We start from the raw sequence: 56,607 nt of genomic DNA on the forward strand, positions 1-56,607 counted from the left end.
ACGCCGGCGGCCCGCAGCCGCGCCGCCATCGCCTGGTTCTCGGCGGCCAGCACGTCCAGCTCGGCGACATGCAGCAGGCAGGGCGGCAGGCCGGCGAGGTCGCCCCGCAACGGCGCCGCCAGCGGGCTGACGCGGTCTGCCGCGCGCGGCGCATAGGCCCGCCAATAGAATTCCATCCGCTCCCGGGTCAGCCCGTAGCCGCTGGCGAATTCGGCGTAGCTCGGCGTGTCGAGGCGCGAATCGAAGACGCCGTAGTTCAGCAGCAGGCCGCGCAGCGGTACCGGCTCGGGGCCGTCGCGCAGCCAGAGGGCGAGGCCGGCCGCCAGGTTGGCGCCGGCCGAATCGCCGCCGACGACGACCCGCCCAGGGTCCATCCCCCAGTCGGCACCATGCACCACGATCCAGCGCAGTACCGCCGCGCATTCCTCCAGCGCCTGCGGGAAGGCCGCCTCCGGGCTCAGCGCGTAATCCGGCCCGACCACGATGCAGCCGGCCGCGGCGGCATATTCCCGCATCAGCCGGTCATGCGTGTCGATGCTGTTCCAGACCCAGCCGCCGCCATGCAGATAGAGCAGCACGGGCAGCGGTCCCGGCAGGTCCGGCCGGTGCACCCGGCACTGCACCCGGCGGCCGCGCGCCGGGACCCAGCGATCGGCGCTCTCGGCCATCACCGGCCCGCCCTCGGCCAGCGGCAGGTTCAGAGCCTCGGTCAGCGCCCGCGGCTCGTCGAAGGGCTCGGCCAGCCGGATCGGCGGCAGCGCGGCGGCGCGCGACTCCATCATCGCGTTGAAGGCCGCCATCTCCGGGTCCAGCCGCGGGTCCGCCATGCTCGTCTCCTCCGTCGCGTCCAGTGGAGGTGGCGCCGGCCGCCGCCGCAAGAGCGGAAATGTCATGCCGCGCCGCTTGCGCATCGCCGATCTCCAAGTCCATGCTGCACTGCACCATGCCCGCCATGATTACCTTCCGCGGCACCGCGAGCTTTCGCGCCGCCGCCATGTTCCGCCCGCGCAGCGTCGTGTTGCTGGCCGATCCCGCTCAGCCTGAGGCCGCCATCATCGCCCGCAACCTGGCGGGAGGCGGCTTCAAGGGCCGGCTGCGGGTCATCGGCATGGCGGTGGACGGACTCGAAGCCGCCGACAGCGTCGAGGGTTTGCCGGAAGCGCCCGACCTCGCCGTGCTCTGCCTGCCGCCCGCCCGGTTGGAAGCGGCCATGGCGGCGCTGGCCGTGCGCGGCTGCCTGGCCGCCGTCGTCCCGGGCGCCGCGCCGGACCTCGCCGCCATCTCCGCCCGCACCGGCGTCAAGGCGCTCGGCCAGGGCAGCTTCGGCCTCTGCGTCCCGGCGATCGGACTGAATGCCTCGCTGGCGCATATCGCGCCGGCGCCGGGCAAGCTGGCCCTCGTCACCCAATCCGCGGCACTCGCCCGCGTCGTGCTCGACTGGGCTGCGGCCGAGGCGGTCGGCTTCAGCCATGTCGTCGGCATCGGCGGCAATGCCACGATCGGCTTCGCCATGGCGCTCGACTGGCTGGCGCGCGACGTGGGAACCAGTGCGGTGCTGCTTGACCTGCGGCGTATCCGCAACCGCCGTGCCTTCGTCTCCGCTGCCCGGGCGGTGACCCGGACCCGGCCGGTGGTCGCCATCCGCGCCGGCGGCCGCAGCGCCGATACCTCCGGCATGGGCGACGCCATCATGGAGGCGGCCTTGCGCCGCGCCGGCGTGCTGCGCGTCACCGGGCTCGAGGATTTCCTCTCCGCTGCCGAGACTCTGGCCCGGTTGAAGCCGCGGGTCGGCGGCGGGCCGGATGCGCTGCGCGGCGACCGGGTCGCCATCGTGACCAACGGCATCGGGCTTGGCCACCTTGCGGCGGACGCGGTGCTGTCGGGCGGCGGCCGTCTGGCGGTGCTCTCGCCGGAAGCCCTGGCCACCTTCGGCATGCTGTTGCCGGAAGGATGGCAGGCCGGCAACCCGCTCTCGCTGGGACCCGCCAGCGGGCCGCGGCTGGCCGAGGCCACGGCGATGCTGGCCGCCCTGCCCGAGGTCGATTCGGTCGTCGCGCTGCATGCCCCGGCGCCGGAGGAAGCCGGTGACGTGGCGGCCGAGGCGATGATCGCCGCCGCCCGTACCGGCGGCCAGCGGGCCGCCCCGGTGCTGGTGAGCTGGGCCGGCCAGGCGACCGCAGGGCGGCAACGCCAGGCCATGGCGCAGGCCGGGCTGGCGGTCTTCCCGACGCCGGAGGCCGCGGTGCGCGGCGCCCTGCACCTGGCTCGCGACCGCCGCAACCGCGCCGCCGCGGCCGAGTTGCCGCCGCGCGAGGTGCTGGACCTGGCGCCCGACCGCAATGCGGTCCGGCGCATCCTGGAAGCCGCCCGCGCTGCCTATCGCTGCGCACTGACCGAGGAGGAGGCGCTTGGCGTCCTGGCCGCCTATGGCGTGCCGACCGTGCCGGGCCGCCGCGCCGCAGGCCCGCAGGAGGCCGCCGACGCCGCTGCCATGCTGGGCTTCCCCGCCGTGCTGAAGATCCTCAGCCCAGACCTGCGGCACAAGTCCGAGGTCGGCGGCGTCGTCATCGGCCTGACCTCCGCCGCCGCGGTGCGGAGCGAGGCGGAGGCGATGCTGGCCCGGGTCCGGGCGACGCGGCCGGAGGCGCGGATCGAAGGCTTCCTGGTGCAGCGCCAGGCGGCCCGTGCGCTGGAACTGCGCCTGCGGCTCGGCGACGATGCGATGTTCGGGCCCTGGATCGGCTTCGGCCAGGGCGGGACCGCGGCCGACCTGGCGGAGGACGAGGCGCATGACCTGCCGCCGCTGAACCTGACGCTGGCTAACCAGTTGATCGCCCGGTCGCGCACGGCCCGGCTGATGGCTGGCTTCCGCGACCACCGGCCGGTGAACCAGGCAGCGGTGGCGGATGTGCTGGTCCGCCTGTCGCAGGTCGCAGTCGACTTCCCGGAGATCGAGGCGCTGACGGTCAACCCGCTGTTCGCCGACAGCTACGGCGTGCTCGCGGCGGATGCGCACCTGACCCTGCGGCCGGAGGGGGAGCACGGTGTGCTGGCCATCCCGCCCTATCCGGCGGAGCTGACCCGGCCGTGGCAGACGAAATCGGGCGAGGTGCTGACCATCCGCCCGGTCCGCCCGGAGGATGCCGAGGCGCATGGCGAATTCTTCCACACCCTCGCGCCGGAAGATGTCCGCTGGCGCTTCTTCTCGCCGCTGAAGGAGCTTTCGCCGACCTTGACGGCGCGGCTGACGCAGATCGACTACGACCGGGAGATCGCCTTCATCGCCTCCCGTCGCAGGCCTGACGGCCGGGAGGAGACGCTTGGCGTCTCCCGCCTGATACGCGACCCGTCCGAGCCGACCAGCGCCGAATTCGCGGTGGTCGTCTCGCGCAGCATGAAAGGCCAGGGGCTGGGGCGGCACATGATGGAGCGGCTGTTCGAATGGGGCCGCGCCAACGGCGTGCGCGACATCATGGGGCATGTTCTGGCCGACAACACGCCGATGCTGGCCTTCGTCAAGCGGCTTGGCTTCACCGCCAAGCGGTCGGCGGAGGAGGAGGACGTGATGGAAACCCGGCTGGCGCTGTGAGGTACGGCGCCTAGGCCATCGCCAGCATCAGCACGCCGCCGCAGATCAAGCCGATCGCCGCGACCTTCTGGGTCGAGAGCGATTCGCCGAACATGAAATGCCCGATGATCGCGACCGCGACGTAGCTCGCCGCGGTGCAGGGTAGCGCCACGCTCATCGGAATCTTGCGCAGCGCGATGATGTAGAGAAAGGCGGCGCCGCCATAGGCGACGAGGCCGATCATGGTGGCTGGCCGGAAGAGCTGGGTGACGAAGCCGCCCTCGCCGATGGCGCCCGCCTTCAACAGCACCTGGCCGCCGAGCGAGGTGAGGATCGCCGCGGCGAGCGACAGCCAGTAGATCGTCACTGCAGCGCGTCCTCCGGCGAGCGGGCCGTAGTACGGTCCGGCTTCGGTGCGATCATCTCCCGCACCACGCCCTGCGGCTTGCCGTTGGCAGAGAGGAATGCGCGGCCGACGTATTCGCCAAGCACGCCGAGGATGAGGAATTGCACGCCGGCGACCAGCAGCGTGGTGGTCATCGAGGAAGCCCAGCCGGATGGCGTACCGGTGATCATGGCCTCCAGCACCACCATCGCCGCGGCGGCCAGCCCGAGGATACCCATGCCGATGCCGGCGAAGGTGGCGAGGCGCAGCGGCAGGACCGAGAAATTGGTCGCCAGGTTGCTCCAGAGCGAGATCAGCCGCTTGATGGTGTAGTTCGAGCGGCCCTCGGCGCGGGCCAGGTGCATCACCTCGATGCTGTCGATCCGCTGGGTCACCTGCATGATCAGGCCGTCGATATAGGGATAGGGGCCGCGGTAGCGGGCGACCTCCTGCACCACCAGCGCGCTCATGCAGCGGAAGGAGGAGAGGTAGAGCCCCTTCGGCTTGTCGAGCAGCGCATCGGCGACCTTGTTGGCGAAGCGGCTGCCGAGGTTGCGCCAGCCCTCGTGCTTCTTCTCCGCGTAGCGGGTGTAGACCACGTCCCAGCCGCCGAGCCTGGCGTGGTTGTAGAGCTTCACCACTTCTTCCGGCGGGTTCTGCAGGTCGTCGTCCATGGTGATGATGTAGGCGCCGCGGGCATGTCGCAGCCCGGTCATGCAGGCGTTGTGCTCGCCGAAATTGCGGGCGTGCTCCAGGTAGGTGATCGGCACGGTGGCGGTGGCCGCGATGGCGCGGCAGACATCGCCGGAATTGTCCGGACTGCCGTCGTTGACAAGCACGATTTCCAGCCCGCCGGCCGGCTGGAGGGCAGAAAGCGCATCGACCAGCAGGCCGATCGTCGCCGCGCCGCGATAGACCGGCACGACGATGCTGAGCCCGACAGGATGCGCGGCGAGGTCCGGGAGCATCGGCGACATGGAAATCCTCATCTCAGGGACGGAGCGCGGTGGCGAGCACCGAACCGCCGGCGGGGAAGGGGAAGCCGCTGGCCACCAGGCTGCGCTCCAACCGGGTGACGGCATGCAGGCTACGGTCAAGCCAAGGCGGAAAATGGGTAACATCCGAGCCTTGCTCGGGCGATCGGGCGATTACCTTGCGGTGCAGCACCATCATCGGCAGCAAAAGGCTGTTCCAGTAGTAAGGCCGAACCTCGACGAGGCCGGCCCCGACAAGCATGGCGCCCGTGGTTGCCCGGGTGAAGCGCCGGGCGTTCTGCACCCGGGCATCATGCGTTGAGCGAAGCCATTCGAAGGCCGGCAGATTGACGATCAGCACGCCGCCGGGCCGCAACACCCGCAGCATCTCGGCCAGCGCCCGCGCCGGATCGACCGCGGCATGGCTGAGCACATCGAGGCTGACCACCACCGAGAAACTGGCATCGGCGAAGGGCATCGCATTGATGGTGCCGGCCACCACCGGCACGCCGGATTTCGCCGATGCCCTTGCCGCCGCGCCGGGATGGTATTCCAGCCCGGCCGCCGGCTGGTCTGGCCTCTCCCGCCGGAGCCGCGCAAGGAAGCCTCCCGTGCCGCAACCGGCATCGAGCAGCCGGCCTGGACCGGGCCGGACGCTGTCGAGCGCATCGAGGACCTGGGCATGCAGGGCGCGGTACCACCACATCCGGTCCTCGACCAAGTCCATGAGATCATATTCGGCGAGTTCCACGCCGGCGTTCTGGCACGCTCGCGCCTGCAATAACAAGGCGCGGACGCGCAACAACAGCGCGAGTTGAAGCTGACCCCTACACCCTTGCGGGAGGCAACCGTCCCTGTATCAGCTTTCTAGCGTCCCCTCATGTTGCGGCAATGCGATTGCAGTCTTTGCGGGGCGGGTCCAAGGATGCGGCAGCCGCGATGACCCCCTCCGACCCCGAAGCCCGTTTGTCCGGCTCCGCCGCCGCGACCACCGCATTGCCGCGCCGGCAGAGCAATGGCCTGTTCACGGCGCGGCTGGTGCGCTTCGCGGCCTTTCTGCCGGCGGCGGCCTTCCTGCTGGCTGCCCTTTTCCCGCCGCTGAACCACGATGTCGCGGCTGTGCTGAATTTCGCCGAGCGGATGCTGGCCGGGGAACGGCTCTATGCCGACCTCATCGACGTCAATCCGCCGCTTGTCTTCGTGCTCAACCTGCTGCCGGCGGCGATCGGCGCCTGGACGCCGTTGGATGCTGTACAGGGGCTCCTGGTCTGCCTGCTGGGCTTCTGCGCGCTTTCCACTTGGCTGGCGCTCCGCCTTGCGCGTCCCGGCGCGCCTCCGGTCGAGGCCGCCTGCCTCGGTGTCGGGCTGCCGCTGCTGACCCTGGCGGCAGGCTATGATTTCGGCCAGCGCGAGCACCTGATGGCGGTGGCCGCGCTACCCTATTTGTTCCTCGCGGCGCGGCGGATCGAGGGGACGCCGACACGCCTCGGCCTGACCCTAGGCACGGCGCTGCTGGCGGCGCTCGGCTTCGCGCTCAAGCCGCATTTCCTGGCGATCCCGGGGCTGGTCGAAGCCACGGTGCTGGTGCAGCGCGGTCCCGGCCGGGCGCTGCGCGACCCGGTGCCCTGGGCCATGGCCGGGTTCTGGTTGACCTATCTTGGCAGCCTGCCGCTGCTTTTTCCGGACTATCTCGGCCAGGTCATGCCGCTGGTCTGGGACTACTATCTCGACCTTGGCGGGTTCGCCTGGTGGCAGGTGATCCTGACCGAGCGGCTGGGCACCGCGCTCATGCTGCTGCTGCCGCTCGGCTTCGTGGTACTGCGGCCCGGCTGGGGGGCGCTGCCGAAGGTTGTCTTCGTGGCGGCATTGGGCGCCACCGTCTCCGCCGTGGTGCAGCATAAGGGCTGGTCGTACCACGCACTCCCGGTGCGGCTGCTGGCCGGCTTGCTGGCGGTGGTGGTGGCGGCGCGCTGGCTGGACCGGGCACTGCCAGCGCCAAGGGCCAGCCGCGCCGCGCCAGCGCTGGCCGTGGTCGCCGCCTTCGGGCTCGGCATCCATGGCTTCGCCGGGGCCGAGGCGCCCTGGCGGGAGATCACCTGGTCCTGGTCGCGCGGCGGCGCGGTGACCGCGCTGCTGAAGCGGGAGGCCTATGGCGAACGGCTGCTGGTGCTCTCGCCCGACATCTTCCCGGTCTTCCCGGCGCTGAACTACGCCCGGGCGCAATCGACGCTGCGGACGATGAATCTCTGGCTGCTGCAGGGCGTCTACCACGACTGCCCGGCCGGCGGGGCGCGCTACCGCGAGACCTGGGAGATGTCGCGCACCGAATTCTTCGTCTACCGCACGGTGGCGGAGGATTTCAGCCGTGCGCCGCCGGCGGCGATCCTGGTCTCCACCCTGCCGGGCATCCCGGTCTGCGGCCGGCCCTTCGACGTACTGGAGTATTTCGGCCGCCATCCCCTGTTCGCCGAGACGCTGCGCCGCTACCGCCCCGCGGCCGAGATCGAAGGCTACCGGCTGCTGCGGCGCGAGGACTGATGCACCAACGACAATCCGGGCCGCGCTGATGCGCGACAGGCCCGCAGGCAACGGCGCCCTTGCGGTGCCGACGGGGGAGGATGCGGTCCGCGGCCTCACCATCGTGGCGCTGGGCTATGCGGTGATCGCCCTGGCGGATGCCACGGTGAAATGGGTGCTGCCCGAGATCGGCCCGGCCGCCGCCATGATCTGGCGCGGGGTGCTGGGCGGCGGGGCGGTGCTGCTGCTGTCGCGCGGCCGGGCGCTGCGGGCGGTGAACCGACGGCTGCTGGCGGTGCGCAGCCTGCTGCAGGCAAGCGTCTCGGCGGCCTGGTACTTGGCTTGGTCGCTGGGCGTGACCTTGGCCGACAGCTATGCGGTCGCCGCCGCCTCGCCGCTGCTGATGACGCTGCTGGCGATCCCGCTGCTGGGCGAGAAGGTCGGCTGGCGGCGCTGGTGCAGCACCGCGGTGGGGTGTGCCGGCGTGCTGTTCATGCTGCAGCCGGGCGGCGAGCTTTGGCGCTGGGAATCGGGCATGCTGCTGGTGGCGACCGCCATCATGGCGCTGACCCGGATCTGGACCCGCATCCTGACGCGGACGGATACGCCGGACAGCATGGCCTTCTGGGTGCTGGCGGCGCAGGCGCCGGTCGGCCTGGCGATGCTGGCCTGGCCGGCGATGTGGCCGGCCGGCGGCCCGCCGCCGCTGCTTCCCGCGCTGTGGGTGGTGGCGGTGCTGGCCTGCTTCGCCGGGCTGAACGCCATGGCGCAGATCCTGTTCGGCCGCGGCTATGCGCTGGCGCCGGTCTCGGCCATCGCGCCCTTCGAGTATACCCCGCTGCTCTGGGGCATCGGGCTCGGCTTCCTGATCTGGGGTGAGGTGCCGGCCTGGACCACGCTGGGCGGCGCCGCGGTGGTGATCGCGGCGGGGCTGTACAACGTGCACCGGGAGCGAGTGCGGCGGGCGCAGGAACGCGCGGCGAAGGGAGCCGGGTAATGGCGTTGCGGCATGACCTTCGGCGCGGGGCGCTCTGCATGTTGGCGGCGCATGCGCTGTTCACCGCGATGGGCGTCATCGTGAAGCACCTGGCCGACCATATCCCGGTCATCGAGCTGATGTTCTTCCGCAGCGTCTTCGCCCTGCCGGTGATCCTGGCGATCTGCGCGCGGTCCGGCGGCGCTTCGCTGCGCACCCGGCGCTTTCCCGGCCATGCGCTGCGCGCCTCCACCGGGATCGCGGCGCAGACCCTGGGCTTCTATGCGCTCTCGGTGCTGCCGCTCGCGGAGCAGACGGCGCTCGGCTACACCCAGCCGCTGTTCGTGACGATCCTCGCCATCCCGTTCCTCGGCGAGAAGGTCGGCATCCACCGCTGGTCCGCGGTGCTGATCGGCTTCTGCGGCGTGCTGCTGATCGCGGCCGGGCAAGGGGTGGGGTTCGGCGCGATGCCGCCGGCGCTGCTGCTTGGCACCGCGGCGGGCGTGGCGCAGGGCATGTTCTCGGCGGTGACCACCATGCTGGTGCGGCAACTCTCATCCACTGAAAGCTCCTCGACCATCACGCTCTGGCAATCGCTGCTGATGGGCGGCTATGCGGCGCTGCTGCTGCCCTTCGTCTGGGTGACGCCGGGCTGGGGCGATCTCGGCCTGCTGATCCTGGTCGGGCTGGTCGGCGGCAGCGCGCAATGGCTGCTGACCGAGGCCTGGGCCAGCGCGCAGGTCTCGGCGATCGCGCCCTATTCCTATTCGGCGCTGCTCTGGTCGATCGGGCTGGGCTGGCTGGCCTTCGGCGACCTGCCCGGCGTGGCGATGCTGGCAGGGTCCGGCTTGATCGTGGCGGCCGGGCTGTACATCCTGCATCGGGAGTTGGTCCGGCGTGGCCAGTCCAAGGAGACCGAGTGATGGCCATAGCCTTCCTGCGCGACGATCCGCTGCCGCACGGCGCGGTGGAGGAGACCGCGCCTGGCGTTAGGCGCGTGGTCTGCAACAACCCCTCGGCCTTCACCTTCCGCGGGACCAACACCTACATCATCGGCCGCGGCCGCGTCGCGGTGATGGACCCGGGGCCGGAGAATGCCGCGCATCTGGCGGCGATCCTGGCGGCGGTTCAGGGCGAGACGGTGACGCATGTGATCGTGACGCATACCCACCGCGACCATTCGCCCGGCACGGCGGCGCTGGTGGCGGCGACGGGCGCCGCGACCTACGGCTTCGGCCCGCACATGACGCCGCCAGACCAGGGTGGGGAGGGCGGCGACCACGGCTTCCGCCCGGAGGTCACCGTGCCCGATGGCGGAGTGGTGGAGGGCGGCGACTGGCGGCTGACCGCGCTGCACACGCCGGGGCATTGCGCCAACCACCTGTGCTTCGCCATGGACGGTAACGGCGTGCTGTTCAGCGCCGACCATGTGATGGGCTGGTCGACCAGCGTGGTCAGCCCGCCGGATGGCGACATGACCGACTACATGGCCAGCCTCGACCGGCTGATCGCCCGCAACGACGCGCTGCTGCTGCCCGGCCACGGCCCGGCGATCCGCGAGCCGCAGCCCTTCCTGGCCGCGCTGCGGGCGCATCGGCTGGAGCGCGAGGCAAAGGTGCTGGCGGCGCTGACCGCGGCGGTGATGGCCCCGGTCGAGGAATTGGTCGCGCCAGTCTATGGTCCGCTCGACCCCAAGCTGGTGCCGGCGGCGGGGCGCAGCCTGCTGGCGCATCTGGAGAAGCTGCGGCGCGAGGGTGTGGTGCGGCTGAGCGTCGGGGACAACTGGTTGATTTCGTGAAGATTCCGTCCATCTCAGCCTTTGAAGATGTTTTCGCGATGGTGCTTCAGGAACTGAGGATGCGGTTGCCATTCCCGTTGCAGCGGGAGCCTCAGCGTGCGGGCCAAGCCCAGGACAGCCTGCGCGTTTTGCGGAATCAGGCGATCGGCAGTGAGGATCGAATAGTCCTCCCCGACCGAGATCAAGCCGCGGTCGAACATCCAATGGATCGTGCCTGATAGTGCTAGGCCGTTCCGGACCGTGTCCGGACCATGCGACGCCACCGGCCTGATATGCGCGGCCTGGACCTCTGCACGGCCCCCTCCGTTAATGAGGCGAAGGCCGGTCATGGCGCATGTATCCATGTACGCGGTCTTCACTGCCGCGGCGAAGGCTGCGTCGCGGAAAGGCCGCTTTGTGACTCGCTCGATGATGGGGCGCTCGAAGGCATCCTGCTCGTCTGCGAAGCCGGGCACTATGAAATCAGGCCGCACAGGTGCAAGCACCGGCGCGAAGCCCGCCCGCAAAATCGCGTCGAACTCGTGGTCAGGGAGTGGCCGAACGGCGCGGCCAAATGCGCCCTTGTTGGTCATTCCGTCTACGCGGCGGAGCGCGGCTTCAAAATAGTGGCTGCCAGCCTTGAATGGCACCGCCTCGTCGAACTCGAGGAAGTCTGCGACATATGCGTAGAAATGGTCGGGCGTGGTGGGATCAGGCCTGATCGCGGCAACCTTCGCAGTCGCAAAATACGATTGTCGCCCGCCGCGGCTGCCTTCGTCGCCACTGCTTCGGCGTGGCTCGTAATACGCGATCCAATCGCCAAGGGCTCGCTGAGCCTGGTTCAGGTACGTCCTTGGGAAATGGTACCGGAACATAGGGTCGTCGTCGTAGGTCGGATTCACTTTGGTTGTGAATACCGCCTTCGCCATGTGCAGCCTCAGTGCTCGGCCGTTCTGTTGTCCATCCCGCGGAAGCAGATCAACTCCCGCGCCACGCGCTGTTCCGGCGACATCGCCAGCCAGGTGCGGAATTCTGCCAGCACCTTGGCGGTGATGCTGGCGATCTTGTGCCGGAAGGCATCCTCGAAGCTGAAAAATCGCAGCTCCTCCAGCTCGCCGGAGCCGCGCAGCGTGCCATGCGCCGCCTCGGCCGGGGCGATCAGGAAGCGGGCGTTGAAGCGGCGGAAGCGGTTGGGCGGCGTCACCGCGCGGCAGAGGTAGTCCACCGCCGCCAGGTCGGGCAGCAGCCGCTTGCCGTCCTGCCTGCCGAGCACCAGCCCGGTTTCCTCCTCCAGCTCGCGCGCCGCGGCGATGCCGAGGGCCCGTGCCAGCGAGGGCGGTGCCTGGCGTTCCAGGCAGGCACGCGTGAAGTCGGGCAGCTCGGACAGCGCCTTGGCGCGGTGGTCGCCACGGTCGACCCGGCCGCCGGGGAAGACCAGCACGTTCGGCATGAAGCGGTGGCTGGCATGGCGCAGGCCCATCAGCACTTCAGGCCCATGCGGACCCTGGCGCCAGAGGATCAGGCTCGCGGCATGGCGCGGCGTGACGCTGCGGGTAGCGGCGCGCCTGATTTCCGCGACGCCGCCGGGATTGTCGTCGGTCGGCGCTTCATGCGGCGGGGCGGCGTCAGTCAAGCGCCACGCCTCGCAGCTTCAGCCAGGTGCGCAGCCCGAAGCGTTCGGGCACCGAGGTCTGCCGCGCCGCATTCTCCGACCAGCTGCAGCCTTCGGGGGCCGGCCCGTGGATCTCCGGATAGCGCGGCTTGGCCGGCGGGCGGGCGGCGTCATAGGCGGGCAGGGCGGCTTCCAGCCCGCTGTCGTCGTAGGTTTCCCGGTGCACCACCAGATGCTGCGGCAGGCGCGGCGAGAGCCAGTTGCGCACGCCGGCCGGGAAGCCGAGCGTCAGGCCGGCGACTGGATAGACCCCCGGCGGCAGGCCGCACAGCGGCCCGATCTTCTCGACATGGTTCCGCACGTAGGAGATCGGGCAGGTGCCGAGGCCCGCGGCCTCCGCCGCCATCACGGTGAAGCCGAGGGCGAGCGCCGCATCGGCGGTCGCGTTGATGAAGGTGTCGACATTGTCGTTGGCGTGGCTGCGGCCATGCAGCTCGCAGACCCGGCGGGCGCGGCGGATGTCGCCGCAGAACAGCAGGAAGACCGGCGCCTGCTTGATCCAGTCCATGCCGCCGATCCAGTCGGCGATGCGGGCGATCTTCGCCGGGTCCTGCAGCACGATGATGGAATATTGCTGCAGGTCGGATTTGCTGGGCGCCGATTGCGCACCGGCCAGCACCGTCTGCAGCAAGGCCTCCGGCACCGGGTCCGGCGCATAGCGGCGCGTCACGCGGCGGTCGAGGATGGCGGCGAGGCCGGGCGGCACCGCGGCGGCCGGGGCGAAGGGCAGCGGCGCCTCCGGCTTCACGCCGTAGCGGCCGCGGATCAGCGCTGCTGGATCGTTCTCGGGCATGTCGCCGGCAGCATGCCCCGGAATCAGGCCTTCGCCCAGGGGTCGTAGGTGCCGAAATGCCAGAGATGCCCTTCGAGGTCGCGGCAGGAATAGCCGCGACCGCCATGTGCCTCGTCCTTCAGCGGCGCGACGATCTCGGCGCCTTCCCGCCGGGCCCGGGCATGATGCGCATCGGCGTCCTTCACCACCACATAGGCGCTCTGCGTGACATGCCCGGCCGGGGGGTACTGGATCGACCCGCTGCCCTCGTCCGAGGCCGTGCCCAGCATGATCATGCCGTTGCCGAAGATGAGCTGCGCATGGGCGACGCCGCCGGCCCCATCCGGATAGACCGCGTGCCGCGAGAAGCCGAAGGCGCGGCACAGCCAGTCGATCGCCGCCGCGGCGTCGCGGTAGGGCATGGTTGGGATGATGCTGGCGGACATGCAATGCTTTCCTGTGGTCCCGCGACAACGCCGGGACGGCGTGCGCCGGATCAATCGTCCTGCGCGCGCACCACCCAGGCATCCGCAACCGTCACGCCCTCGGACTCGGCGTGGATGATCAGCGGGTTGATCTCCGCTTCGGAGATATCACTGCGGGCGGCAAGACGCGATACCGCGACAACGGCGCGCGCCAGCGCCAGGAGGTCGCCATGCGGCAGACCGCGCCAGCCGGCCAGCGGGCGCATGCCCTTGACCTCGGCAATCATCGCCATGGCTTCAGCTTCGTCCACCGGCGCCAGCCTCAGGGTGACGTCACGGAACAATTCGGCGGTGATGCCGCCGGTGCCGAGCAGCACGACGGGCCCGACCTCCGGGTCGCGGCGGAAGCCCAGGATGGCCTCGCCCAGCCCCTTGGCCATGGGCTGCACCAGGAAGCCGGTGAGCTTCGCATGCGGCGCCATCCGGGCGACGCGGCCCTGCATGGCAGCGGCTTCCTGCCGCAGTGCCGCGGCATCGGCGATGCCGAGCTTCACGCCGCCGACCTCGGTCTTGTGGGCCAGGTCGGGCGAGAGGATCTTCAGCGCGACCGGGAAGCCGACATCCTTCGCCGCATCCTGCGGCGTGCGTAGCACGGCGAAGGGGCTGGCCAGGCCCAGCGCGGCGAACAGCCGCCGGGCATCCGCTTCGTCCGGCGCGGCAGGCAGGGTGTGTTCGACGCCCGGGGGCTCGGTTCCGGTGCGTGGGGCGCGCCATTCCGACCAGGCGCGGATGCAATCGGCGGCAACTTCCGGCGTGCGGAAGGCGGGGATGCTGGCCTCGGCAAGCAACCGCAGGGAGGCATCGGCCTGCGGCACCAGGAAGGCGGCAATCGGCTTGGCTCCGCCGGCATCGCGTGCCTGAACGATGCCGGCGACCGCATCCTGCGGCTTGAACTGAGCCGAGGAGCCGATGACGGACAGCACCAGGTCGGTGTCCTCGGCCGCCTGCAGCGCATCGATGGCGGCGGCGACGCGATCCGGCTTGGCACCGGCCAGGGTCAGGTCGAGCAACCGGCCATGGTGACGGATGCCCGCGGTGTCGAGCTTGGCCGCCGCGGCGGCATCCGGGGCGCGGGCCTCGATGCCGGCCACGCCGAGGCAATCGACGGCCATGGCACCGCCGCCGCCCGTGGTAGTCGTGACGCTGACGGCACGCTGGGTCTTCGCCGGTGGCCTGCGGCCGATGACCAGGGCCGGCAACTCGATCAGGGATTCGAGGGTGGTGACGCGGAGGATGCCATGCGTCCGGAAGAAGGCCTCGGCCGCGGCATCCGATCCGGCCAGGGCGCCGGTATGGCTGGTGGCGAGCTCGGCGCCGTAGGGGGAGCGGCCAAGCTTGTAGGCGATGACCGGCTTGCCCGCGGCATGGGCCCGGCGGGCCAGGTCGGCATAATGCCGCGGCTGGCGGATGGCTTCGAGAAACAGCAGGATGGCATCGACCTGCGGGTCCTCGACCAGCAACCCGGCGATCTCGCCGGCGGAGAGGTCGGCCTCGTTGCCCGTGCCGATGATGTGGGAGAAGCCAATGCCGCGCGCCGCGCCGCGCGACATGATGGCGCCCATCATGGAACCGGACTGGCTGACCAGGGCGATGCGCCCCGCTGGCAGCGTCTCGGCTTCCAGGGCGGCGTTCACGGTGCAGGCGATGCGGTCGTTGAGATTGACCATGCCCATGGAATTGGGGCCGAGGATGCGGAGCCCGGCGCGCTGCGCCGTGGCGACCAGGCGGGCCTGCAGCGCGGCGCCTTCCGGTCCTGCTTCTGCGAAGCCATCGGCCAGCACGCCGGCGGCGGCAATGCCTTTGGCGGCGACCGCCTCGATCACGCCCTCCACATGCGGCGTGTTGAGCAGGATATAGGCGAAATCCACCTCGCCCGGGATGTCGGTGACGGTCCTGTAGGCCTTCTCGCCCAGCACTTCGCCTTCGCGTGCATGCACCGGCAGGATCTCACCGGCATAGCCATGCTTTCGGAGATAAAGCTGCGCCCGCGCCGTCAGCCGGGCCCGGTCAGCCGAAGCGCCGATGAGCGCGATGCGACGCGGCTGGAACAGCGCGCGATGAAGCGGGTGCATGGGCGCCAGACTCGGATAAAACGGTGAGTGGAGGTCCGGGGGAGAGAGGTGCCCTCTCTCCCCCAATTCCTGCTGCTTACAACGGGTCCCAGGAGAAGACCTCGCCCGACCGCTCCAGCGGCACGAAGAAGCTCTTCAGCGCCGGCAGCGCATGCTCGGCCAGCGCTTCCGGCGTCCAGCCCTCGCTGCTGTGGATGCCGCGGATCGGCCGGTTCTGGCTGAACAGGAACAGCTCGTTCATGCGTGGGCCGAAGATCTGGCCGTTGACTTCCTTCGCCGCGTCGGAGGCGAGGAAGACTGCCAGCGGGGCGTTCTTCTCCGGCCCCATGCGCATGATCTTCTCGACGCGCGCCTTCTGCTCCGGCGTCTCCGCCGGGATCGAGGAGGTCATGCGCGACCAGGCGAAGGGGGCGAGGCAGTTGGAGCGGACGTTGTAGCGCTTCATGTCGAGCGCGATCGACTTCGACAGGGCGGCGATGCCGAGCTTGGCGGCCGAGTAGTTCGCCTGGCCGAAATTGCCGATCAGGCCGGAGGTCGAGGTGATGTGGACGTAGGACCCGCTCTCCTGCTTGCGGAAATGCGTGGCCGCGTGGCGAGAGACATAGAACGACCCGTTGAGATGGACGTCGATGACCGCGTTCCACTCTTCCGCCGTCATCCGGTGGAAGATCTGGTCGCGCAGGATGCCGGCGTTGTTCACCACGATGTCGATGCGGCCGAAATGGTCCAGCGCGGATTGGACGATCTTGCCGGCGCTCTCCCAGCTCGAGACGCTGTCGGTGTTGATCTCAGCCTGGCCGCCGCGCTGCTCGATGATCGCCTTGGTCTGCTGCGCCGGGGTGGCCGAAAGGCCCTCGCCGGTCAGCGAGGCGCCGATGTCGTTGATGATGACCTTGGCACCGGCCTGCGCCATGTGCAGCGCGATTTCGCGCCCGATGCCGCCGCCCGAGCCGGTGACGACCGCGACCTTACCGTCCAGCATGCCCATTGTGGCGTTCCCTCTCCCGTGGATGCGTAGGGTGCTATTCGTAGCTCCGCCGGCGCGGCGCGTGAAGCCGGGCAGGCCGGTATTGTCGGCGTGGCAGGGCCATTGCATACCCGAGTTGGGGACTCGGGGGATCATGCGGGTGGCGCTTGTCGCACTGGACGGCGTGGGCAAGACCTTCCACGGGCGCACCGGCGCCTGGGAGGCGGTGAAGGGCTTTTCGCTGAACCTGGAGGAGGGCGAATTCGTCTGCCTGCTCGGCACCTCCGGTTGCGGGAAGACCACGGTGCTCAACATGGTGGCAGGGTTCGATGTCCCGACCGCCGGCCGCATCCTGCTCGACGGCGCGCCGGTGCGCGGCCCGGGGGCGGAGCGGGGCGTGGTCTTCCAGGGACATGACAGCCTGTATGATTGGCTCTCCGCGCTGGACAACATCGCCTTCGGGTTGCGGCTGCGCGGGATGCCGCGGCGGCAGCGGCGCGAGCGGGCAGGGCATTTCCTCGGCATGGTGGGCCTGGGCGGGCAGGGGGCGAAGCATCCGGCCGAACTGTCCGGTGGGATGAAGCAGCGCATCCAGATTGCCCGCGCCCTGGCCGCGGACCCCCGCATCCTGCTGATGGACGAGCCCTTCGGCGCGCTGGACGCGATGACGCGGGCGGTGCTGCAGGGCGAGCTGACACGGATCTGGGCGGAGACACGCAAGACCGTGCTGTTCATCACCCACGACATCGAGGAGGCGGTGGCGCTGTCGACCCGCGTCGCGGTGATGACCCGTGGGCCAGGCGGCACCTTGAAGGCGGTGGTGCCGGTGGACCTGCCGTTCCCGCGCGACCGGACCTCCGACGGCTTCATGGCGGCCTTCCGGCAGGTGCATGCGCTGATCCATGCGGAGATCCATGCGTGAACCGCGATCGCACTTTGACCGTGCTCGGCTACCTCGGCGGCTTCGTGCTGCTGTTCCTGGTCTGGCACCTCGTCGCCACCTGGCTGGCGCGCTCGGTGCTCTTCCCGCCGCCCGGACCGGTCTTCGAACGCGCCATGGTGCTGGTGGAGGACGGGCTGCTGCAGGAGGCCGTGCTGGCCAGCCTGCGCCGCATCGCCCAGGGCTTCCTGATCGGCAGCGCAGTGGGCATCCCCATCGGCCTGGCGATCGGCAGCTTCCGCCCTGTCCGCGCCATCCTGGAGCCCTGGACCGAGTTCTTCCGCTTCATCCCGGCGGTCGCGATGATCACCGTCGCGGTCATCTGGTTCGGTATCGGGGAGGAGAGCAAGGTTTTCCTGATCGCCTACACCACCGTCTTCGTCGTCATCATCGCCACCGCTGCCGGGGTGGGCGCGGTGGCGCGCGACAAGATCCGCGCGGCGCAATGCCTCGGCGCCTCGCGCCTGCAGGTCTTCGCCCTGGTCGCCCTGCCGGCCACGCTGCCCTTCATCCTGACCGGGATGCGCCTCGCCATGGCCAATGCCTTCGTCACCATCGTCGCGGCAGAGCTGGTCGCCAGCAACGACGGCCTTGGCAAGATGCTGTGGGATGCCCGGCTTTTCATGCAGGTGGAGGACATCTTCGTCGCGCTGGTCACCCTCGGCCTGCTCGGCTTCACCGTGGACCGCGCCTTCCGCCTCGCCATCCGCGCCTTCGCCGGGCGCTACAACCCGACCATGTAGGGGAGACCCAGGACCATGCTTCGCCGCAGCCTGTTCGCCACGCCCGCCTTGCTCGCCGCCCTCCCGGCGCGCGCCCAGGGCACGCTGAAGATGACCATCGCCACCGGGGTCGACCCATCCTTCTCACCCTTCTACGTTGGCAAGGAAGGCGGCTTCTTCGAGAAGAACGGGCTCGACGTCACGGTCAATACCGGGCCCTCCGGCAGCGCCATGGTCGCCTTCCTGATCGGCGACCAGGTCAACGCCGCCTATGGCGCGGAACAGGCCGGCGTCTCCGCCCATATCCGCGACCCCAACGTGGTGGCGGTGGCCGAGGGCACGGCGCTGCTGCGCTGGATCAGCGTGCTCGGCCGCAACATCGACAGCATGGACGGGCTGAAAGGCAAGAAGGTCGGCGTCGCCCGCGGCACCGGCAGCGAGACCTTCTGGCTGTCCGTCGTGGACAAGCTGAAGCTGAACCCGGCCGACTACACCATCGTCAACGTCGAGGCGCCGGAGATGGTCGCGGCGCTGGAGCGCGGCAACATCGACGCCTTCGCGGTCTGGGAGCCCTGGCCGACCCGCGCCATGCGGGCCATCCCGAACACGAAGATCCTCGTGAACAACGAGCCGATCCAGATCGTCCGCAATTTCGTCTACATGAACAAGGCCTGGGCGCAGGCCAACCAGGAAGCCACGGCGCGGCTGATGCGCTCGCTGGTCCAGGCGACCGAGTTCATCGAGGGCAACAAGGACCAGGCGGCGCAGCAGGTGGCGCGCTTCCTGCGCCAGGACCGTGCCCTGATCGCCGAGCTGATGACCAAGGTCGGCTTCCGGATGAACCTGACGCCGGATTCGGTCGGCAACATCCAGCTGGCGATCGACCAGCTCCGTGGCATGGGCAAGCTGGGCAAGGAGGTTACGCCGGCCGAGGTGATCTGGCCGGGCGCGCTGCGGATGGTGGCCCCCGACCGGGTGCGCATCTGACGCGGCTGTCGTAGCCTCCCCCGGCCCGCAAGCCGGGGGAGGAGACAGACGCCATGGAAAAAGGCCCGAACCACGCCAAGGGGCGCGAGATGCGCCGGAAGCTGATCGGCGACCGCACCGTCGAGCAGATGGCCAAGACCGTCTACGACGACCCGATGATGGAGAAGTTCGGCGACTACGCGACCGAGGCCGTGTTCGGGATGCTGTGGACCCGGCCGGGGCTTGATCTCAAGACCCGGGCGCTGATCTGCGTCGTCTCCGACACCGCGACGCATGCCTGGCCGGAGCTGAAGATCCATCTGCGCATGGCGCGCAACATGGGCTGGTCCGAGGACGAGCTGAGCGAGGCGCTGCTGCATATGGGCGGTTATGTCGGCCTGCCCTCGGTGCGCGAAGGGCTGCTGGTTGCCAAGGAGCTGTTCCGCGAGATGCGCGAGGAGGCGTGACCGCGGTGCCGCGGCGCCGGTAGACTAGGGTCCGAGGACGCCGGCGCCGCACACCATTCGAACGAGGCCGCCGCATGACCGAATCCGATCCCGTCGCCCTTCGCCATATGCGGCGCGCCATCGCGCTTGCCTGCGACTCCGTCGCCGCCGGCGGTGGGCCTTTCGGCGCGGTCATTGCGCGGGGGGAGGAGGTGGTGGCCGAGGGCAGCAATCGCGTCACCGTCGACCTCGACCCGACGGCGCATGCCGAGGTCACCGCGATCCGCCGTGCCTGCGCATTGCTCGGTCGATTCGAGCTGCGCGGGCTGACGCTTTACTCGAGCTGCGAGCCCTGCCCGATGTGCCTCGCCTCGATCCACTGGGCGCGGCTCGACGGGGCGTATTTCGCCGGTACGCGCCGGGACGCCGCGGCAGCCGGCTTCGACGACGAGCTGCTGTACCGCGAGGTAGCGGCACCGTTGGAGGCGCGGATGGTGCCGATCCGGCCGATGCTGGCCGAGGAGGGTCGGCAGCCCTTCGCAGACTGGCTGGCGAGACCGGATCGCACGCCATACTGAGCGATTGCGTCAGCAAGATCGGGGAGGGAAAAGTGGTCCCTCCCCAACCCCACCCTGGCTTTTCCTGGTCGGCACCTGCCGCGCGGCGGGTGCCAGCTTCAGAAAGATGGAGATGGGTCCAGGGAGAAGACTTCCTCCCCGGCCTTGCCTTTTTCCCTCAGGGCAGCAGGCCCGAGGCCTCGTCCCAAAGCAGCCGTACGATCTCCCCGGCCGGCGCCGCCCGGGCCAGCGCGGCACCCTGGCCGGCCCAGGCCTGCATGCGGGAGGCATCGCCGGCCGCCTCCGCCGACGCCCGGACCTTGACCATCAACGCCCGCTGCACGGGGTAGGGCGCCGGGCGGATCTCACCAGCGAAGGCCTCGGTCACCTGATTGCGGATGCCGCGCGCCAGCCGGCCGGAGAAGCCGCGGGTCAGCACGGTGTCCTCCGGCGCGGTCCGCGCGATCTCGGCCGCCCAGGCCGGATGGATGGCGGCTTCGGGGCTGCGCAGGAAGGCGGTGCCCAGCTGCACCGCGCTGGCGCCCAAGGTCAGGGCCGCGGCGATGCCGCGCCCGTCCATGATGCCGCCGGCGGCGACGACGGGGATGCGGACCGCATCGGCCAGCTGCGGCAGCAGGGCAAACAGACCGACCTGGGACTGCTCGGCGGCGGCGTTGTCGAAGGTGCCGCGATGGCCACCGGCCTCGGCGCCCTGTGCGACCACGGCGTCCGCTCCGGCGGCCTCGGCGGCGCGGGCCTCGGCGACTGTGGTGGCGTTGCAGATCCAGGCGATGCCGCGGGCCTTCAGGCGGGCCACGATGTCGGGCGGGAAAAGGCCCATGATGGAGGAGGCGACGGCCGGGGCGGCCTCGATCAGCGCCTCGCATTGCGCGGCGAAGTCCTGGACGAAGGGCCCGGGGCCCGGGTCGGCGATCTCGGCGCCGGCCAGGGCGGAAAGCGTGGCGCGCACCTGCGCTTCATGCGCCGCGTCGCGCACCGGCGCCGGTTCGGGCGCCCAGAGATTGACCTGGAAGGCGCCGTTGCTGGCGGCGCGGAATTGCGCCGCCCAGTCGCGCATCTGCGCCGGCGAGGACATCAGCGCGCCGAAACCGCCCATGCCGCCGGCGGACGCGATGGCGGCGGCGAGCGGCGGGGGGCAGGCGCCGGCCATCGGCGCCATCAGGATGGGGGCGCGGAGGCCGAATCTGGCGCAGAAGGCTTCGGCACGGTGGCGGGCGGTCATGGCGTTCTCCCCCGGGTCAGCCCGCGAGGCGGGCAGGGACTTCGGCGATCGCCTCCAGCCCCGCATTGGCGAAGGCGAGGCGGATATGGCGACCCTGTCCCGGGCCGAAGAAGGGGCCCGGCAGGGATAGCAGCCCGCGCCCGGCGGCCAGGCGCTCGGCCACCGCCAGGGCGTCCGGCCCGTCCTCCGGCACCCGGAGATAGGCAAAATAGGCGCCGAGGGAATCGAGGCGCCAGCCGGGCAACTGGCCGACCGCGGCGCGGAAGCCGGCGGCGCGCTCGGCCATCAGGTCGCGGTTGGCGGTGCGCCAGCCGGCCAGCGCCGGCACGCCCCAGGCGAGCGCCGCCTGGGCCGGCCGGGCGGGGCAGATCTGCCAGGTGTCGAGCGCCTTCATCAGCTCTGCCCGGAAGGCCGGGCCGGCGAGGATGGCGCCGACCCGATGGCCAGGGACGCAATAGGCCTTGGAGAAACTGTAGAGATGCACGAGGCCGTCGCGCCAGGCCGGGTCCTGGAACAGGGCGTGCGGCGGGGTCGCGCCGCTGGGCAGGAAGTCGCGGTAAGTCTCGTCCAGCACCAGCCAGGCGCCGTGGCGGCGGCAGAGCGCGGCGCAGGCCTCGATCACCGCGGGCGGGGTGATCGCGCCGGTAGGGTTGTTCGGCGAGACCAGCACCAGGGCGCGGGCGCCGGCGGCCAGCAGGGGCTCGATCCGCGCCGGGTCGGGCAGGAAGCCGTCCTCGGCGCGGCAGGGCAGCGGGATGGCCGGGATGCCCTGCATCTCGAGCGCCATGCGATGGTTGAAGTACCAGGGCACCGGCAGGATGACGCCACCCGTGCCGCCGCCGGCGATCACCGCCATGGCCATCGAGAAGGCGAGGTTGCAGCCGGCGGTGATCGCCACGTCGGCGGCCCCGATCGGCGCGGTGTAGAACCGGGAGGCATCGGTGGCGAGCGCCTCGCGCAGGGCCGGGTCGCCGTCGATCGGGCCGTAGCCGGCGGCGGCGCGGCTGCCGGCGGCCTCGGCCAGCTTGGCCAGCAGGTCGGGGTGGGGCGGGTAGCCCGGCACCGCCTGGGTCAGGTCGATCATCGGCCCGGCGGTGCCCGCATAGCGTGCGGCCCAGGCGCGGGCGGTCGGGATCGCCGGTTCGGCGGTGGCGCGGAGTCGGGGGGAGAGGGCCGGCAGGTCGGGCATGAACCCGACCCTTTCACCGGAACGCGCGGTCGTCCAGGCGGGTCAGCCGCGGCCGGCGATGCGGGCACGCGCCATGGCGAGGTTGCGGCTGCCCTCGGTATTGCCGCCGCGCATGTAGTGGCGCTCCGGCCGGTAGCGGCTCGGGCGGACCAGGCCTGCCAGGCCCGCGAGTCCGCGGCGGAAGGCGCCGGGCAGCGAGGGGCGGCTGCGCGGGAGGGCGAGAATGCCAGTGTTGAAAGCCAGGGCCGCGAACATCGGGGACCTCAAATCTGATGGGGTATACATTAAACTTTTCGTGTGGTATGTCAACACGGAAACGTGATGCACGACGCAATCCCGATCCAGCGCGGGCGGCCTTGCGCCCCAGCCAAAGGGATACGCGTCGGGAAACGGAATTGATGTGCGGAAGGATACGCGGGCTGGCCTGAGCCGCCGCGGGTGTGGCTCATCGCACCGAGGGGCGCGTCCCAGCGGAAGGCGAGCAAGGCCGGGGAGGACGGATCCTCCCTGGACCCGTCTCGATTCTCATGGGTTGACGCTGGCCGCGCGGCGAAGGCTCGTCTCGAAAAAAGAAGGGTGATGCTTGCGGCGGGAAATACCTTTCTCTTCCCAACCTTCCTGTCAGCCCCGGCGGATGACCTTTTTCTCCGCCAAGGCGGCGATCTGCGCCGCATCGTAGCCGAGCTCCGCCAGCACCTCGTCGGTATGCTCGCCGAGCTTGGGCGGATGGCGGTGGATACTGGCCGGCGTTGCGGCGAAGCGGGTCGCCGGACGCGCCATCCGCAACGCGCCCTCGGTCGGGTGGGCCATCGGCTGGAACATCCCGACCGCCTTCAGATGCGGATGCTCCGGCACGTCCCCGATGGTGGAGAAGGCGGTAGCCGGGATGTCGAGCCTTTCGCACACCGCCAGCCATTCCGTGGTGGTCCGGCCCGGCGCGATCTCGGCGACCGCGGCATAGACCCGGTCGATATTGGCGTTACGCTTCACCGGGTCGTCGACGCCGAGCGCCTCGATCAGCTCCTCGCGGCCCGCCTCGGTGAAGAAGGCCCGCCAATGCGCCGCGGTGTAGGGCAGCAGCGTCATCCAGCCGTCCCGGGTCGGCACCGGCTTGCGGTGGCGCAGCCGGGCATAGCCGGGCGCGCCGATCGGCGGAGTGAAGGCGTGGCCGCCCTGGTGCTCCACCGCGACGAAGGCGGTGATGGTCTCCAGCATCGGCACCTCGACAAGCTGCGCTTCTCCGGTCCGTTCCCGATGCAGCAGCGCGGCCAGTACCGCTGAAAGCAGCGCCATGCCGGTGATTTTGTCGGCGACCAGGGAGGGGACGAAGCGCGGCTGCCCGGCTTCCTCGCCCACGATGTCGGCCAGGCCGGAGGCCGCCTGGATGATCTCGTCGAAGGCCGGGCGGGCGCGGTGCGGTCCGTCCTGGCCAAAGCCGGTGGCGACTGCGAAGACCATGCGGGGGTTGAGCGCGCGGCATTCGTCCGGGCCGAAGCCCAGCCGGGCCATGCCGGCCGGGCGGATATTGGTGACCAGCACATCGGCGGTCGGGATCAGCCGGCGCAGCACCGCGGCGCCCTCCGGCGTCTTGAGGTCGAGCGCCAGCGACCGCTTGTTGCGGTTCACCCCGAGAAACACCGAGGCCATGCCGCGGTTGCGGAAAACGCCGGAGTTGCGCACCAGGTCGCCGGTCGGCGTCTCGATCTTGATCACCTCGGCGCCCCAGTCGCCCAGCGTCTGGGTCGCCAGCGGCCCGAGCACCACGGCGGTGAGGTCGAGGACGCGGAGCCCGGCGAGCGGGCCGGTCGGCGTGCTGGCGCCGGTCATGCGTGGCGGCTCCCGGCCCTGCGGTCTTGCGGCACCATGCTCGTTTCGCTCCCCTTGCCGGTGGGCGGCGTCGAGTGCCGCTCGGACGGCAAGGCTAGAACAGACCTCCCTGGGCGGGAACGCCCCTAGCCCGGCTCGCCGAGCTGGTCGGCCGGGATGCGGATGCTGCATCGCAGGCCGAGCGGGGTGAATTCGAGGCTGCCGGAGCCGCCCAGCTCATAGGCCAGGCTGCGCTCGATCACGGTCAGGCCGAAGCCGCGCCGGCTGGGCGTCGGTGCCGGCGGACCGCCATGCTCCTCCCACCGCATCACCAGCCCGGCCGGGGTGCGGTGCCAGCGCAGCCCCACCCGGCCGTCCGGCACCGAGAGGGCGCCGTGCTTCGCCGCGTTGGTCGCCAGCTCGTGCAAGGCGAGGCTGAGCGACATCGCCGCGCGCGGCCGCAGCACCAGGTTCGGCCCGCGGGCGGCGATGCGGCCGCGGGCCTGGCCATCTGCATGCGGGCCGAGCTCCTCTGCGACCAGGGGGCGCAGCCGGGCGCCTTCCCAGCGGCTGGCGTGCAGCAGGTCGTGTGCTCGCGCCATGGCGTGAAGCCGGGCCTCAAAGTCGTGGACGAAAGCGTCGGTGTCGCGGGCACGGCGCCGGCTGTGGCGCAGCAGCGCCTGGATATTCGCCAGGATGTTCTTCAGCCGGTGGTCCAACTCGGCCATGACGAAGGCTTGGTGCGACTGCGCCGTCCGGTGCCCGGCCGCTTCCGACTCCGCCCGGCGCAGGCTGGCCTCCAGCCAGGCGCCGCGCAGGTTGCCGGCGGCGGCGAGGTCCGCGGCGTTCCAGGGTGGCGCCTCGGCCGCGCGCAGCCAGAGGATCCAGTCATGCGGCCGCCGCGGCAGCGCGATCGCCAGCAACCTGCCGGCTGACGGTGCTGCGGCCGGCAGCATGTCGAACGCCATGATCCCCGCTTCGGACCGCTCCTCCAGCCAAGCGGCGAGGGCCAGGATGGTGGCGTCGCCAGGCGCTCGGCCGGCGCGGGCCGGCTGACCATCGAGCAGAAGGGCGACACCAGTGGCGGGCACCAAGTCCAGCAGGTCGGCACGGTGCCGCAGCAGGCATTCCGTAGATTGGTCACCCAGCCGGAGTACGGCGAGCGGGCAGGGGACCGGGCGGCCGATATCCGGCGGTACCGGTCTGACCAGGGCAGCCCGCTTGCGGCGCGGCGCGGCGCGGCGCGGCGCGGGGGGGGCGGCACCGGTCGGCGGACCGGCATCGAGGGCCGGTTCCGCTGCCTCGGTCGGCTGGCGCAGGTCGGCAAAAGATACTTCGTTCCGCATGGTTTGATCGGCCACACTCTCTTGCGAGATCACTGTCTCGCGATCAAGTTAAGTCAAAGGAAAATTCCAGCATGATTCCAGTCCTGAATTGCCGATTCGGGAAAATTTCTTCGGATGCCGGAACTGCGATCGGGGGCCAGCCGACCGCGGCGGGGCATCGTGGTCCTGCTTTGCTCGCCCTTGGGTCACGCCGGTTTGCACGCCATCATTGGTGGATTGGTCACTCGGCATCGGTTTTGCTTCAACCGCGCGGAACGTTCGGGCACAACCGGACGCGTGACAGGGTGGCAGCGCAGCCATCGACCAGGGGCGGCCCCGCCGCCCGAGTGAAAGGCAATGCGAACCGGTGACTGAAGCCATGGCGACGTCCGATATGGCCAAGGATGCGGCCGCGCTCCGCGAGGCCATTGTCCGCAAATTGACCTACGACATGGGCAAGAGCCGCAGCGGCGCCCGCGACCGGGACTGGTTCCTGGCCACCGCGCTTGCCGTGCGTGACCGGGTGATCGACCGTTGGCTGGAGGCGACCCGCGCCGCCTACGAACAGGGCGAGAAGCAGGTCTACTACCTCAGCCTCGAATTCCTGGTCGGCAGGCTGCTGCGGGACAATGTCACCAACCTCGGGCTGATCCCGCTGCTGAAGGAGGCCCTGGCGCCGCTCGGCGTCGATTTCGACGCGGTGCGCCAAGCCGAACCGGATGCGGCGCTGGGCAATGGCGGCCTCGGCCGCCTGGCCGCCTGCTTCATGGAAAGCCTGGCCAGCCTGGCGATTCCCGCCTTCGGCTACGGCATCCGCTACGAGCACGGGCTGTTCCGGCAGATCCTGCGCGAGGGCTGGCAGCACGAATACCCGGAGGACTGGCTGCAGTTCGGCAACCCCTGGGAATTCGCCCGGCCGGAGATTTCGCACGACATCGGCTTCGGCGGCAGCGTCGAGGCGGTGCGGGTTTCTGAGGACGAGATGCGCCATGTCTGGCACCCGGCCGAGACGGTGCAGGCGGTGGCCTACGACACGCCGGTGGTCGGCTGGCGCGGCCAGCATGTGAACACGCTGCGGCTCTGGTCCGCCCGGGCGCTCGACCCGTTGAAACTGGAAGCCTTCAATTTCGGCGACCATGTCGGTGCGCTGGCCGAGCGGATGCGGCAGGAGGCGATCAGCAAGGTCCTCTACCCGTCCGACGAATCGCCGGCCGGGCAGGAATTGCGGTTGCGGCAGGAATACTTCTTCACCTCGGCTGCGCTGCAGGATCTCGTGCGGCGGCACCTGCGGGTCTATGGCGACCTGCGTTCGCTGCCCGACAAGGTGGCGATCCAACTCAACGACACCCATCCGGCGATCGCCATCGCCGAGCTGATGCGGATCTGCGTCGACCTCCATGCGATCTCCTGGGCGGAGGCCTGGGAGATCACCCGCGGGTCGATCAGCTACACCAACCACACCTTGCTGCCCGAAGCGCTGGAATCCTGGGCCGTGCCGCTGATGGAGCGGCTGCTGCCGCGCCACATGCAGATCATCTACCTAATCAATGCTCACCATCTCGACGAGGTGCGGGCAGCGCATCCGGGCGACGTGCGACTGCTGTCCTCGGTCTCGCTCATCGAGGAAGGCCATGGCCGCCGGGTGCGGATGGGGCACCTGGCCGTCGTCGGCTCGCACAAGGTCAACGGCGTCTCGGCGCTGCATTCCGACCTGCTGAAGAAGACGGTGTTCCGCGACTTCCACGCGATCGCGCCCGACCGAATCACCAACAAGACCAACGGCATCACCTTCCGCCGCTGGCTGCAGCAGTGCAATCCGGGACTCACCGGGTTGCTGGTCGAGGCGGTGGGGCCCGCCGTGCTGGACGACGCCATGCGGCTTGAGGGGCTGAACCCGCTGGCCGAGGATGCCGGTTTCCGCGACCGCTTCGCCGCGGTGAAGCGGGCCAACAAGGAGGCCCTGGCGGCGCTGATCCGCCAGCAGCTCGACCTGCGGGTCGACCCGGCCGCCATGTTCGACGTGCAGATCAAGCGCATCCACGAATACAAGCGCCAGCTGCTGAACATCCTGGAGACGGTGGCGCTGTACGATGCCATCCGCGCCCAGCCGCACCTGGATTGGGCGCCGCGGGTGAAGATCTTCGCCGGCAAGGCGGCGGCGAGCTACCACCGCGCCAAGCTCATCATCAAGCTGGCGCACGACGTGGCCCGGGTGGTGAACAGCGACCCCACGGTGCGCGGCCTGCTGAAGGTCGCTTTCCTGCCGAACTACAACGTCTCCTTGGCCGAGATGATCGTCCCCGCCGCCGACCTGTCGGAGCAGATCTCGACCGCGGGGATGGAGGCCTCGGGCACCGGCAACATGAAGCTCGGGCTGAACGGCGCGCTGACCATCGGCACGCTCGACGGCGCCAATGTCGAGATGCTGGAGCATGTCGGTGCGGACAACATCTTCATCTTCGGCCTTACCACCGAGGAGGTCGAGGCGCGCCGGCGCGACGGCAGCCATGGCGTCGCGGCGGTGCAGGCCTCGCCGCGGCTCGGCGAGGTGCTGGAGGCGGTCGAATCCGGCGTCTTCTCGCCGGATGATGGCGGTCGCTACCGCGACATGATGGCCTCGATCCGCGGCCACGACTACTTCATGGTCGGCGCCGATTTCGACAGCTACTTCGATGCGCAGCGACGGGTCGATGCCCGCTGGCAGGACAGCGGCACCTGGATGCGGAGCGCGGTGCTGAACACCGCCCGGATGGGCTGGTTCTCCTCCGACCGCACCATCGCCGAGTATGCCGGCGAGATCTGGAACGTGCCGATCAAGCGCTGAGCCGCGCGGTGGGGGGGGAAGACGATGCCGAACTCACGCGCGCGGAGCGAGGGGCCGCTTGCCCGCACGGCCATGGCCTTCGTGCTGGCCGGCGGCCGCGGCAGCCGGCTGATGGAACTGACCGACCGCCGGGCCAAGCCGGCGGTCTTCTTCGGCGGCAAGTCGCGCATCATCGACTTCGCGCTGTCGAACGCCATCAATTCCGGCGTTCGCCGGGTGGCGGTGGCGACGCAGTACAAGGCGCACAGCCTGATCCGCCACCTGCAGCGCGGCTGGAACTTCCTGCGGCCGGAGCGCAACGAGAGCTTCGACATCCTGCCCGCCAGCCAGCGGGTGTCGGAGCACAATTGGTATCTCGGCACCGCGGATGCGGTGTTCCAGAACATCGACATCATCGAGGACCTGGCGCCGCGCCACATCGTGCTGCTGGCCGGCGACCACATCTACAAGATGGACTACGAGGCGATGCTGCAGCAGCATGTCGAGAGCCGCGCCGGCGTCACGGTCAGCTGCATGACGGTGCCGCGGGCGGATGCGACGGGCTTCGGCGTGGTCGCGGTCGATGGCTCCGACCGCATCACCGAATTCCTCGAGAAGCCGGCCGACCCGCCCGGCCTGCCCGGCCGGCCGGACCTGTCCTTCGCCAGCATGGGCATCTATGTCTTCGACACCCGCGTCCTGATCGCTGAGCTGAAGCGGGACGCGGCCGATCCTGCCTCATCGCATGATTTCGGCAAGGACATCATCCCCCGCATGGTCGCCGAGGGCACTGCCCAGGCGCATCGGTTCGAAGCAAGCTGCGTGCGGTCCGCTGCCGAGACCTCGCCCTACTGGCGCGACGTCGGCACGGTGGATGCCTATTGGGAGGCCAATATCGACCTGACCGACGTGGTCCCGCCGCTCGACATCTTCGACAAGGACTGGCCGATCTGGACCTATGCGGAGGTCGTGCCGCCGGCCAAATTCGTCCACGACCTCGACGGCCGGCGGGGCGAGGCGATCTCCTCCCTCGTCTCCGGCGGCTGCATCGTCTCCGGCGCCACGGCGCGGCATTCGCTGCTGTTCACCGGGGTGCACCTGCATTCCTTCGCCATGATCGACGGCGCCGTGCTGCTGCCGCAGGTCGATGTCGGCCGGCATGCCCGGCTGACCAACGTGGTCGTCGACCGCGGCGTGCGCATCCCGGAAGGCCTGGTGGTGGGCGAGGACCCGGTGGCGGATGCGGCCCGCTTCCGCCGCTCGGCCAAGGGGATTTGCCTCATCACCCAGGCGATGCTCGACCGGATCGCGGCATGAGCCTGCGGGTCCTGGCGGTCGCTTCGGAATGCTTCCCGTTGGTCAAGACCGGTGGCTTGGCCGACGTGGTCGGCGCCCTGCCGGCGGCGCTGGCGGCGCAGGACATCGCCGTCACCACGCTGCTGCCGGGCTATCCGGCGGTGCTGGCGGCGATCGGCGATGCGCCGGTGGTCGTGGAACTGCCGGACCGCTTCGGCCCCGCCCGGCTGCTTGCCGGCAAGGCCGCCGGGCTGGACCTGCTGGTGCTGGAGGCGCCACAGCATTTCGGCCGGCCGGGCAACCCGTATGCCGGGCCGGATGGCGACTGGCCGGACAACGGCATCCGCTTCGCCGCGCTCGGCTTCGCCGCGGCCGAAGCCGCGACGGGCTTGGGCTTCGCGGCGGTGCATGCGCATGACTGGCAGGCGGGCCTGGCCGGGGCCTATCTGCGGCTGGCGGGCCCGATGCGGGTGCCGGTGGTCTTCACCATCCACAACCTGGCCTTCCAGGGGCAATTCCCGCCCGCGTTGTTTCCCCGGCTCGGCCTGCCGCCGGGCGCCTGGAGCATGGACGGGCTGGAGTATTTCGGCAGTGTCGGCTTCCTCAAGGCCGGGCTCTGGTATGCTGACCGGATCACCACCGTCTCCCCCACCTATGCCGCCGAGATCCGCACCGCATCGGGCGGGATGGGGCTGGACGGGCTGCTGCGCGGCCGCGCCGACGTCGTCAGCGGCATCCTGAACGGCATCGACGAAGCGTCCTGGGACCCGGCCCGGGACCAGGCGCTGGCGGCGCGCTTCTCGGCGGCGCATCCGGACCCGCGTGCGGCCAACAAGCCGGCGCTGCAGGGCCGCTTCGGCCTCGCGGCGGATCCGGCGGCGCCGCTGTTCGCCTTCGTCGGTAGGCTGGCCTGGCAGAAGGGCATGGACTTGGTGCTGGAGGCCCTGCCGGCGCTGCTGGCCGCCGGGGGGCAGTTGGCGATTCTCGGCACCGGCGATGCGGCGCTGGAAGCCCGTTGCCTCGGCGCCGCTGCGGCGGATCCCGGCCGGGTCGCGACTGTCATCGGCTTCGACGAGGGCTTGGCCCGGCTCTGCTACGGCGGCGCCGATGCGGTGCTGGTGCCGTCGCGCTTCGAGCCCTGCGGCCTCGCCCAGCTATGCGCGCTGCGCTACGGTGCGCCGCCAGTGGTGGCGCGGACCGGCGGGCTCGCGGATACGGTGATCGACGCGAACGAGGCGGCGCTCGCCGCCGGCTGCGCGACCGGCGTTCAATTCGTCCCCGGCGATGCCGCGATGCTGGCCAGCGCGGTGCGGCGGACCATCGGCCTGATCCGTGACCGGCCGATATGGGCGCGCATCCAGGCCAATGCCATGGGCGGCGATGTCTCCTGGCAGCGCTCCGCCGCGCGCTATGCCGCGCTGTTCCGGGAGCTTGCCGCGGCCGATGATTGAACTGGGGGAAGGCACGCCGGAGCCGCTCGGCGTCACTGCCGATGCGGCCGGGGTGAACATCGCCGTGGTCGCGCCGGATGCGACGGCCATCGAGATCTGCCTGTTCGACGCGACGCGGGACGTGCAGATCGCCTGCCACACTCTGCCGGCGCGCAGCGGCGATGTCTGGCATGGACATCTGCCGGGGGTCGGCGCCGGAGCGCGCTACGGGCTGCGGGCGCATGGGCCGGCCGCGCAGCGATTCGACCCGTCAAAGCTGCTGCTCGACCCCTGGGCGCGCCGCATCGACCGGCCCTTCCTGCTGCATCCTAGCCAGTTCGCCCCGGGCGTCGACAGCGCGGCGTCGATGCCGAAGGCGGTGGTGCCGGTGCCCGCCGCCCCGCCGCCGATCCCACCACCGATGCCCGGCCCGTGGGTGATCTACGAGTTGCACGTGCGCGGCTTCACCCGGCTGCATCCCGACATCCCGGAGGGCATGCGCGGGACCTTCGCCGCACTCGGCCATCCCGCCGCGATCGCGCATCTGCGGGCGCTGGGCGTGACGCATGTCGAGTTGATGCCGGTCGCCGCCGGGATCGACGAGCGGCACCTGCCGCCGCTCGGCCTGAACAACCACTGGAACTACAACCCGGTCGGCTTCCTGGCCCCTGACCCCCGCCTGGCGCCGGGCGGGATGGAGGAGGTACGCGCCGCCACGGCAGCGCTGCGGGCGGCGGGCATCGGGGTGATCCTCGACGTCGTCTACAACCACAGCGGGGAGGGCGACGAGCACGGCCCGACGCTCTCGCTGCGTGGCCTGGCCGACCGCGCCTTCCACCGCTTCGGCCGCGATGGGCGCTATGCCAACGATGCCGGCTGCGGCAACACGCTGGCGCTGGACCGGCCCTGGCCGCTGCGGCTGGCGATGGACGCGATGCGGCACTGGGTGCTGGCGGCGGGGGTCGAGGGCTTCAGGCTCGACCTTGGCACCACGCTGGGTCGGCGCGATCACGGCTTCGACCCGCATGCGCCGCTGCTGGCGGCGATGCGGCAGGACCCGCTGCTGCGCGAGAGGATCATTATCGCCGAGCCCTGGGATATCGGCTGGGGCGGCTACCAGCTGGGCGCCTTTCCACCCGGCTGGCCGGAATGGAACGACAAATTCCGCGACACGGTTCGGCGCTTCTGGCGCGGCGATGCCGGGCAGGTGGCGGACCTGGCGACGCGGCTGGCGGGTTCGGCCGATGTCTTCGGACCGGCGCGGCGCCGAGCCTGCGACAGCCTGAACTACGTCACCTCGCATGACGGCTTCACCCTGGCCGACCTGGTCGCCTTCACCGAGAAGCGCAACCACGGCAACGGCGAGCATGGCCATGACGGCCACAACGAGAATCATTCCTGGAATTGCGGCGTCGAGGGTCCGAGCGACGACCCGGTGGTGCTGGCCCGCCGAGCCGGCGACGTGCGGGCTCTGCTGGCGACGCTGCTGACGGCGCGCGGCACGCCGATGCTGTCGATGGGCGACGAATGCGGCCGCACCCAGGGCGGCAACAACAATGCCTATGCGCAGGACAACCCGGTCTCCTGGCTCGACTGGGCGGGGATGGACGAGGCGCTTTTCGCCTTCACCGCGCGGCTGGTGCGGGCAAGGCTGGCGCATCCGGCGCTGCATGCAGATGCGCCGCTGACCGGCATGACGCGGGACGGCACGGGATTGCCCGATGTAGCCTGGCTGCGGCCGGACGGCGCCGGGGTGGATTGGGGCGATGCGGCGGGACGCAGCCTGGTCGCCGTCTTCTACGTGCCGGCGCGTGGCACGCGGCTGGCCGACCGCGTGCTGGTCGCGTTGCATGCCGGGGCAGACAGCATCCCATTCGCCGTGCCGCTGCCGCGTGAGGGCTTCGCCTGGCGAGTATTGGCCGACAGCGCCGATCCGGTCGAATCCGGCGGCCCGCCCGCCGTGCTCGCGCCGCGGAGCGTGCTGCTGCTGGCGGAATTCGCCGCCTGACCTATGTTCCGGCAATGACTCGGAAGGGGCGGCGATGCGGGACAGGCAGTTGATGCGTGACGGCGCCTGCGCGTGACCGCGCCGCTCGTCTCGCTGCGCGGCGTCGCCAAGCGCTACGACACCGGTACCCTGGCGGTGCAGGGCATCGACCTCGACATCGCGGAGGGCGATTTCCTGGCGCTGCTCGGGCCTTCCGGTTGCGGCAAGTCCACCCTGCTGCGGATGATCGCCCGGCTGTCGCAGGCCACCGCCGGTCGCTTCGACTGGCCCGGCGGGCCGCCGAGCGCCCGCGACATCGGCTTCGTCTTCCAGGAGCCGACGCTGATGCCCTGGGCGACGGCGCTGGCCAATGTCGCCTTGCCGCTGGAACTCGCCGGCGTGCCGAAACGGGAGGCCGCGGCGCGTGCCGCCGAATCGCTGGCGCGCGTCGAGCTGCGCGGCTTCGAGGCCGCCTATCCCCGCGCACTGTCGGGCGGCATGCGCATGCGCGTCTCCATCGCCCGCGCCCTGGTGACGAAGCCGCGGCTGCTGCTGATGGACGAGCCCTTCGCCGCGCTCGACGAGATCACCCGCTTCCGGCTGAACAACGACCTGCTGAGCCTGTGGGAAGCCGAGCGCTTCACCGTGGTCTTCGTCACCCATTCGGTCTTCGAGAGCGTCTATCTCGCCCGGCGCATCGCGGTGATGGCGCCGCGACCGGGGCGCATCCATGCCGAGCTGGCCGTCGACGCACCCACGCCGCGTGGCGAGGCCTTCCGCACCTCGGCCGGCTATGCGGCACAATGCCGGGAGGTCTCCGGCGCGCTGGAAGCGGCGATGGCGGCATGATGGGCTCGGCGCTGACGCAAGGCTGGCTGCGGGTCCTTGGGCCGCTGGCAATCGGGCTGGTCTTCCTCGGCGGCTGGGAATGGCTGGTGCGGGCACGGGGCATCCCGCCTTATGTGCTGCCCGGGCCGGTCGCCATCGGCGAGGCGCTGCTGCGGGACTGGACGGCGCTCTCGGCCGCGCTGCTGGTGACCCTGAAGATCACCGCCCTGGCGCTGCTGATCGCCGCCTCGCTCGGCCTGCTGCTGGCGGTGGTCTTCGCGCAGTCCCGCATCTTGGAACTCGCGCTGTTCCCCTATGCGGTCATCCTGCAGGTGACGCCGATCGTCGCCATCGCGCCGCTGATCATCATCTGGGTGGACGACGTTACGCTGTCCCTGCTGATCTGCGCCTGGATCGTCGCCTTCTTCCCGATCCTGTCGAACACCACGGTCGGGCTGAACAGCACGGACCACAACCTGCTCGACCTGTTCCGGCTTTACGGCGCCTCCCGCTGGCAGGTGCTGTGGCGGCTGCGGCTGCCGACGGCGATGCCTTTCTTCCTGGCGGGGCTGCGGATCTCCGGCGGCCTCGCGCTGATCGGCGCCATCGTCGCGGAATTCGTCGCGGGGACCGGGGGGCGGGCCTCGGGCCTGGCCTACCGGATCCTCGAATCCGGCTATCAGCTGCAGATTCCCCGGATGTTCGCCGCCCTCGTGCTGATCTCGGCCACCGGCATCGGCATCTTTCTTACCTTGAGCCTGCTATCGCACCTGTTGCTGCGGCGCTGGCATGAAAGCGCCATGGGACAAGGAGACCGCCGATGAGTGCTGCGATGGACCGGCTGCGCCAGGCGATCGCCGCCGGCGGCCAGGACTACTGGCTGCGCGACGCAAGGGCGCCGGCGACGCTGATCCCGGGCGCGGCGCCCGGTCCGGTGGATGGCCAGGGGTTGGTCCGCTTCGACCTCAAGGTGGAGCAGGGCCGCATCGCCGCCCTGGCGCCGCTCGGCACCGCGACGGACGGCCCGAGCCTCGATGGCGGGCAGGTCTGGCCCGGTCCGGTCGATGGCCATACCCATCTGGATAAGGGCCATATCTGGCCGCGGCACGCGAATGCCACCGGCAGCTTCCACGGCGCCCTGACCGCCTGCGCCTCCGACCGCGACGGCTGGACCGATGCGGATATCGAGGCGCGCTTCGAATGGAGCCTGCGCGCGGCTTACGCCCATGGCACGGTCGCCATCCGCACCCATCTGGAAAGCTACTTGCCGCGCGACCCGGCCTCCTGGCGCGTGTTCCGCATGCTGCGGGACCGCTGGGCCGGGCGGATCACCCTGCAGGCTAGCTCCATCGCCCCGCTCGACCGCTTCCAGGGCGAGGACGGCGAATCGCTGGCCAATACCGTGGCCGATTCGGGCGGCATCCTCGGCATGGTCACGCGCTTGACCGGCGGCGTGCACGACAAGCTGCCGGACGAATTCCAGCCGATGCTCGACCGCTTCTTCTCGCTGGCCGAGGCGCGCGGGCTCGAGCTCGACATCCATGTCGACGAGAGCGGCGAGAGCGGCGCCCGCGCGCTGGTCGAGATCGCCCGCACCGCGATCCGGCGCGGGTTCAAGCAGCGGATCCAGTGCGGGCATTGCTGTTCCCTCTCGATCCAGCCGGAGGATTTCGCGCAGGCGACCATCAAGGCATGCGCCGAAGCCGGCCTTTCCATCATCGTCCTGCCGATGTGCAACATGTACCTGCAGGACCGCGTGCCCGGCCGCACCCCGCGCTGGCGCGGCGTGACCCTGGTGCATGAGCTGCGCGCGGCGGGCGTGCCGGTCTCCGTCGCCTCCGACAATACCCGCGACCCCTTCTATGCCTATGGCGACCTGGACATGGTCGAGGTGTACCGGGAGGCGACGCGCATCCTCCAGCTCGACCATCCCATCGGCGACTGGCCGCGCGCCGCCGGCGCGACGCCGGCCGCGGCCATGGGTCTCACGGATCGCGGCTGCCTGAAGCCCGGCGCCGCGGCCGACCTGCTGCTGTTTCGCGCCCGCGGGATGACCGAGCTGCTGAGTCGGCCGCAATCCGACCGCGTGGTGCTGCGGGACGGCCAGGTGCTGGACGCGGAGCCGCCCGACTACCGGGACCTGGACGCGGCGCTCGGGACGGGTCCAGGCTAGCGCCCGACACAAGGGGAGGGACCTCATGCTCGGATCGCAACGCGCCGCCTTCGATATCCCGCGCGAGGTCGCCTATCTCAACGCCGCCTCCTGGAGCCCGCTGCCGAAGGCGGTGCAGGCGGCGGGACATGAGGGCGTGGCCCGCAAGGGTCAGCCCTGGCGCTGGAACGCGCCGGACCATGCCGCGCAATTCGCCCGCGCCCGGGCGGCGGCGGCGGCATTGATCGGCGCGGCGCCCGAGGATGTGGCGCTGATTTCCTCGGTCGGCTTCGGCGTCGCCACCGCGGCGAAGAACCTGGCGGTGCCGCGCGGCAGCCGGGTGATCCTGCTGGCCGACGACCACAGCGCGCCGACACTCGAATGGATGCAGCGCGCGCCGGAGGGCGGCTTCGTCACCGAGGCCGTCTCGCCCGGCGCCGACGGCGACTGGACCGCGGCGCTGCTGGCGGCGATCGAGCGGCCGGGCGCGGCGCCGGTCGCCCTGGCCTCGATCTCTTCGGTCCACTGGTCGGATGGCGGTCTGGTCGACTTGGCCGCGGTGCAGGCGGCGCTGCGGCGGGAGGGCGCGGCGCTGCTGGTGGATGCGACGCACCATGCCGGCATCCTGCCGATCGACGTCGCCACGCTCGACCCGGATTTTCTGATCTTCCCGACCTACAAATGGGTGCTCGGCCCCTATGGCCGGGCGTTCCTCTATGTGGCGAAGCGCTGGCAGCAGGGCGTGCCGTTGGAGCAGACCAGCTATTCCCGCAAGGGAGTCGCCGCCGAGCGAGCGCCCTACTTCGCCGACCTGTCCTTCGCCGACGGCGCCAAGCGCTTCGACATGGGAGAGCGTGACCACTTCATCTCGCTCGAGATGGCCGCGGTCGGGATGGAGATGATGGCGCGATGGGGGCAAGCGCCGATCGCGGCACATCTGGCGATGCTGAGCCGCCGCATCGCCGAAGGCGTCGCCGGGCTGCCGGTGACGGTGCCGGTGGAGCGGGTGCGGGCACCGCATGTGCTCAGCCTCGGCTTCCCGCAGGGAATGCCGGAGGGGCTGATCGAGCGCCTGGCGGCCGAGGATGTTCATGTCGCGCCACGGCTCGGCCGCATGCGGATCAGCCCGCATGTCTACAATGACGAGGCCGACGCGGATGCGCTGGTGGCCGGGTTGCGGCGCGCGCTGGGCTAGGCGCGCCAGCCCGCGAAGAAGGCGCTGACCCGCCCGCGGAACCGGTCGAGCTCCGGCCGCTGCCGCTGATCCATGCGGGTGAGGTAGAGCCAGTCCAGCCGGCAGCCTCTGGCGCACAGCCGGCGCAGGCCGCGGCGCACGACCCTGTAGTCGGGCCAGCCGATATACCAGAGCAGCCAGGGCGGCGAGCCATAGGTGGTGACCACCGCGATGCGGCGGATATCGGTCAGTAGGGGCTCGATCGCGCCCGCACCGATGCGGAAGGCGATGCCGGGCAGCCAGACCCGATCAAACCAGCCCTTCAGCATCGCCGGCATGCCGTACCACCAAGTCGGGTAGACCAGCACGAGCGCCTCCGCCCAGCGCAGGTCGGCGGCCTCCTGTGCGACGAATGCCTCGTTCTCGCCGAGGGCGTTGGTGACGCGGTGCTCGGCGGCGGACATGACGGGGATGAAGCCGTCGGCATGCAGGTCGCGCAGGCGCACCTCGTGCCCCGCGGCGGCCAGCGCGGCGCGGGCGGTGTCGCGCAACGCGGCGGAATAGCTGTCAGCCCGTGGATGGCAGGCGATCATCAGCACATGCATGGGCGGCCCCGCGCGACAGGGCCGTTTCAAGCACGCGGCGTGCCGGGTGTCAGCCGGCCATCACCCAGGGCATGTCGAGCCCGGCGGCGCCAGTCGGCTGGTCGCCTTCGATCCGCAACGACTCAAGGGCCGGTCCGGCGCTGGCGGTGTGCAGGACGCGGCGGTTGTCCCAGATCAGCACGTCGCCGGACTGCCAATCGTGCCGCCAGATCAACGATTCGGCGGTCGCCGCGGTAAAGAGCGTGTCGAGCAGGTGGCGGCTTTCCGCCGCCGTCAGGTTGAGGATGCGCGTGGTGAAGGCGGGGTTCGCATAGAGCACCGGCTCGCCGGTCACCGGATGGCGGCGTACCAGCGGATGCTCGGCCCGCGCCGTCGGGTCGAGCGGGCTGGCATGCAGCGCGCGAAGCTGGCCGAGCCGGTCGCGCAGCACCGGTGGCAGGCTGGCCCAGGCGCAGCGCTGGTCGGCGAAAGCGATCCCGCCGGCGGGGGCCTCGGCGCGCATCAGGCAGGCCAGGGCAGGCTGCGCGGCATAGCTGCGGTCGGTATGCCAGAAAGGGGTGCCGACACGATCCGGTGGCGGTAGGTCGGCCGGCGCACCGACCGACAGCGGCAAGGCCGGCGCCGCCTGGTGAAGCGCTTGGCCGAGCAGCGGGGCCTCCAGCGACGCCAAGCCACGGGCAAGGGCTTCGGGCATGGCGGACTGGCCGCGCAGCAGCAGCACGCCGTGTTCGATCAGCGCGTCGTGCAGCACTTCAAGCACCGGCGCGGCAATCGGGACGGCGAGGTCGAGGCCCAGCACCTCCGCGCCAAAACCGGCATCCAGGGGGAGCAGCGAGATGCCGGTGCCAGCCGGGGTGGAAAGGGACAGCAGGGGGGTCATTGCCAGCAACTCCGGAAGACCGAGGAGGGACGGCGTGGGACAGGCCGCAGTTCCACATCGATTGGCGAAGAATGACCCACTAAGCCCTATATGCAAGCGTAAAAGCTATAAAAGACGATTTGAAATCGGGAGTAAGGGCCCGCCTTGAACACGGCTTGGCATGGTGTTGTCACGAACTACACGAGCATATTTAAGGGATTAGCGGAAGGTGCCGCTCGCGGTCGCTGGTTGGCGGAGCGGTGTATGACACCCTCCTGCGCGCGACCGACCGGGCTACCCGAGCCGCATACGGATATAAATCGCAGTTCTGAAACGTGATATGCGGGCGGCCTTGCGCCTGACAAGGCTGCGGGCGGAGACTGACCGCATGACCCCGAATGCCTTGCGCCACTCCGCCGCGACGGAAGCTGTACCCCCGCCTGGGCTGACCGGCCCGCTGATCGCCCTGTGGTGGGAGGCGCGGGGTGACTGGACCCGGGCGCACGAAGCTGCCCAATCAGGCGAGGATGCCGGGAGCGCCTGGGTGCACGCCTACCTGCACCGGCGGGGAGGCGACCTGGGGAATGCCGACTACTGGTACCGTCGTGCCGGCCAGCGCCGCCCGGCCACGCCGCTGGAGGCCGAGTGGGCGGCGATCGCCGCCGCCCTGCTGCCGGTCAGTCCGCGATAGGCGGCCGGCCGAGCAGCTTCAGGGTCATCCGCCGCCCCGCGACCATGGCAGGGTAAAGGAAGCGGCCCAGCTTCGGCCTGCTGAAGACCAGCCGGTTGAGCCGGTTGAAGACGCCGCTCTCGGAGCCCAGCAGCGCCAGCACATGCAACGCCGCGGCGCCGTGGTAGTACTGGCCGTTCCACTTCACCGCCATGCCGTTCTCGAGGCTGAGGCCGCGCGCCTTTACCTCCCGCACCACGGGGTGGTCGGTGCGGGCATCGATCATGTGCACCTTCTCCGCCAACTGGCGGATCCGGTAGAGCATGACGTAGCGCGTGCAGAAGGGGCACATCCCGTCATAGACGACCCAGATCTGCTTCGCCTCGGCGCCGCCCGGTGAGGGCGACGCCGGCTTCTCCAAGGTGTCAGCGGACATCGAACCTGAACTCCGCGCGCTTCTTGACGTCCCGCACCAAAGCTCCGTCCCGCAGCGTCAGGCAGACGCTGTCGACCACGTATTTGTAGCCGACGATGTCGTCCATCCGCAGGTTGTTGAACTCGGTGAAGACCCAGGGGTTGGGCTGCATGTGGTGCGGGTAGAGGTAGTAGAGATTCTGGTTCTTGATAGCCGGATAGCGGGTCATGAAGTCGTGCGTTTCTCGCACCAGCCGCTCAACCGAGTTGTAGGTCGCGCCACCTACTGCCTGCGGCGTCTCCGTCGTGCTGGCGAGGCATGCCGAAGCCTCGCGCCAGTCATCCAGATTGCTGAGGTTGCCACCGATCCGATGCGGAAAGTGCCCCTCCGGCACGAACATCGCGGTCTGCGCGATGCTGTAGGAGTAGATGCCGAAATATGTCGGGGTCATCCATACCTCGCGCCCATCCTTCGTCAGGGCGTAGAACTGCGGGCTGGCCAGCCGCGCGGCGTCCAGCCAGCCGAGGAAGTTGGTGTAGAACACCGTGTGGCCGAACAGCGTCGCAACGATGCATACCACCTTCATCATCGGGGTAATCTCGTTTTCCTTCAGCCGCCAGGCCGAGGTGTAGACGATGAGATTCACCGCGATCCAGAAGTGGAACAGCGCGCCGAGCGTGAAGTAGACGCCGATGTGGAAGGCGTCGAACAGCAGCGTGAAGAACAACAGCCAGCTTCGCCGCAGGATGGCGAGAGGCGAGAAAAGCTGGGCGCCGAGGACGAGGAAGTTGAAGGCGAGGGTGAAGTTGGAGATCGTGTCCCAGCTGCCCTGCAGCAGGCTTGGGAAGGTCGCAAGCGGGTTGTTGCCGCGCTCGAGCCCGATGACGATGGCGGTCTGCGTCGGGTTGGCGAGCAGCCATGTCCATGGCTCGGGCCCGCCCGCCACCAGCTTTGCAACGCCCGAACAGAAGTAGTTGCCGAGATGGGCGCCGACCACGACGGCCCAGATCAGCCCGGCGGTCTTCTGCCGCAGCACTGCCGGCGGCATGTCCTGCATCATGGTCCGTAGCCAGGCGAAGCGCGACAGCGCCCACTCGCTGGTGGCGGTAACGGCCAGCAGCGCGCCGATGGTGGAGAAGGCCAGGCCATCCAGCATGGCGAAGTAGTCGGTGTCCGTCACCCACATATCGGTACGTGGGCCGATCAAGTGCCGCCAGAGAATGTAGTAATAGGTCAGCGGCAGCAGGAAGGCCGGCCGCAGCATGCCGACCGCGCCGGCAAGCACGGCGATGACCGCACCCCAGCGGAAGAACAGCACATGCGCGTTCGCCTCGCCGAAGACGATGTTCGGCGCCGGCGGCACCGCGCCGAAGGCATCGAACAGCACCTGGACGAACAGCACGATGCCGATCCCGCGCACGATAGCCCGTAGCAGGAAGGGGATCTCGGCATAGCGGATGGCGATGAAGGGAAGGGCGGCGACGCAGCAGAAAACCGTCAGCGCGAAGGCGTGGGCCTCCGACTGATGTGCGGCGAACAGCGTCACCTTGCGCGCGGCCATGTAGCCGAGCAGCGAAAGCAGCAGCAACGCAAGCGGCAGCGTGACCGTCACAGACGGTGCGCGCAATGCCCAGGCAGGGGTCCTGGTCGAGTACACCTCAGATCTCCATCAGGAGGAAAAGCTCGGCTGCGCCAGTTTTGGCGGATTCGCGGGGGCCTTGCGGCCGGCGAGAACGCCGGCCAGCCAACGGTCGCGGTAACGGACGCGCAGCCGCCGGGCAGATGGCGGCAGCAGCCCCATCCCCCGCGCAGCCAGGCGATAGGCGATGACGCGCGCGAGCAGCGGCGCCGGCAAGCCGCCCAGCACAGGGCGGCCTGCGAACAGAGTGCTGGCGTGGTTGCGCCCTTCGCCGATGCCGTAGCGATAGGCGCGGTCCAGCACCCAGGATTCCTGCATCTGCTCGGGACGGATGATGTGGCCGACGATCGCGCTTGCCTCGAACCAGCCGCGGTGCCCTTCGGCTGCCAGGCGCCGCAGCAACTCGGTCTCGGAGCCCATGGCATAGAGCGGGTTGGTGGCGTCCGGCCCGACATGATCGGCGAAGCGGGTGCCAGCGGCGAAGACCGCGGCGCGTATCGCCATGTTGGGGCCGTAGATGTCGATCGGCCGGCAGGGACCGCTCGAGCGCTCGTTCTTGGCGTAGAGCACGCTGAACTCGACGACGTCCTCCGACAGCCAGGCGGGCACCGGAAAGGGCCAGTCCGGCAGCACCGTGCCACCGAACAGCGTCGCTTCCGGATGAGCATCGGCCGCGGCGCGCAGGCGGACCAGCCAGTCTGGGGCCGGCAGCACGTCGTCGTCGGTGAAGACAATCAGGTCGCCGGCGAATTTTGCCAAGGCGGCATTCAGCGCGCGGTTCTTGCCCGGTGCGGCGCAGTGCAGCAGCGTCACCGGGAGGCGCGAGGCATAACCCTTCACCACGGCCGCGGTGTCGTCGGTGCTGCCGTTGTCGACGACGATGAGTTTCCAGCCGCCGGGCGGCGACTGCAGGCCGCAAAAGGCGTTTAGCACGCGGGGCAGCGCGGCGGCGCGGTTGCGGGTGGCGAAGACGGTCGTCAGCATCTCAGCGTCGCCCCTTCGGCCGCACCGGGTCGGGGAGGCCGGCGCGCGCGCCGATATCCATCACCGGGGTAATCGGCGTGCCGTCGCGGCGGATCAGCGCCCGAAGGATGCGGCCAGGCAGGCTGCGCTTCTTCTGTTCGTTGGCCAGCGCCATCCGGGTGAAGCCCTTGGCATAGGCCAAACGCCAACGGAGTTCCAGCAGCCGGCTGCTGGAGGCAGGAACAAGCCCGGCGACGCTCGTCAGGATCTCGACCGCGAGGCGGCGGGGGAATTCGCGCCAGACCTGTTCCGGCTGTCCCAGCATCCGACGCGTGGCAACGGTCGAGGCGCCTTGCCAATAGAGTCGCTTGATGAGCCATTCCGGATTCATCCGGGTGGCCTGGATCTGGTGGCGGACGACCACACGGCTGTCATACCAAGCGGAATAACCGCGGTCCTGTAGCTTCCAGGCAACCTGGACGTCCTCATCAGAGAGCAACAGGCCGCCGAAACGGCCGAGCCGGTCGGCGAAGCCGCCCACTTCCAGCAAAGGCTCGCGCTGCACCGCCATGTTCACGCCATAGGGCTCGAGCCCCGCCGGGATCGCCGCGGTCCGGAATTCGCCGCGGCCGTCCCATTCGATGATCGACAGAACGCCGCGTAGGCTGTCCGGCCACCAGTCCGGCAGCGGCTTTTCCCAAACCGGCAGGACCTTGCCGCCCAGCACGCCCGGCCAGGGATCGTGTTCCTGGATGACCGCCTGGATGCGCTCGACCCAGTCGGGCAGCGCCAGCGCGTCATCGTCGAGATAGGCGAGAAAATCACGGTTGGATTGTTCCGCGCCCAGGTTGCGCGCGGCGCTGGCGCCAGGCCGGTCGACACGCAGCAACCGGGCGTTGGGCAGCGTCGCCACCATCTCCTGCAGCGCCACACCGGTCTCAGGCGTGCCGCAGCTGTCGATTACGATCACGTCGAAGCCATCAAGCCCGACGGTCTGGACCCGCAGGCTATCCAGGCAGCTTCTTACATAGTGAGGGCGGTTGTGAGTGACGAGGCAGACGGCGATCGTCGGCACGCGTCCCTTATCCGTCCGCTTGATCGTCCCGGGCATTCCGTTCCTGACATGACCCTGCATGGCGGCCGGAGAGTAGGCAGTCGGCGCCTTCGCGCGAAAGGCAAGGATCGGTCAGAACCGGCGCGCCGCCGTCACGTTGCGTTGCGCGTTGCCGCATCGCCGCAAACGCGGGACGGCAGAATGCGACGACCGCAATCTCAACTGTGAGTTACCAGCCTGACGCGCATCTTTGCGTCATGCGTCGGCGTCTCACGTCAATGGCACTACCGTCTTCGCACATGCGATGAGATTTTCCGGCCGCGGTATCAGGAACAGTATTTGTGATGCAGGACGTGGTGATGCACCAGGCCCACGGCGCGTCAGCGACGGAAAATGCGGCGCCGCTCTTGCCGCTGGCCGTCGACCTCGATGGGACCCTGCTGGCGACCGACACGCTGCATGAAGGCTTTGTGGCGGCGTTGGTACGTGCTCCCGCCTCGGTCCCCGGGCTGCTGCGGTCGCTGCTGCAGGGACGGGCGCACTTCAAGCAGCAGGTAAGCCGCGCGGCCCCGGCCAACGCGGCTATCCTGCCGCTGCGCAAGCCCTTCGTCGAGTGGCTGGAAGTCCAGCGTGCCGCCGGCCGGCGGCTGCATTTGGTGACCGCAGCCGACCAGTCGGTGGCGGACGCGGTGGCCGGGCACCTGGCGATCTTCGACAGCGCCACTGGCAGCGACGGCACCCGCAACCTGAAGGGGCCGGAGAAGGCCGCCTGGTTGCGTGAGCGCTTCCCCGGCGGCTTCGCCTATGCCGGCGACAGCCACCACGACCTTGATGTCTTCGCCGCGGCCGAGGAGATCGTGCTGGTCAACACCAGCCCGGCGGTCGCCGCCGCGGCCCGCCAGATGGCGGAAACCGAGGTACTCGCCGAATTTCCCTCGCAGAATTCGCCGATCCGCGATTGGATCGGGGCACTCCGTATCCATCAGTGGTCGAAAAATGCGCTGCTTTTCGTGCCGCTCGTGCTTGGCCACAAGCTGGGCGATCCCAATGCGATCCTGACCTGCGTGCTTGGCCTGGTGCTGATGGGCATGACGGCGTCGGGCACCTATCTGCTGAACGACATCGCCGACCTACCCTCCGACCGGCTGCACCGGACCAAGCGCGACCGTGCCATCGCCGCGGGCCGTATCGCGCCGCTGCATGCGCTGGCCGGCGCCATCGCGCTGATCCTGATGGGCTTCATCGGCGGCGCGCTGCTCAGCGGCACCTTCGTGCTCGGCCTGTTCGGCTACGTATGTCTGTCGCTGACCTATTCCGCTTTCCTCAAGCGTATCGCGCTGCTGGATACGCTGACCATCGGCGGGCTCTTCACGCTGCGGCTGGCGCTCGGCGTCGAACTCGCCGGCGTGCCCTATTCGCCTTGGCTGATGGCCTTCGCCGGGTTCTTCTTCTTCTCCTGCGCCCTGGCCAAGCGCCATGGCGAGCTCATGGAGGCCAAGGTGGCGATCGGCGGCGGCCTTGCCCGGCGCGGCTACGAGGTCGATGACTGGCCGCTCACGCTCGGCTTCGGCGCGGCCTCCGCCATGGCGGCGCTGCAGATCATGATTCTCTACGTGGCGAACGAGGCCGGGCCCTCCCGCCTCTACACCCATGGCGCTTGGCTTTATGTCGCGCCGGCCGCGCTGGCCGTTTGGCTGGTACGGATCTGGATGTTGTCGCACCGCCGTATGCTGAAGGACGACCCGGTGGTCTTCGCCCTGCGCGACCGCTGGAGCTGGGCCATCGGCGCGGTCATCGCCGCTGCCATCGTCGCGGCGCTCTGAGGAACCCATGTCGGATACCATGACCGAGGAACGTGCGGCCGCAGAGGCCGCCGAGGCCCATCGCGCGGCCGGCTGGAAGCAGGTTTCGCTCCAGGGGTGGGGCCGCAGCAGGGCGGCGCCCTGTCTGGCGGCGCGACCGGAACGGATGCGGGAGTTGCTAGCGGCGCTCGACGTGCCGGAAGGCCGCACGCTGCTGCCCTATGGCGGCGGCCGCGCCTATGGCGACCAGGCGCTGAACAGTGGCGGCGCCGCGTTGCTGACCGGCCGGCTCAACCGCATCCTGGCCTTCGATAGCGACAGCGGGCTGGTGGTGACCGAGCCAGGCGTGACCTTCGCCGACCTGCTGCGGGCGTTCCTGCCGCGCGGCTGGCTGGCGCCCACTTCGCCTGGCACCGCCTTCGTCACCATGGGCGGCGCCGTCGCCAACGACGTGCACGGCAAGAATCACCACCGCGCCGGCAGCTTCGGCGACCACCTGCTGTGGCTCGACCTGTTGTTGCCGGACGGCAGGCAGATCCGCATCTCCGACGAGGACGAGCCGGCGTTGTTCCGCGCCACGATCGGCGGCATGGGGCTGACCGGCATCATCACCGCCGTCTGCTTCCGGATGCAGCCGGTGCCGAGCAACGCGCTGAACGTCCACAGCCGGCGGATGCACAACCTCGACGAATTCCTCGCCGGCTTCGCCGCGGCGGCGGATGCCTCATGGTCGGTCGGCTGGATCGATGCGCTCGCCAGTGGCGCCTCGCTGGGGCGCGGTATCCTCGAAGTGGCCGAGCCGAGCGAGGCCGGCGTCGCCGTGCCGCCCGACAAGGCCAGGACTTTTCCGTTGGAAGCGCCGGGCTGGGCGCTGAACCGGCTGTCGGTCAAGGCCTTCAACGCGCTCTACTGGCGCCGCGTGCCGGCAGCCGGGCGGGAGCAGCGGCAGCACTATGGCAAATTCCTCTACCCGCTGGATACGGTGCTGCACTGGAACCGCATGTACGGCAAGCGCGGCTTCCACCAATTCCAATGCGTGCTGCCCTTCGGCCCCGGAGAAACGGCGCTGCGCCGGCTGCTGGAGACCATCTCGGCCGCCGGCGACGCCTCCTTCCTCGCGGTGCTGAAGGTGATGGGCCGGCCCGGGCGCGGCCTGCTCTCCTTCGGCCAGCCGGGCTATTCGCTGGCGCTCGACATCCCGGCGCGGCCTGGTCTGCGGGGCCTGTTCGCGGCACTGGAACGCATCACCTGCGAGGCGGGCGGGCGTATTTACCTCGCCAAGGACAGCCTGCTCTCGGCCGAGGGGTTCTGGACGATGTATCCGGAAGCGCAGCGCTTCCAGGAGATCCGCCATACCGTCGATCCGGAGGGACGCCTTTCCTCCGACATGGCGAAGCGGCTGAGGCTGGTGGCATGAGCGCGACGATGCAGCCGACCTGGCTGATGCTGGGTGCCTCCTCCGCCGTCGCCCGCGCTTTCGCGCACGAAGCGGCGGCGCATGGCGCCGGCATCTTGCTGGCCGGGCGGGACATCGAGGACCTGGAACGCCAGGCCGCCGACCTGGCGATCCGCCACGATGTCCCGGCGACGCCGGTGCCCTTCGATGCACGCGACACGGCATCCCACGCCGCCTTCGTCGAGGATTGTGCGGCGCGCGCCGGCGGGCCCCTGAACGTCTTCCTGGCCTTCGGCGTCATGCCCGAGCAGGCCGAGGCAGACCGCGACCCGGCTGTGGCCGCTGGCATGGTCGAGGCCAACTTCACCGGTGCCACCACGGTGCTGGCGGCCCTTGCCCCGGTGCTAGAGGCGCAGAAGCAGGGCGTGGTCGTCGCCCTCGGCTCGGTCGCCGGCGATCGCGGTCGGCCGCGCAACTACCTCTACGGCGCGACCAAGGCCGCGCTGCTGACCTACCTGCAGGGCTATGCCGCGCGCATGTCGCGCTCCGGCGTGCGGGTGCTCTGCCTGAAGGCCGGGCCGGTGGATACCGCGATGACCTGGCCGTTGCCGAAGCTGCCCTTCATGACGACGCCGCAGGCCTTTGCCGCCGGTGCCTGGAGACTCGCCGAAAAGGGCGGGGGCGGCGCCTATCTGCCGCGCATCTGGTGGCCGGTGATGACCATCATCCGCACGCTGCCGACGCGCATCTTCAACAAGCTCGATATCTGATCGCTCGCTGGAGGACTGGATGGATTCGCTCTCGCGTTCCGGCGCGGACTCCGCCGGCGTCTACGCCGCCGCCGCGGCAAGGCCAAAGACCGTCGTCGCGCTCAGCGTGCTGGCGCTGGCGCTGGCGCTGCTGGCCGGCATCCTGCTGCGCAACGGCGGGCATTTCACCTACACGCTCGACGCGCCTTATACGCAGATGGCGATGGCCGAGCAGATTGCGCAGGGCACCTACGGGATCAACCCGGGCGAGCCGGCCTCGCCCTCTTCCTCAATCATCTATCCCTTCCTGCTGGCGGTGCTGTCCGTTCTGCCGCTCGGGCCCTTCTCGGCGCTGCTGGTCTGCCTGGTGGCGACCGTCGCGGCCGCGGTGCTGATGTATGCGGTGGCCGAGGAAATCGGGCTCGAGGTCGATCGCCTCACGACCCTGCAGCTGGCGGCGATCACCACGACGCTGACGCTGGCCTTCAACCTGGTCGGGCTCGCCTTCGCCGGACTGGAGCATTCGCTGCATGTGACCTTGACGGTCATCTCGCTGCTCGGCCTGCTACGCTTCGTCCGCACCAAGCAGGCAGACTGGTGGTGGCTGGCGGCCATCACCCTGCTGCCGCTGCTGCGCTTCGAAGCGGCGGCGGCGTTGGCGGCCGACATGCTGGTGCTGATCGCCTTCGGCAAGTGGCGCCATGCCGCAATCATCGGCACTATCGGCGTGGTGCTGGTCGGCGGCTTCATGCTCTTCCTGCACAGCCTTGGCCTGCCCTGGCTGCCGAGCTCGGTGCTGCACCGCTCCGAGGTCGCCAGCACCGGGATCGGCATGGGCGACAGCGGCGCGCTCGGCTTCGTCAAGGCAGTCTATGGCGCCTATCGCGGCAACCTCATGGCCTATGGCGGCACGCATATCGCGTTGCTGATCGTGCTCGGCCTCTGGGGCCTGGCACGCGGTCCGGTGCCGTCCCGTTTCGGTGAGCGCGCCTGGGCCAAGCCGGCCGCGGTCGGCTTCTTCATCGTCGTCGCCCTGGCGCAGCTGACCGGCGGCAGCCTCAGCTCCTTCTCGCGGTACGAGATCTATGTCCTGGCGCTCGGCTTCTGCGCCGTGCTGGTCGCATGGCAGCCGGAGATCAATGCCGGGCTGCGGCGGCTGGATGCACGCCGCTGCGCCGGCTTCTGCCTGGCCATGCTGTTCCTGTTCTCCGGCTACGTCTTCCGCACGGTGGATGCCGTGGCTGCGTCGGGCAACGTGTATGACCAGCAGTATCAGATGCACCGGTTCGTCAACGATCACTGGCGCCGACCCTTCGCCGCCAACCACCTGGGCTACGTCAATTACCAAGTGCCCCATTACATGCTGGACCTCTCGGGTCTGGCGAACGAGGAAGCCCGCAGGGGCGGCGGCGGCCTGGGTTGGATGGAACAGCTGGCGGCGCGGCACGATGTCGGCCTGGCCATGCTGTACGACATCGCGCCGCCAGTGCCGCCGGCCAGTTGGCAGCCGATCGCCCAGCTCAAGCTGCGCGGTCGCCTGGTGACCGTTCGCGGCCCTGTGGTCACCTTCTACGCGACCAGACCGGAGGAGGTGGAGCCGATCCGCGCCGCGCTGCGCGCGATGGAGCCGGACCTGCCGCGCGGCGCGATCCTTGCCTGGGGTGTCCCGACCAAGGGTCAGCCGGCGCACTGATCGGATGCGTCGTGTCCTCCCCGGTTCTGCCTCGCCCGCCTGGGTGGCGGCGGAGACGCTCGGCTCCGCCATCACCGCGCTGGTCGGACTGCTCTTCGTCGCCCGCATCATCGGGCCGCAGGCAGCGGGCACCGGCGCCATCGCCGCCAGCGTCTTCCTGACCGTCGACTTCCCCATTGCCGCGCTGTTCGGCGACAGCCTGTTGCAGCGCCGCGGGTTGGAGGAGCGACACCGCTCCTCCGCACTCTGGGCAACGATGGGCGGCGCTATGGTCGGGATGATCGTGCTCTGGCTCGGCGCGCCGCTGATCACCCGCGCCACCGGCGCGCCGGTCACCGACATGATCCGCGCCATGGCGCTGCTGCTGCCCTTCTCAGCGGTGGCCGGCATGCTTTCGGCGCTGGTGCTGAAGGAACGGCGCTACCGGCTGCTGGCCGCGCGGGTGCTGATCTGCCAGCCGCTTGCGGTCGGTATCGGTGTGCTGGCGGCGTTGGGCGGGGCAGGGGCCTGGTCGATGGCGGCGCAGCAGGCGGCGGCGACGCTCTCGGTCTTCCTGCTGCTGGCGCTGCGCTCAGGTTGGCGGCCGCGCCGGGTGTTCGAGCGCACGGCGCTGGCCGAGCTCTGGCCGATCGCCGGGCCACAGATCCTGGCGCTGCTGGTGTTCAATGGCCGGTACCGCATCTTCATCGTCGGCCTCGGCATGCTGGTGGCGGAGACAGTGGTGGCGGTGACCCATATCGCCTTCCGCCTGCTCGATGTCGCCATGGCCGTGGTCACCGGCGCCGCCTCGCGTCTCGCCATGCCGCGGCTGGCGGCCTTGCAGAACGACCGCGCGGCCTTGGCCGAGGCCTATCGCGACCTGGCGCAGTTGCAGGCCTTGATCGGCCTGCCGATCGCCACGGGGCTCGCCATCACCGCACCGCGACTCATTGAAATCCTGATGGGCGGGCCCTGGATCGGCGCAGCGGAGCCGGCCCGGCTGGTGGCGCTGGCCGCAATCCCAGGCTTCCTGGTCGGGCCAGCACCAGCGCTCTGGCTGGCACTCGGGCGGACCCGGATGAACCTGCTGATGCAACTGGTTGCCTTTACCCTGCCGCTGGTCGGATTGCTGCTGATGCGGCCGCAGGATGCCACGGCCGCAGCACTCTGCTGGGCGCTCGGCAGTCTCGCCGTGCCGCCGCTGCAGCTTGCCGTCACCTTGCGTGCCTTGCATCGCTCACCCGGCTGGCTGGGGCAGCGCCTGCTGGCGCCCGTGCTGGGCACGCTCGTGATGGGTGTGGTCGCCGCCTGGGTAGCGCGTGAACTCGCCGGGCAGTCGGCGGTGCCGGCGCTTCTCGGCACTGCGCTGGCCGGCGCCATCGCCTATGCCGTCGTCGTCACCCCGGCGCTCGGCTTTCGTTGGCCGCGCGCCTTAAAGGAGGCATGACGACATAACAGTGGCCAAGGGGGATGAAATAGGACAGGAAGTACAACCCGTGACACTTATCCATTCCACAAGTATATTCCCGAGAATGTGATCCTCCTGGCGTGCCGCCGTTCGCGCTGTCGCGCGCTTGCCTTTGAAGAGGCCGTTCGCCGCCATTTCGGAACATCGCAATGCATGATCAGCCGCGTGTCGGCGCCATTCCCTATGGCACGGCGCGACCATTCTGGCTCAGCGGGCAGTCCCTTGCTGTGCTCGCCGCCGTTGCCACCATTACTGCGCTTGGACTCGCCTTGCGACTGCATCAAATCGGTGACGCCTCGCTTTGGAGCGACGAAGCCTTTTCCGCTTGGTGGATCCACAAGCCGCTGCGCTACATGTCGACCGACGGATTGCTTATTGAGACGACACCGCCGTTGTACTACGTGCTGCTCAAGATGTGGGCCGCGTTCATGGGCGATGGCGATGCGGCGCTGCGGCTGTTCTCCGCCATGGCCAGCATGGCGACGATCCCGGTGGTTTTCCTAATCGGTGTCGAGCTCGGCGGGCCGGTGGTCGGGTTGGTTGCCGCGCTGCTCTTCGCTGTGGCGCCGATGCAGATCTATTTCGCGCAGGAGGCCAGGGTCTATGCCTTGCTTCCGCTGGCTTTCGGACTGGCGCTGCTGGGCCTTCTGCGGTTCGTCGGCAGCGCCGCGCATCGCGGGGCACAGGCCGATCGTGCGGCGCTGGGGCTTTATGCCGGGGCCATGCTGGTGCTGCTCTATGCGCATGCGACCTCGGTCTTTACCGCTGCGGCGTTGGCCGGTTGCGGCGCACTGATGCTGCTGCGCACGCCGCGAGAACGGGCAGCGCTGCCGCCTTACCTGGTCGCGCATGGCGTGGTCGGGCTGCTGGCCCTGCCGCTTGCCTATGCGATCCTGATCCAGGCCGGGCGGCACGACCTCGACTGGATCAAGCCGCCCGATCTGATCGGGGTGCTCAGCTTGGCCAACCATCTGGTGGTTGATCCGGTCACGCCGCTGACGCTGTTCCGCCTGTCCAGCATGCTTTCGTTGGCGGCGCTTTTGCTGATGGCGGTGTTGCTGCTGTTGCTGCGGCCGGACCGGAGGGTCGCTTGGCTCCTGTTGGGCGTGCCGGCGATGTTCTTGGTCGCCACCATCGGGCTCAGCTACGTCTCCCCCTTCCTGATCCCCCGCATCATCGTCTGGATGGGGGTACCCTTGGCCTTGCTGGCGGCGATCGCTCTGGTCTCCTCGGCGCCGCGTTGGATCCGTGCCGTCTTCGCCGTAGCCTATGCCGCCTGTCTGTTGGTCGGGCTGAACGGGGTCTATGGTCGCACCATGGCGGAGAAGGAGGACTGGCGCGGGTTGATGGCCGGCCTGGTGCCGCGGCTCGGTACCGAGGACATCGTGGCGATCGGCCCCAATACCTCCCTGCTGGCACCGCTGCGCTATGCCGAGGGCGCCTTCGCCGACAATGGCCGGCAGTTGTTCCGCTGGCACCCGCAGCCGCATCCGGCCGATCTCTATACGCCCGACCATATCCTGGCACCGGTGGTCATCGGTACCGAGGCGTTGGTGCAGGAAGCGCGGCGTGGCCGGGTGGTCTGGGTACTGCTGCGGGCAACCGATTGGGCGGCGCAGAAGGATGCCGCACTTCGCGCTTCCACCCCGCCGGCCGAGGTGGACCGCAGCCACCCCGCGCTGGTGCTACTCCGCTGGTAGCGAGCCACGACCCCGGCTCGGCAGGTGATGGCCGACCAGATAGAGCGGCCGTCCCTTGGTCTCGTTGAAGATGCGGCCAAGGTACTCACCGATGACGCCGAGGGTGACGAGTTGCACGCCGCCGAGCAACAGCACCACGGTCATCAGGCTCGGGTAGCCCGGCACCGGGTCGCCGAACAGCAGCGCCTTCACCACCACCCAGCTGCCGTAGCCAAGCGCCGCGGCGGCGGTGGCAAGGCCGAGCCAAGTGGCGACCCGCAGCGGCACCGTGGTGAAGCTGGTGATACCCTCCAGCGACAGCGTCCAGAGCCGGCTGTAATTCCACTTGGTCGTCCCGGCAGCACGCGGCGCGCGATCATAGGGCACGGCGCAGGCGGGAAAGCCCACCCAGGCAAACAGCCCCTTCATGAAGCGGTGGCGTTCGCGCAGTTGCAGCAGGGCATCGATCGCGCGGCGGCTCATCAGCCGGAAGTCGCCGGTGTCGGCGGGCAGCCGCACCGGCCCACCGATGCGGGCCATCAGCCGGTAGAAGGCGCTGGCCGTGGCCTTCTTGAGCCAGGTTTCGCCAGCGCGGCTGCGGCGCTGCGCATAGGCGACATCGAAGCCGGAGCGCCAGGCGGCGACAAGCTCCGGGATGACTTCCGGCGGATCCTGCAGGTCGGCATCGATGACGATCACCGCCTCGCGCGCCGCGGCATGGTCGAGCCCGGCGGTCAGCGCCGCCTCCTTGCCGAAATTACGACTGAGCGCGACGACCGCGACTTCCGGCCGCATCGCTTGCAGCCTGGCGAGCAGGGCCGGCGTGGCGTCCGTCGAGCCGTCGTCGACATAGACGACTTCCCAGCTCAGCCCGATGCTGTCCATGACGGCGCCGAGGCGACGCTGGAATTCCTCGATCACCTCGGCTTCGTTGTAGGCCGGTACGACGACGGAGAGCGACGGCGCGGCGCCGCGCGTCGTCGGCGAGAGCGTTGCGGCCAGCGTCGGGCCACGCCAGTGAGGCAGATCGTCCACGGAGATTCCAAACCAGGATGCGGCGAAAATCTAGGCGCAGCACCCCGTTGCGGTGAAAACGCAATCCAGCGAGGCGCGCGCTTTCGTTGCATTCGGTATCAACTGTCACAACCTAGTCAGGGACTGCCTGGAAACCGCACCGTGAGGCGCGCGTCCCGCCGCGCTGCGGCACATTCGCGCCCAGGACCGATGCAGGGCGCAGGGAAAAACGCACCCTGCCGGGCGGCAATCGGCACAGGTGCAGTCCGGGGATGAGTCAGCGAATCAACATGGCGCCGATATCGGTGTGGCGACCGGCGGCTTTCGCCAATCCGGGTCGCATGGCCTGGGGGCGGATGGATCATTGGATCCTGGGCAGTGCTTTCCTGCTGACCACGCTGCTGGTCGCCCGCATGGCGCGCAAGCTGCCGGTCACGCCGCTGACCACGGGCGACAGCTACGCCTACCAGTATCTCTTCAACTACCGGCCGCCCTTCTATGGCTGGGTGGTGAACGGCTGGCAGGCGGTCACCGGCAGCGTCGACTACCTGCCGTTGATGCAACTGGTCCTGCTCGGCATCGGCGTCTTCGTCTTCGCCGTCGAATTGGGCCGCATGCTTCGCAGCCCGCTGGTGCCGCTGCTCGGCGTGCCGGTGCTGCTGATCCATCCGGGCATCCACGATTCGCCGAGCTGGATGATGACCGAGGCGCCGTTCATGGCGCTGGTGTTCATGGGCCTGGCGATGCAATGCCGCTTCGTCCGCCGCGGCGGGCTTGATGCGCTGCTGCTCGCCGCTGCCTGTTTCACCCTTGCCACGCTGACCCGCAGCACCGGCATGGCCTTCTTGCCGTTGCCGTTGCTGGCGGCGGTGTTCGACCGCCGTGCGGCCCTCGGCCTTGGTGTGCTGCGCGCTGCCGCCTGCACCGCCGTCGCGGTGGTTTGCGTGCTGATCGGCATGGCCTGGACCTGGAGCCGCGGCGGACCCTTCGAGATCGGCTCCTGGGCCGGCATCTCGGTGCTCGGCAAGTCGCTGGTGCTGGCCAGGCCGGGCGAGCTGCCGCTGCTGCCGGAGCCGCTGGCGACGCAGGTCGCCGAGGCCGCGGGCGTCGCCCGCCAGCTCACCGCCGAACAACCCGACCTGGCGGCGCGGCTGCGAGCGCAGATCCAGGCCAGCAGCGATGTCCGCTACGCGGTCTTCTGGCCAGCCGCCGACACCGACTGGCCGGAATGGGTCGCCGCCGACGGCCGTGAGCGCGACCGCCTGGCCAAGGCGATCTCGGCCCCGCTGATCGCGGCGCATCGCGGCGAATACCTGCGGATGGTGGCGAATGACTGGATCTCGTTGATCGTCCATCCGCATTACTGGCCGGCCGCCTTCACCAGCACGCCGGCAGACCCGCAGCGCTTCGCCGCCTGTGCCCAGACCGAAACGTGCTGGGGGATCGACCGCTACGACTTTCCGCTTTTCGGCTTGGTGCCGCTGATGGGCGTCTCGGTCTTCGGCGCGCTCGCGGCATTGCTGCTGATCCCGCTGGCCGCTTGGCCGGTACTGCGGCGGCGCGGCTCGCCCATGCTGGTGCTGATGTGGGGTGGGGCCATGGTGGTGCATGGAACGCTGCTGGCGACCGCGGCGGCCGAGGCCGGGCATATGCGCTACACCGTGGCGACCCATGCGGTGGAAATGATGCTGCTGATGTGGCTGGCGATGCTCGTGTTCCGCCGCCTGACGGGACGGGGAGACGTGGCATGACCGGACGGATCGGGCTGCTGCTGGCGCTGCTGCTGGTCGCCACCGCGGCGCTTTCGCCGATCCTCGGCGTGCCGGTGCATGGGCGGAATTTCGGCCATGACTCCGACTATGCGCTGACTGCGCTCAGCTTCATGGATGCCGCTTGGTCGGCCGGCCGGCTCTGGCCGCGCTGGGTGATGGAGAGCAATTTCGGCCTCGGCGGGATGACCTTCCTCACCTATCCGCCGCTCGGCTATTGGGCGGGGTCGCTGCTGCGGCGGGTGACGGGCCTCGACGTTCCCGGGACGCTGGCGCTGGCGGTGATGCTCTGGCGGCTGGTCTTCCTGCTCGGCTGCTTCCTTTGGCTGCGGCGGCATGTGGCGCCGGGCGCGGCGCTGGCCGCGGCGGCGCTGGCGGCGCTGCTGCCCTATCCGGCGGTGGTGAACCCCTGGATTCGCTTCTCTTATGCCGAGGTCGCCGGCGCGGCGATTCTGCCCTTCCTGCTGCTGGCGCTGGAGCGCGTCGCCGAAAGCCGCGACGGCCGCGGCCTGCCGGCCCTGGCGCTGGCCTTCGCCGCGCTGGCGATGACCCATCTGCCGACCTGCGCCCTGGTCGCGCATCTGGCACCGCTCTATGCCTGGGCCTATGCCGGGCCTCGCGCGGCGATGCGGGTGCTGGGCGGCGGGATCGCGGGAGCCGGCCTCGCAGCCTGCTTTGTCCTCCCCGCCATGGGCATGCTGCGCGATGCCAATTTCGAGGGACTCGAGGATGGCACCTGGGAGGGCAGCCTTTTCCTCTACGGCCTGCCACGCGGCGATTCCGGCTGGATCCAATTCCTCCTGATCATCTGGTCGGCGGCGGCGCTGGCCGGGCTGGCCACGCTGGCCTTCCGCCATTTGGGAGGGGCGGCGACGCGCGGGCCGCTGGCGAGGGCCGCGATGCTTTTGCTGGTCGCCTGCGCCGCACTGATGACGGTGGTGAGCTTGCCGCTCTGGATCGTGCTGCCGCAGCTTCGCTCGATCGAGTTCCCCTGGCGGGCAACCACAGTGCTGACCCTGCCGCTGGCGGCCATGGCGGCCTTGGCCCTGGCAGGCGGGCGGCCGGCGGCCCGGCGCCTCGTGCTCGGGCTGGGTATCGCCTGTGCCGTCTTCGCCCCGGCCTATCTCTGGGCCCGGGTCGCCTTCGGCCATCCGGATTGGCCGCGCTTCCTGCCGCCGGGAGAACGACTGACCCGGGCGGTGAACTCGCCCCGGGGCGTCTCCTCGGAACACCTGCCGGCCTGGGCGCTGGCGAATGGCTGGCGCGTGAAATGGAATGGGACGGAGACCGCGCCCGCGCCCGACCCGCATCCACGGCCTGCCCTGCCGCCCGGAGCCGAGCGCCTGGAGGCCGGCTTCCTGATACCGGAGGCGAACGCGCCGCTGCTGCTGCCGCAGTTCTGGTTCCCAGCCTGGACAGCGGTCGACGGCAAGGGCGAGGCCGTGCCGGTGCGACCCGGCCGGGACGGCTTCCTGGAAGTCGCGGTGGACCGCCCGGTGCGCGACCTCCGGGTCACCATCGCGGTGACGCGGTGGGAATGGGCCGGTTGGGCGACGACCGGGATCAGCGCCGCAGTGCTGCTGTGGCTTGGCCTTTGGCGCCGCCGGCCGGGACTGGCTGCGGCGCCTGCCATGGCGGCGCGCGATCAGGGCGGGGTGGCGGGGTAAAGGCCAGCGCCAGCCAAGGCAGGACGGCCGGATTCAGATGAACTGGCCGCGCAGGAAGCCCAGTGCCGGCAGGGGCGTCCATTTCCGTGGCAGGTCGTGCCGCTTGATCGGCGCCACGCTGTAATGCGGCACGGGCTGGTCGGAGCGGCGGAGGAAA

Annotated in this window: 50 protein-coding genes (2 of these 50 running past the window's edge); 27 read left to right on the top strand and 23 right to left on the bottom strand. The window is 69.9% G+C overall.

The features are described 5' to 3' along the window. Positions 1–827, bottom strand: partial view of an alpha/beta hydrolase gene (locus ACFQS7_RS23950; RefSeq protein ID WP_380069664.1) — the 5' portion only. 124 nt of this gene lie to the left of the window's left edge; 827 of the gene's 951 nt are visible here — the first part of the coding sequence; it begins with the start codon at positions 825–827; the stop codon falls past the left edge of the window. Positions 828–943: 116 nt separating this feature from the next. Between ACFQS7_RS23950 and ACFQS7_RS23955 the strand changes: the two genes are divergently transcribed. Then, on the top strand, positions 944–3,589 hold the full coding sequence (locus ACFQS7_RS23955) for a GNAT family N-acetyltransferase (protein WP_380069665.1): 2,646 nt from the start codon (positions 944–946) through the stop codon (positions 3,587–3,589). 10 nt (positions 3,590–3,599) lie between these two features. Here ACFQS7_RS23955 and ACFQS7_RS23960 read toward each other — a convergent pair whose 3' ends face one another. The 3 genes from ACFQS7_RS23960 to ACFQS7_RS23970 are packed head-to-tail and all read right to left on the bottom strand — an operon-like array spanning position 3,600 to position 5,678. After that, positions 3,600–3,935, bottom strand: coding sequence for a DMT family transporter (locus ACFQS7_RS23960; protein WP_380069666.1), 336 nt, complete (start codon positions 3,933–3,935; stop codon positions 3,600–3,602). After that, positions 3,932–4,930 carry a glycosyltransferase family 2 protein gene (locus ACFQS7_RS23965; RefSeq protein ID WP_380069667.1) on the bottom strand — a complete coding sequence of 333 codons (999 nt, stop codon included), beginning with the start codon at positions 4,928–4,930 and terminating at the stop codon, positions 3,932–3,934. The genes ACFQS7_RS23960 and ACFQS7_RS23965 overlap by 4 nt, the downstream gene beginning before the upstream one ends. A gap of 13 nt (positions 4,931–4,943) precedes the next feature. Further along, a complete protein-coding gene (locus ACFQS7_RS23970) occupies positions 4,944–5,678 on the bottom strand; it encodes a class I SAM-dependent methyltransferase (RefSeq protein WP_380069668.1) in 735 nt (244 codons plus the stop codon). 188 nt (positions 5,679–5,866) lie between these two features. Between ACFQS7_RS23970 and ACFQS7_RS23975 the strand changes: the two genes are divergently transcribed. From ACFQS7_RS23975 to ACFQS7_RS23990, 4 genes are read left to right on the top strand one after another with little or no spacing between them, the layout of a single operon-like run. Further along, positions 5,867–7,465 carry a hypothetical protein gene (locus ACFQS7_RS23975; RefSeq protein ID WP_380069669.1) on the top strand — a complete coding sequence of 533 codons (1,599 nt, stop codon included), beginning with the start codon at positions 5,867–5,869 and terminating at the stop codon, positions 7,463–7,465. Positions 7,466–7,493: 28 nt separating this feature from the next. After that, complete coding sequence (locus ACFQS7_RS23980; protein ID WP_380069670.1) at positions 7,494–8,441, top strand: DMT family transporter; 948 nt, start codon at positions 7,494–7,496, stop codon at positions 8,439–8,441. Beyond that, entirely contained in the window at positions 8,441–9,343 is a 903-nt protein-coding gene (locus ACFQS7_RS23985; RefSeq protein WP_380069671.1) for a DMT family transporter, read from the top strand. Before ACFQS7_RS23980 ends, ACFQS7_RS23985 begins: the two co-directional genes overlap by 1 nt. Then, complete coding sequence (locus ACFQS7_RS23990) at positions 9,343–10,218, top strand: MBL fold metallo-hydrolase (protein ID WP_380069672.1); 876 nt, start codon at positions 9,343–9,345, stop codon at positions 10,216–10,218. The genes ACFQS7_RS23985 and ACFQS7_RS23990 overlap by 1 nt, the downstream gene beginning before the upstream one ends. 14 nt (positions 10,219–10,232) lie before the next feature. Here the strand turns inward: ACFQS7_RS23990 and ACFQS7_RS23995 are convergent, their stop codons facing one another. The 6 genes from ACFQS7_RS23995 to ACFQS7_RS24020 all read right to left on the bottom strand — a co-directional run bounded on the left by ACFQS7_RS23995 (position 10,233) and on the right by ACFQS7_RS24020 (position 16,180). Next, a complete protein-coding gene (locus ACFQS7_RS23995; protein ID WP_380069673.1) occupies positions 10,233–11,126 on the bottom strand; it encodes an HNH endonuclease in 894 nt (297 codons plus the stop codon). An 8-nt stretch (positions 11,127–11,134) separates the two neighbouring features. Continuing rightward, positions 11,135–11,830, bottom strand: coding sequence for an NUDIX domain-containing protein (locus tag ACFQS7_RS24000; protein WP_380069674.1), 696 nt, complete (start codon positions 11,828–11,830; stop codon positions 11,135–11,137). Continuing rightward, on the bottom strand, positions 11,823–12,662 hold the full coding sequence (locus ACFQS7_RS24005; protein WP_380069675.1) for a nitroreductase family protein: 840 nt from the start codon (positions 12,660–12,662) through the stop codon (positions 11,823–11,825). The genes ACFQS7_RS24000 and ACFQS7_RS24005 overlap by 8 nt, the downstream gene beginning before the upstream one ends. Before the next feature lie 23 nt (positions 12,663–12,685). Then, a complete protein-coding gene (locus tag ACFQS7_RS24010) occupies positions 12,686–13,087 on the bottom strand; it encodes a VOC family protein (protein WP_380069676.1) in 402 nt (133 codons plus the stop codon). A 50-nt stretch (positions 13,088–13,137) separates the two neighbouring features. After that, positions 13,138–15,198: an acetate--CoA ligase family protein gene (locus ACFQS7_RS24015; RefSeq protein WP_380069677.1), complete on the bottom strand. Its 2,061-nt coding sequence runs from the start codon at positions 15,196–15,198 to the stop codon at positions 13,138–13,140. Positions 15,199–15,274: 76 nt separating this feature from the next. Next, positions 15,275–16,180, bottom strand: coding sequence for an SDR family NAD(P)-dependent oxidoreductase (locus tag ACFQS7_RS24020; protein WP_380069678.1), 906 nt, complete (start codon positions 16,178–16,180; stop codon positions 15,275–15,277). Positions 16,181–16,319: 139 nt separating this feature from the next. Here ACFQS7_RS24020 and ACFQS7_RS24025 point away from each other — a divergent pair, with 139 nt between their 5' ends. From ACFQS7_RS24025 to ACFQS7_RS24045, 5 genes are all read left to right on the top strand, one after another. Further along, positions 16,320–17,087, top strand: coding sequence for an ABC transporter ATP-binding protein (locus tag ACFQS7_RS24025; protein WP_380069679.1), 768 nt, complete (start codon positions 16,320–16,322; stop codon positions 17,085–17,087). Then, entirely contained in the window at positions 17,084–17,848 is a 765-nt protein-coding gene (locus ACFQS7_RS24030; protein ID WP_380069680.1) for an ABC transporter permease, read from the top strand. Before ACFQS7_RS24025 ends, ACFQS7_RS24030 begins: the two co-directional genes overlap by 4 nt. 15 nt (positions 17,849–17,863) lie before the next feature. Beyond that, positions 17,864–18,814, top strand: a complete 951-nt coding sequence (locus tag ACFQS7_RS24035) for an ABC transporter substrate-binding protein (protein WP_380069681.1) — start codon at positions 17,864–17,866, stop codon at positions 18,812–18,814. A gap of 53 nt (positions 18,815–18,867) precedes the next feature. Continuing rightward, on the top strand, positions 18,868–19,260 hold the full coding sequence (locus tag ACFQS7_RS24040; RefSeq protein WP_380069682.1) for a carboxymuconolactone decarboxylase family protein: 393 nt from the start codon (positions 18,868–18,870) through the stop codon (positions 19,258–19,260). A gap of 74 nt (positions 19,261–19,334) precedes the next feature. Continuing rightward, positions 19,335–19,817, top strand: coding sequence for a nucleoside deaminase (locus ACFQS7_RS24045; protein WP_380069683.1), 483 nt, complete (start codon positions 19,335–19,337; stop codon positions 19,815–19,817). Between the two features lie 157 nt (positions 19,818–19,974). Here the strand turns inward: ACFQS7_RS24045 and ACFQS7_RS24050 are convergent, their stop codons facing one another. From ACFQS7_RS24050 to ACFQS7_RS24070, 5 genes are all read right to left on the bottom strand, one after another. Beyond that, positions 19,975–21,039 carry an NAD(P)H-dependent flavin oxidoreductase gene (locus ACFQS7_RS24050; RefSeq protein WP_380069684.1) on the bottom strand — a complete coding sequence of 355 codons (1,065 nt, stop codon included), beginning with the start codon at positions 21,037–21,039 and terminating at the stop codon, positions 19,975–19,977. A 16-nt stretch (positions 21,040–21,055) separates the two neighbouring features. After that, entirely contained in the window at positions 21,056–22,228 is a 1,173-nt protein-coding gene (locus ACFQS7_RS24055) for an aminotransferase (protein WP_380069685.1), read from the bottom strand. Between the two features lie 42 nt (positions 22,229–22,270). Continuing rightward, complete coding sequence (locus ACFQS7_RS24060; protein ID WP_380069686.1) at positions 22,271–22,483, bottom strand: hypothetical protein; 213 nt, start codon at positions 22,481–22,483, stop codon at positions 22,271–22,273. Between the two features lie 366 nt (positions 22,484–22,849). Beyond that, positions 22,850–24,055, bottom strand: coding sequence for a CaiB/BaiF CoA transferase family protein (locus ACFQS7_RS24065; protein WP_380069687.1), 1,206 nt, complete (start codon positions 24,053–24,055; stop codon positions 22,850–22,852). 125 nt (positions 24,056–24,180) lie between these two features. Further along, on the bottom strand, positions 24,181–25,380 hold the full coding sequence (locus tag ACFQS7_RS24070) for a sensor histidine kinase (RefSeq protein ID WP_380069688.1): 1,200 nt from the start codon (positions 25,378–25,380) through the stop codon (positions 24,181–24,183). Between the two features lie 358 nt (positions 25,381–25,738). On the opposite strand from ACFQS7_RS24070, the gene ACFQS7_RS24075 reads away from it, so the two are divergent. The 8 genes from ACFQS7_RS24075 (at position 25,739) to ACFQS7_RS24110 (ending at position 37,050) form a co-directional block, all read left to right on the top strand. Beyond that, on the top strand, positions 25,739–28,183 hold the full coding sequence (locus ACFQS7_RS24075) for a glycogen/starch/alpha-glucan phosphorylase (RefSeq protein ID WP_380069689.1): 2,445 nt from the start codon (positions 25,739–25,741) through the stop codon (positions 28,181–28,183). A 24-nt stretch (positions 28,184–28,207) separates the two neighbouring features. After that, positions 28,208–29,479, top strand: a complete 1,272-nt coding sequence (gene glgC, locus ACFQS7_RS24080; RefSeq protein WP_380069690.1) for a glucose-1-phosphate adenylyltransferase — start codon at positions 28,208–28,210, stop codon at positions 29,477–29,479. Positions 29,480–29,481: 2 nt separating this feature from the next. Beyond that, positions 29,482–30,909 carry a glycogen synthase GlgA gene (gene glgA, locus ACFQS7_RS24085; RefSeq protein ID WP_380069731.1) on the top strand — a complete coding sequence of 476 codons (1,428 nt, stop codon included), beginning with the start codon at positions 29,482–29,484 and terminating at the stop codon, positions 30,907–30,909. Next, positions 30,902–32,896: a glycogen debranching protein GlgX gene (glgX, locus tag ACFQS7_RS24090; RefSeq protein ID WP_380069691.1), complete on the top strand. Its 1,995-nt coding sequence runs from the start codon at positions 30,902–30,904 to the stop codon at positions 32,894–32,896. The genes glgA and glgX overlap by 8 nt, the downstream gene beginning before the upstream one ends. 72 nt (positions 32,897–32,968) lie before the next feature. Continuing rightward, positions 32,969–33,724 (top strand): ABC transporter ATP-binding protein, encoded by a 756-nt coding sequence (locus tag ACFQS7_RS24095; protein WP_380069692.1) that lies wholly within the window; start codon positions 32,969–32,971, stop codon positions 33,722–33,724. Next, positions 33,721–34,527 (top strand): ABC transporter permease, encoded by an 807-nt coding sequence (locus tag ACFQS7_RS24100; RefSeq protein WP_380069693.1) that lies wholly within the window; start codon positions 33,721–33,723, stop codon positions 34,525–34,527. Before ACFQS7_RS24095 ends, ACFQS7_RS24100 begins: the two co-directional genes overlap by 4 nt. Continuing rightward, positions 34,524–35,876 (top strand): cytosine deaminase, encoded by a 1,353-nt coding sequence (locus ACFQS7_RS24105; protein ID WP_380069694.1) that lies wholly within the window; start codon positions 34,524–34,526, stop codon positions 35,874–35,876. Before ACFQS7_RS24100 ends, ACFQS7_RS24105 begins: the two co-directional genes overlap by 4 nt. Positions 35,877–35,901: 25 nt before the next feature. Beyond that, entirely contained in the window at positions 35,902–37,050 is a 1,149-nt protein-coding gene (locus ACFQS7_RS24110; RefSeq protein WP_380069695.1) for an aminotransferase class V-fold PLP-dependent enzyme, read from the top strand. Here ACFQS7_RS24110 and ACFQS7_RS24115 read toward each other — a convergent pair. Beyond that, positions 37,047–37,622: an NAD(P)H-dependent oxidoreductase gene (locus ACFQS7_RS24115; RefSeq protein WP_380069696.1), complete on the bottom strand. Its 576-nt coding sequence runs from the start codon at positions 37,620–37,622 to the stop codon at positions 37,047–37,049. The genes ACFQS7_RS24110 and ACFQS7_RS24115 overlap by 4 nt on opposite strands. A 61-nt stretch (positions 37,623–37,683) precedes the next feature. Further along, complete coding sequence (locus ACFQS7_RS24120; RefSeq protein WP_380069697.1) at positions 37,684–38,514, bottom strand: TauD/TfdA dioxygenase family protein; 831 nt, start codon at positions 38,512–38,514, stop codon at positions 37,684–37,686. Positions 38,515–38,881: 367 nt separating this feature from the next. Here ACFQS7_RS24120 and ACFQS7_RS24125 point away from each other — a divergent pair, with 367 nt between their 5' ends. After that, positions 38,882–39,184, top strand: coding sequence for a hypothetical protein (locus ACFQS7_RS24125; protein ID WP_380069698.1), 303 nt, complete (start codon positions 38,882–38,884; stop codon positions 39,182–39,184). Here the strand turns inward: ACFQS7_RS24125 and ACFQS7_RS24130 are convergent. Genes ACFQS7_RS24130 through ACFQS7_RS24145 form a run of 4 tightly spaced genes read right to left on the bottom strand, consistent with a single transcriptional unit; the run spans position 39,171 to position 43,255 of the window. Continuing rightward, entirely contained in the window at positions 39,171–39,599 is a 429-nt protein-coding gene (locus tag ACFQS7_RS24130) for a DCC1-like thiol-disulfide oxidoreductase family protein (protein WP_380069699.1), read from the bottom strand. The genes ACFQS7_RS24125 and ACFQS7_RS24130 overlap by 14 nt on opposite strands. After that, positions 39,589–41,190: a hypothetical protein gene (locus ACFQS7_RS24135; RefSeq protein ID WP_380069700.1), complete on the bottom strand. Its 1,602-nt coding sequence runs from the start codon at positions 41,188–41,190 to the stop codon at positions 39,589–39,591. Before ACFQS7_RS24135 ends, ACFQS7_RS24130 begins: the two co-directional genes overlap by 11 nt. Before the next feature lie 57 nt (positions 41,191–41,247). Continuing rightward, a complete protein-coding gene (locus tag ACFQS7_RS24140; protein ID WP_380069701.1) occupies positions 41,248–42,201 on the bottom strand; it encodes a glycosyltransferase in 954 nt (317 codons plus the stop codon). A 1-nt stretch (position 42,202) separates the two neighbouring features. Further along, positions 42,203–43,255: a glycosyltransferase family 2 protein gene (locus ACFQS7_RS24145; RefSeq protein ID WP_380069702.1), complete on the bottom strand. Its 1,053-nt coding sequence runs from the start codon at positions 43,253–43,255 to the stop codon at positions 42,203–42,205. A 338-nt stretch (positions 43,256–43,593) separates the two neighbouring features. Here ACFQS7_RS24145 and ACFQS7_RS24150 point away from each other — a divergent pair, with 338 nt between their 5' ends. From ACFQS7_RS24150 to ACFQS7_RS24175, 6 genes are all read left to right on the top strand, one after another. Next, a complete protein-coding gene (locus ACFQS7_RS24150) occupies positions 43,594–45,057 on the top strand; it encodes a UbiA family prenyltransferase (RefSeq protein ID WP_380069703.1) in 1,464 nt (487 codons plus the stop codon). 19 nt (positions 45,058–45,076) lie between these two features. After that, positions 45,077–46,453 (top strand): FAD-binding protein, encoded by a 1,377-nt coding sequence (locus ACFQS7_RS24155; protein WP_380069704.1) that lies wholly within the window; start codon positions 45,077–45,079, stop codon positions 46,451–46,453. Beyond that, positions 46,450–47,202, top strand: coding sequence for an SDR family NAD(P)-dependent oxidoreductase (locus ACFQS7_RS24160; RefSeq protein WP_380069705.1), 753 nt, complete (start codon positions 46,450–46,452; stop codon positions 47,200–47,202). Before ACFQS7_RS24155 ends, ACFQS7_RS24160 begins: the two co-directional genes overlap by 4 nt. 19 nt (positions 47,203–47,221) lie before the next feature. Next, positions 47,222–48,874, top strand: a complete 1,653-nt coding sequence (locus ACFQS7_RS24165; protein WP_380069706.1) for a hypothetical protein — start codon at positions 47,222–47,224, stop codon at positions 48,872–48,874. 4 nt (positions 48,875–48,878) lie between these two features. Then, complete coding sequence (locus tag ACFQS7_RS24170; protein WP_380069707.1) at positions 48,879–50,300, top strand: oligosaccharide flippase family protein; 1,422 nt, start codon at positions 48,879–48,881, stop codon at positions 50,298–50,300. 290 nt (positions 50,301–50,590) lie between these two features. Next, positions 50,591–52,021, top strand: coding sequence for a hypothetical protein (locus ACFQS7_RS24175; RefSeq protein WP_380069708.1), 1,431 nt, complete (start codon positions 50,591–50,593; stop codon positions 52,019–52,021). On the opposite strand, the gene ACFQS7_RS24180 is transcribed toward ACFQS7_RS24175, so the two are convergent. Beyond that, on the bottom strand, positions 52,007–53,026 hold the full coding sequence (locus ACFQS7_RS24180; protein WP_380069732.1) for a glycosyltransferase family 2 protein: 1,020 nt from the start codon (positions 53,024–53,026) through the stop codon (positions 52,007–52,009). The two genes, ACFQS7_RS24175 and ACFQS7_RS24180, sit on opposite strands and share 15 nt — an antisense overlap. Positions 53,027–53,370: 344 nt before the next feature. Between ACFQS7_RS24180 and ACFQS7_RS24185 the strand changes: the two genes are divergently transcribed. Next, complete coding sequence (locus ACFQS7_RS24185; protein ID WP_380069709.1) at positions 53,371–54,765, top strand: hypothetical protein; 1,395 nt, start codon at positions 53,371–53,373, stop codon at positions 54,763–54,765. Then, entirely contained in the window at positions 54,762–56,450 is a 1,689-nt protein-coding gene (locus ACFQS7_RS24190) for a hypothetical protein (RefSeq protein WP_380069710.1), read from the top strand. Before ACFQS7_RS24185 ends, ACFQS7_RS24190 begins: the two co-directional genes overlap by 4 nt. A 33-nt stretch (positions 56,451–56,483) precedes the next feature. Here ACFQS7_RS24190 and ACFQS7_RS24195 read toward each other — a convergent pair whose 3' ends face one another. Then, positions 56,484–56,607 carry the 3' end of a hypothetical protein gene (locus ACFQS7_RS24195; RefSeq protein WP_380069711.1) on the bottom strand. 161 nt of this gene lie beyond the right edge of the window, so the window shows 124 of its 285 coding nt (coding positions 162–285); its start codon lies off the right edge, out of view; it ends in the stop codon at positions 56,484–56,486.

The organism is Dankookia sp. GCM10030260 (genome assembly GCF_042666655.1).
GTDB lineage: Bacteria > Pseudomonadota > Alphaproteobacteria > Acetobacterales > Acetobacteraceae > Paracraurococcus.

Bases quoted from the DNA above. Each gene is read 5' to 3' on its own strand.
- ACFQS7_RS23955 (WP_380069665.1), top strand. From the start codon at position 944: ATGCCCGCCATGATTACCTTCCGCGGCACCGCGAGCTTTCGCGCCGCC.
- ACFQS7_RS23965 (WP_380069667.1), bottom strand. From the start codon at position 4,930: ATGTCGCCGATGCTCCCGGACCTCGCCGCGCATCCTGTCGGGCTCAGC.
- ACFQS7_RS23975 (WP_380069669.1), top strand. From the start codon at position 5,867: ATGACCCCCTCCGACCCCGAAGCCCGTTTGTCCGGCTCCGCCGCCGCG.
- ACFQS7_RS23980 (WP_380069670.1), top strand. From the start codon at position 7,494: ATGCGCGACAGGCCCGCAGGCAACGGCGCCCTTGCGGTGCCGACGGGG.
- ACFQS7_RS23985 (WP_380069671.1), top strand. From the start codon at position 8,441: ATGGCGTTGCGGCATGACCTTCGGCGCGGGGCGCTCTGCATGTTGGCG.
- ACFQS7_RS23990 (WP_380069672.1), top strand. From the start codon at position 9,343: ATGGCCATAGCCTTCCTGCGCGACGATCCGCTGCCGCACGGCGCGGTG.
- ACFQS7_RS23995 (WP_380069673.1), bottom strand. From the start codon at position 11,126: ATGGCGAAGGCGGTATTCACAACCAAAGTGAATCCGACCTACGACGAC.
- ACFQS7_RS24005 (WP_380069675.1), bottom strand. From the start codon at position 12,662: ATGCCCGAGAACGATCCAGCAGCGCTGATCCGCGGCCGCTACGGCGTG.
- ACFQS7_RS24010 (WP_380069676.1), bottom strand. From the start codon at position 13,087: ATGTCCGCCAGCATCATCCCAACCATGCCCTACCGCGACGCCGCGGCG.
- ACFQS7_RS24015 (WP_380069677.1), bottom strand. From the start codon at position 15,198: ATGCACCCGCTTCATCGCGCGCTGTTCCAGCCGCGTCGCATCGCGCTC.
- ACFQS7_RS24020 (WP_380069678.1), bottom strand. From the start codon at position 16,180: ATGCTGGACGGTAAGGTCGCGGTCGTCACCGGCTCGGGCGGCGGCATC.
- ACFQS7_RS24025 (WP_380069679.1), top strand. From the start codon at position 16,320: ATGCGGGTGGCGCTTGTCGCACTGGACGGCGTGGGCAAGACCTTCCAC.
- ACFQS7_RS24035 (WP_380069681.1), top strand. From the start codon at position 17,864: ATGCTTCGCCGCAGCCTGTTCGCCACGCCCGCCTTGCTCGCCGCCCTC.
- ACFQS7_RS24040 (WP_380069682.1), top strand. From the start codon at position 18,868: ATGGAAAAAGGCCCGAACCACGCCAAGGGGCGCGAGATGCGCCGGAAG.
- ACFQS7_RS24045 (WP_380069683.1), top strand. From the start codon at position 19,335: ATGACCGAATCCGATCCCGTCGCCCTTCGCCATATGCGGCGCGCCATC.
- ACFQS7_RS24050 (WP_380069684.1), bottom strand. From the start codon at position 21,039: ATGACCGCCCGCCACCGTGCCGAAGCCTTCTGCGCCAGATTCGGCCTC.
- ACFQS7_RS24055 (WP_380069685.1), bottom strand. From the start codon at position 22,228: ATGCCCGACCTGCCGGCCCTCTCCCCCCGACTCCGCGCCACCGCCGAA.
- ACFQS7_RS24060 (WP_380069686.1), bottom strand. From the start codon at position 22,483: ATGTTCGCGGCCCTGGCTTTCAACACTGGCATTCTCGCCCTCCCGCGC.
- ACFQS7_RS24065 (WP_380069687.1), bottom strand. From the start codon at position 24,055: ATGACCGGCGCCAGCACGCCGACCGGCCCGCTCGCCGGGCTCCGCGTC.
- ACFQS7_RS24070 (WP_380069688.1), bottom strand. From the start codon at position 25,380: ATGCGGAACGAAGTATCTTTTGCCGACCTGCGCCAGCCGACCGAGGCA.
- ACFQS7_RS24075 (WP_380069689.1), top strand. From the start codon at position 25,739: ATGGCGACGTCCGATATGGCCAAGGATGCGGCCGCGCTCCGCGAGGCC.
- glgC (WP_380069690.1), top strand. From the start codon at position 28,208: ATGCCGAACTCACGCGCGCGGAGCGAGGGGCCGCTTGCCCGCACGGCC.
- glgX (WP_380069691.1), top strand. From the start codon at position 30,902: ATGATTGAACTGGGGGAAGGCACGCCGGAGCCGCTCGGCGTCACTGCC.
- ACFQS7_RS24100 (WP_380069693.1), top strand. From the start codon at position 33,721: ATGATGGGCTCGGCGCTGACGCAAGGCTGGCTGCGGGTCCTTGGGCCG.
- ACFQS7_RS24105 (WP_380069694.1), top strand. From the start codon at position 34,524: ATGAGTGCTGCGATGGACCGGCTGCGCCAGGCGATCGCCGCCGGCGGC.
- ACFQS7_RS24110 (WP_380069695.1), top strand. From the start codon at position 35,902: ATGCTCGGATCGCAACGCGCCGCCTTCGATATCCCGCGCGAGGTCGCC.
- ACFQS7_RS24115 (WP_380069696.1), bottom strand. From the start codon at position 37,622: ATGATCGCCTGCCATCCACGGGCTGACAGCTATTCCGCCGCGTTGCGC.
- ACFQS7_RS24120 (WP_380069697.1), bottom strand. From the start codon at position 38,514: ATGACCCCCCTGCTGTCCCTTTCCACCCCGGCTGGCACCGGCATCTCG.
- ACFQS7_RS24125 (WP_380069698.1), top strand. From the start codon at position 38,882: ATGACCCCGAATGCCTTGCGCCACTCCGCCGCGACGGAAGCTGTACCC.
- ACFQS7_RS24130 (WP_380069699.1), bottom strand. From the start codon at position 39,599: ATGTCCGCTGACACCTTGGAGAAGCCGGCGTCGCCCTCACCGGGCGGC.
- ACFQS7_RS24140 (WP_380069701.1), bottom strand. From the start codon at position 42,201: ATGCTGACGACCGTCTTCGCCACCCGCAACCGCGCCGCCGCGCTGCCC.
- ACFQS7_RS24150 (WP_380069703.1), top strand. From the start codon at position 43,594: ATGCACCAGGCCCACGGCGCGTCAGCGACGGAAAATGCGGCGCCGCTC.
- ACFQS7_RS24155 (WP_380069704.1), top strand. From the start codon at position 45,077: ATGACCGAGGAACGTGCGGCCGCAGAGGCCGCCGAGGCCCATCGCGCG.
- ACFQS7_RS24160 (WP_380069705.1), top strand. From the start codon at position 46,450: ATGAGCGCGACGATGCAGCCGACCTGGCTGATGCTGGGTGCCTCCTCC.
- ACFQS7_RS24165 (WP_380069706.1), top strand. From the start codon at position 47,222: ATGGATTCGCTCTCGCGTTCCGGCGCGGACTCCGCCGGCGTCTACGCC.
- ACFQS7_RS24170 (WP_380069707.1), top strand. From the start codon at position 48,879: ATGCGTCGTGTCCTCCCCGGTTCTGCCTCGCCCGCCTGGGTGGCGGCG.
- ACFQS7_RS24185 (WP_380069709.1), top strand. From the start codon at position 53,371: ATGGATCATTGGATCCTGGGCAGTGCTTTCCTGCTGACCACGCTGCTG.
- ACFQS7_RS24190 (WP_380069710.1), top strand. From the start codon at position 54,762: ATGACCGGACGGATCGGGCTGCTGCTGGCGCTGCTGCTGGTCGCCACC.